Below are 57,671 nucleotides of genomic sequence, written 5' to 3'. Positions count from 1 at the left end.
CGCGGTGACGGGCGGGGCCTGCACGCGGGTGGGGACGCCGTGGCCGGACGGGCCGGCGGCGGACGAACGGGCTGGGGACGACTGTGCGGGGGTCGATCGGGCGGCGGACGAACGGGACGCCGCCCGCTGCGCGGCGGCGCCGCCCTCCTGCCGGGCGCCGCCGGAGCGACGTCGGCCGGTGTCGTCCGGGGCAGTGGCTCCCGCTGCGGCCGGGGTGTCGCCCGGGGCCGCCGCCCCGGTCCCGGCCGCGCCGCCGTCCCGCGGTGCCGCTCCCGCACCGGCCGTCCCCGCCGCACCGTCCGCGTCGTCGGTCCCGGCCTCCAGGTAGACCCGTTCGGGAACGAGCTGTTCCCACTCGTGGATCTGGCAGAAGCCCCGGTTCGGCGACGACGGACACTCCTCGGGCGTCACCGGGCAGCGGTAGCGGACGGTCACGGTCGCCATGTGTTCTCCCGGAAGGTCACGCCGCGCGCGGCGAGGTCGCGTTCCAGCGCGCTCAGTTCACCGGGCCGGGGCACGCCGATGACGTGCACGGCCTCGTCCGTCACCCGCACCTGGAGCTCGGGCCGCTCGGCGCTCCGCTCCAGATGCGGCCCGTAGCGCCGGCGGCCGAGGGGCGTGCGCGGCAGCAGCCGCTGGTTCGCGGAGCCGCGCCACACCAAAGACGTCGGCTCGCCCGCCCGGTACCGGCCGGTGACCACGGCGTCCGCCAGGCGGAGCGCCTCCCCGGCGACCGGCGAGGCCGCGATCTCCGCCTCCTCCCAGCCGGTGTAGACGAGCAGGTCGGCGTCCGGCCGCCCGGCCTCGCGGCGCACCCGGTCGGCGAGGGCGAGGAACGCGGTGAGCGCCGCCGGCTGGGCCAGGGGCTCGCCGCCGCTGACCGTCAGCCCGTCGTAGCCGTCGGCCAACGCGTCCTGCCACAGGCCGGCCAGCCGGGTCACCGGCACGTCCCGGCCACCGCGCGGATCCCAGGTGTGGCGGGACATGCACCCGGCGCAGGCGAGCGGGCAGCCCTGCACCCACACACCGAGCCGCCGGCCCGGGCCCAGGGCGGTGATCGGTCCCAGCACCTCGGAGATCCGCAGGACGGCCCCGGCGGCGGGCGGCGCCCCGGCCGGGGCGCCGTTCACGTCCATCGCCGCACCTTGAGGGTGAACGCGTCGTCCCGGCCGTCCACCGCCTCGACCACGATGTGCTCCCCGGGCCGCGCCGGATCGTGGAACAGCTCCCGGGACAGCGGGTTGACGAGCGCCGACTCCACCGCCGTCACCACACCGCGACCCCCGTGGTCCAGACGGGCGGTGGCCTGTACGCGCAGCACCTCCCAGGCGTCGTCGGCGACCGTGAGCTCGGCGCCGTGCACCTCCTCGACGCGGCCGGTCACGGAGGCGAGGGCCTTGTTGAGGATCAGCGGCACCGACGCGGGCTGGATGAAGTCCATGGGCACGAAGCTGTCCCCGAAGCGGTTGCGCAGCTCGGGCCGCCCGATGGTGTCGTTGAAGAAGTGGTCGAACGCCGTCCGCAGGGCCTCCCGGACGTCCTCGGGCCGGTCGTGCCGGCTCAGCCGCGCCGGCCGCTCCGCCCGCTGCTCGTCACCGGCCTCCGCGGCCTCCGCCCCGCCCTCGCCGCCGCTCCCGTCGCCCTCGCCGCCCGGCCGGGCGCCGCGCCGGGACCGCGGCCGCAGGACCTCCGCGGACACGCCCAGGTTCGACGTGAAGATCAGCACGCACTCGGTGAAGTGCACCGTGGCGCCCTGGCCGTCCGTGAGCCGGCCGTCCTCGAGGATCTGCAGGAACAGGTCGAACAGCCGGGGGTGCGCCTTGTCGATCTCGTCGAAGAGCAGCACGCTCATCGGGTGCGCCCGCACCGCGTTGGTCAGCTCGCCGCCCGCGCTGTGCCCGACGAAGCCGGGCGGGGCGCCGATCAGCCGGTCCCGGGCGTGCTCCTCGGCGAACTCGCTCATGTCGAAGCGGATCGGCCGGGCGTCCTCGCCCAGGATCATCTTGGCGACGCCCTTGGCCAGCTCGGTCTTGCCGACGCCCGTCGGCCCGGACAGGAACAGCGTGCCGCGCGGCCGGCTGGGCGAACTGGACGACTGGGCGCCGGTCAGCCCGGCCGCCGACCGCATGAAGATCTCCACGGTCCGGCGCACGGCGTGCGGCTGGCCGATGACCTGGGCGTTGAGGTACTCCTCGCCGTGCAGGATGTTCTCCCGCACCGATCGGGTCGCCCAGGGGTTGTCCATGACGCCCACCCGGTACAGCCGCGCCGCCTCGTCCAGGCGGCTCAGCGGCAGCTCCCGGTCGGAGGCCATCCGACCGACCGCCAGGATCTCGCCGACGCCCATGCCGTACGAGGAGCGGGCCAGCGCCTCGGCCGCCCGCGCCCGCTCGTCCTCCGTGGGCGCGGCCGCCGGCCGTCCGTCCGCGCCGAGCCGGGGCCGGGCGAGCCGGTCGACGACGAAACGGCCGGCCGCGCGGCGCTGGTCGTGCGGCGGCTCGGGCACGGAGATCACCCGTAGCGCGCGGCTGCCGATGGCGAACTCCAGCGGCAGGTCCTCCTGCTTCTCCACCACCCAGAACACGGTGTTGTACGGCGTCACCCCACCGCTGCCGCGCACCGGGCGGGCGGTGTGCCCCAGCTCCTCGGCGGCGGCCAGCAGACGCGCCGCCTCGCCCGCGACCGGGCCGCGCGGCGAGCCGAGGCGCGCGGTGTACGGGATGATCAGCCCGATCGCGGGGCCGGTGTGCCGGACCGTGCCGACCATGATCTCCCGGAGCCGGGCGGTGCCGGCCTCGATGTCGTCCTCGTCGTCCCGGTCGTCGTCGGTCCGGTCCGCGGCCCCGCCTCCCTGACCGGACCGCTCGCGCTCGGCCCGGGCGTCCTCCTCGGCCATCCGGCGCAGCGCGGGCGGGAAGGCGAACGGGTCGCCGGTCAGCCGCCAGGCGAGCACCCGGTCGTCGACCATGCCGGACCGGGCGAGGGCGCCGTAGCCCCGGGTCCGGCAGACCGACTCGATGACGTCCTCCAGGTGGTACGGCATCGGCCGGCCGCCGGGCTCCGCACCGGCCAGCCCGCCGTCGCCGTCCTCCGACAGCAGGAACACGTCCCGGACATTGCCGGTCAGCAGCACCTGTGGATAGACGGTGAGGGCCATGTCCAGCTCGCGGATCCACGCCGGTGCGGGTGCGGGTGCGGGTGCGGTGGCCGGGGCCTCCTCCTTGCGGAACGCGCCGCCCGTGTCAGCGTCCACGCTGCCGCTCCTGTCCGTAGGAGGTGCTCTGCGGCCTCGGCTTCTTCTTCCGCTTCCGGGTCGGCGAGGCGGGCCCGTCCGTGCTCTGCCCGTCCGCGCTCTGCCCGTCGGTGGTCCGTCCCTCGGCGGCCGTGTCGTCCCGCTCGGGTCCGTGGGAGCGGTTCCGGTCGGGCCAGAGGCCGTCGGGCACGGTGGCCGTGGGCCGTAAGCCGGGCGGCAGGACCATGGTGCGGGCCAGGTCGACGCCCTGTTCGCGCACCGCCTCCTCGAGCTTGGGCAACTGCTCCTCGCAGAACCACCGTTGCACGTCCTGGTCGGTGTCGGCGTCGTCGCCCGCCGCCTCTTGCCCGGCCGGGTCCGGCGCCCGCACCAGCGTCGTGGTCAGGCCGGCCCGGTCGGCGGCGAGGGCGATCCGTAACCCGTAGCCGTCCGGGGCCTCGGCCCCGTCGAACGGCACGACGACGCTGCCGTCCTCGGCGAGCAGGTCCGCGAAGTCGTCGCCCACGGCGTACTCGCGGGTGCGCAGGGCCTGCATCAGGGCGTCGGCGACCGTGTCGCGGGCCCGTTCGGCGTCGGCGCGGGCGACCGCGAGGTCGACCTCGCGCGCCAGGTGGGACGGGTCGGGGGCGTCGGCCACCGCCGCCGCCAGGTGCTCACGGGCCGGCGGCGCGGCGTCCTCCAGCCGGTCGAGCAGCGCGGCCCGCAGCCCGGCCAGCCGCACGGCGTCCCGCCGCCGCTGCGTCGACTTGTGCACCAGCACGCCGAGGTCGTGCAGGAGCGTACGGGTCTCCTCCACACCGCGCGCATGCCGCAGCGCTTCGAGACGGCGGGCGAAGGCGGGCAGGTCGTCCGGCTCGCAGGCGGGCCCGTCCCGGCGCAGCAGGGCCTCCGCCTCGACCAGCGCGGCGGCCCGGACCCGTGCGGCACGCTCCTCGACGGCCCGGGCGGCGGCGTCCGGCGCGGGGCGGGCGGCGGGCCGGCGCGCCGGGCGCTCCGCCCCCGCGTCCGCGTGGCGGTCGGTGTCCCGGGCGGGCGGCACGGACCACACCTCGGCGGCGACCCGGGAGAGTTCGGCCTCCACCCGGTCGTTCTCGCGGCGGGCCGCCTCCAGCGCGGCGGCCAGCCCGGCGGAGTCCGCGCCGGCCGGGACGGTGACGGCGTGCGTGTCGACCCGGGCCGTGCGGTAGGCGCGGCGCAGCGACCTGGCCTGGCCGCGCAGATTGCGGGACCGGGCGACCTCCTGGCTGAGCTGGGCGCGCAGTTCCCTGCGGCGCTCCGCCTCGACATCGACGTAGGACCACCCGTAGGCGGCGGAGTTGCTCAAAGACCCTCCCCCAGGGTCGTGGTTGTGTCTCGGGGAGCGAGGCCGGCTCGTCGCGGGCGGACCCGGGCCGGGCCCCGGCCGGTCGACGGCGTGCCACGGCCTCCCCGGGCGATGCCAGGCGCTCATGATGCACCACGGATCCCGTCACCGACCCCGTTTTGCACAACCCGGCTCCCGCCCCCGACCTGGTTTTCCACAACCCGGCTCCCGTCCCTTGCCGTGCTGTTACGGTGCCGAGTGGGACCCGGGAGTTCCGGGGAGGGGGAGGATCGCCTTGTCCTTCTTGGCGGACGCGGTGGACGCGATCCACGAACACGCGGCAGAGGTCTACGGCCTGCTGGACGACGAGGGGCGCGCGGAGCTGCTGGAGATCCTCGCCGACGCCGAGGAGGACCCGCTGGCCGCGGCCGACGAGGTCCGTGACCTGGTCAAAACGCTGCTGCCACCACAACACCCGCTACGGGCGGCCCTGGTCCCGCCCGGGGTGCGCTACCTCGCCACCGCGGAGGACGGCGCGGCCGTACGCGGCTCCCTGGACCGGTTGCTGCGGCAGCTGGAGGACAGGGGACTCGTGACGAGGACCGGACGGGGTGCGCCCGGCGCCGCCGAGACGTCGGGGGCGCACATCACGCCCCCGGATGCGCGGGACGCGCCCCCAACGCTCCAGGCCGACCCGGATGCGCCCCCCACGCTCCGGGACGGCGAGCCTCCCGAGACACCGCTCCAGCTCCACGACGGGCCTCCCGGACGCCCCCTTTCCACCGAGCGGCCCGAGCCTTCGTACCGGCCGGACGCCGACGGACAGCCCGAGCCTTCGTACCGGCCCGACGCCTATGACGCCTGGCTGCTCGCCGCCCCCGCCGTCCCCGCCGCCTCCCTCGGCCTCACACCCGAGGAGCCGCGCGACCTGATCCTGCTGACCGACGAGCGGGAGGAGGAACGCGTCCCCGCCTTCCAGTTCGATCCGCGGACCCGGGAGCCCTATCCGGTCGTCGTGGAGATCAACCGTCTGCTGTCCGCCGACGAGGACCCCTGGGGCGCCGCCGACTGGTGGCTCGGTTCGAACGTGTGGCTGGACGCCGCCCCCGCCGAACTGCTGGGCACCGGGGCGGACCATGCCCTGCTGTCCGCCGCGCGCGCCGAATTCCCGGAGTGGTGACCACGTGCCCGACCAGATCGTCCCCGAGCCGTCCGTCCGGGTCAGCCCGCACCGCCATGTGCTGCCGGCCGGCACCGAGCTGTGGCGCGTGCACAACATCGACCGACCCGCCACCGACTTCAAGCCGATCCCGGCCGACCTGCACTGGGGCGGCGGCCGGTTCTGCCACATCAGGGACGACCTGGGCCCCCGCGACCTGCCGTATCTGTACGCGGGTCTGTCCCCGCTCACCGCCCTGTGCGAGACCCTCGCCCGCGATCTGCGGGTGCGGCCGGACGGCTGGCGGCGCGTCAAGCGCCCCGCTGTGCGTGACGCGGCGCTGTCGAAGGTCGTCGCGGCCGTCGACCTGCCGCTGGTCGACCTCACCGACAACGTCCGGCTCGCCGCCGTGCGCCAGGACAAGTGGCTCGTCCAGTGCGAGGCCCCGGACTACCCCCGCACCCGCCGCTGGGGCTCCTGGATCCGCTCGCAGGCCTCCTGGGCGGTCGGGCTGCGCTGGCCGTCACGCCAGGATTCCGGCCTGGTCTCCGGCGAGGTCTGCGCCCTGTACGAGCGCGAGGACGGCCCGGCCCTGCTCAAACCGTCCTCCGAGCCCACCCTGGAGCTGAACACCGAGGAGGGCCGCGACTACGTCAACTCCTTGCTCGCACCCCTGCTCATACGGGTGCAGCACCCCCGCCGGGCGAGGTGAACGAGGTGCCGCGGCCCTTCGGGCACCGGCGTACGGGACGCGTGCGACCACCGGACGCCGGGCTTACGGGCCGCGGCCGAGGGCCCGGGCGGCTCCGCCACGGTCTCCCTCGCCGGGCGGATGCCGGGGCCTCCTCCTGACGGACTCCTCCTATGCCAGGGGCTCGATGCGGCGAGCCGATCAGGTGATCGGACCGGCACGGGGAGTGAGGTGGCCGATTGTCAGTGCCGTCGGGTTGCATGGGGGCATGGACGATCTGAAGCTCCGAGCCGAAGCCGACGCGATCCTCGCCGAACTGGTCGGCGATCCCGGCGGGGCGGCGCGGTTGCGCGAGGACCAGTGGCAGGCGGTGGCGGCCCTGGTCGAGGAGCGGCGTCGGGCGCTGGTGGTGCAGCGGACCGGCTGGGGGAAGTCGGCGGTGTACTTCGTCGCCACCGCCCTGCTGCGCCGGCGGGGCTCCGGCCCGACGGTGATCGTCTCGCCCCTGCTCGCCCTGATGCGCAACCAGGTCGAGGCGGCCGAGCGGGCCGGCATCCGGGCGCGCACCATCAACTCGGCCAACCCGGAGGAGTGGGACGCCATCCACGCGGAGGTCGAGCGCGGCGAGACCGACGTCCTCCTCGTCAGTCCGGAACGCCTCAATTCCGTGGACTTCCGCGATCAGCTGCTCCCCAGGCTCGCGGCCACGACCGGCCTGCTGGTGGTCGACGAGGCGCACTGCATCTCCGACTGGGGCCACGACTTCCGGCCGGACTACCGCCGGCTGCGGGCGATGCTCGCCGAGCTGGCGCCCGGCGTGCCGGTGCTGGCCACCACCGCGACGGCGAACGCGCGGGTCACCGCGGACGTCGCCGAGCAACTGGGCACCGGTGCCGGCGAGGCCCTGGTGCTGCGGGGCACGCTGGAGCGGGAGAGCCTGCGGCTGGGGGTGGTGCGGCTGCCGGACGCCGCGCACCGGCTGGCCTGGCTCGCCGAACATCTGGACGAACTCCCCGGTTCCGGGATCGTCTACGCGCTGACGGTCGCCGCGGCCGAGGAGGCCACCGCCTTCCTCAGGCAGCGCGGCTTCAAGGTCGACTCCTACACCGGCAGGACGGAGAACGCCGACCGGCTCCAGGCCGAGGCCGACCTCCAGGAGAACCGGGTCAAGGCGCTGGTCGCGACGTCGGCGCTCGGGATGGGCTTCGACAAGCCGGACCTGGGCTTCGTGGTCCACCTGGGCGCGCCGTCTTCGCCGATCGCGTACTACCAGCAGGTGGGCCGGGCCGGCCGCGGGGTGGAGCACGCGGAGGTGCTGATGCTGCCGGGCAAGGAGGACGAGGCGATCTGGCGCTACTTCGCCGACACCGCCTTCCCGCCCGAGGCCCAGGTCCGCCAGACCCTCGCGGCGCTCGCCGACGCGGGACGGCCGCTGTCCGTGCCTGCCCTGGAGTCGATCGTGGACCTCCGCCGCACCCGGCTGGAGACGATGCTCAAGGTCCTTGACGTCGACGGGGCCGTCAAGCGGGTGAAGGGCGGCTGGGTGAGCACCGGGCAGCCCTGGGTGTACGACACGGAGCGGTACGCCTGGGTGGCGCGGCAGCGCTCGGCCGAGCAGCAGGCCATGCGTGACTACGTGAGCACCACCGGGTGCCGGATGGAGTTCCTGCGTCGGCAACTGGACGACGAGGGCGCCGTCCCGTGCGGCCGGTGCGACAACTGCGCCGGCGCCTGGATCGACTCCTCCGTGTCGGCGGAGGCGCTGACGGGAGCCGCGAAGGAACTGGACCGCCCGGGGGTCGAGGTCGAGCCGCGCCGGATGTGGCCGACGGGGATGCCCGCGCTCGGCATCGACCTGAAGGGCCGTATCCCGGCGGGGGAGCAGTGCTCCACCGGGCGCGCCCTGGGCCGCCTCTCGGACATCGGCTGGGGCAACCGGCTGCGCCCCCTGCTGGCCGAGAACGCGCCCGACGGTCCGGTCCCGGACGACGTCCTGAAGGCCGCGGTGGCCGTCCTCGCCGACTGGGCCCGCTCCCCGGGCGGCTGGGCGCCCGGGGTCCCGGACGCCTCGGCCCGGCCGGTGGGCGTCGTCTCGGTCCCGTCCCTCACCCGTCCGCAGCTGATCGGCTCGCTCGCCCGGGAAGTGGCCGCGATCGGCCGCCTCCCCTACCTCGGCGCCCTCACGTACACCGGCTCGGGCGGCGCGCACACGGCACACCGCAGCAACTCCGCCCAGCGTCTCAGGTCGCTCGCCGGTGTCCTGGCCGTCCCGGAGGACCTGGCCGCCACCCTGGCCGCGTCTCCCGGCCCCGTGCTGCTCGTGGACGACTACACGGACTCCGGCTGGACCCTGGCCGTGGCCGCCCGGCTGCTCCGCCGGGCCGGCGGCGAACAGGTCCTTCCGCTGGTCCTCGCGGCGGCGGGCTGAACCTGCCCGGGGACCGTCTTGAGGGGAGCCGTCGGCGACTTGTCAGGGCCGGGCGGCGGACGGCCTGGCGGGGCGTTTCGGCGGGTCGTCGGGGGGTGGCTCGGAGTGGTCGGGGAGAGGGACCGGGTGAGTTGACGTGTCCCTGGTGGGACTTGTCCACAGGCGCGAGCGGAGATCTGTCTTCCGCGAGATCGTCTGGGCATGACGAATCACAGCGAAACGACCGGACCCGCCGAAAACGGTGACATCGCCTACGACGGCCCCGGCCCCGAACATCAGGTCACGCTGCGCACCCCGGCCGAACTCGCCGACGCGCTGCCGTATCTCCTCGGCTATCCGCCCGAGGACAGCATCGTCCTGGTCGCCCTGCACGACCGGGGCGGGCATGGCAGGTTCGGCGGCCGGGCCCGGCTCGGCATCCCGCCGAACGCGGCCGACTGGCCGTCCGCGGCACGCCAGCTGGCGCACGGACTGATCACGGGCAGCGAGCGCAGGGGAGCCAAACCGGAGCAGATGGTCGCCTTCGTCTGCCAAGAGCCCTCGGCGGGCGAGTCGGGGCGGGACGTCATGCGGAGGCTGCGCCCGCTGGCCCAGAAACTGCGCACCGAATGCGGCCGCCTCGATGTTCCCGTGATCGAGGCGCTGTGCATCTCCGCCGGCCGCTTCTGGTCCTACTGCTGCCCGAGCGTCGGGTGCTGCCCCGACGACGGCCTGCCCATGGGCCTGCCCGGCACCTCCGTGATGGCCGCCGCGGCGACGTACGCCGGCATCCAGGTCAGGGGCAGCCTGCGCGAGCTGCGGGCCAGGCTGCTCCCCTGGGAGGCCGACGCGGCCCGCGCCCAGGAGCGCGCGCTGGACACCGCGGGCAGGGCGCTGGTGCCCAGGATCCTCGACGAGGCGAGCCGTGCGGAGGTGTCCGCGGAGACCCTGGACCTCGCCGAGCGTGTCATGCGGCGGTTCGCCGAGGCGCCCTTCGCCGTTGACGGGGCCTCCGCCGACCTCCGCGACGACCGGTTGATCCGGGACGAGGAGGCGGCGTCGCTGGTCCTCGGCCTGCAGGACCGCACGACGCGCGACCGCGCGGCCGAGTGGATGGAGGGTGACGAGGCTGGTCCGGCACTCCGGCTGTGGCGGGCCTTGGCCCGCCGCTGTGTCGGTCCCTACGGCGAGCACGCGGCCGCCCCGCTGACGCTCGCGGGCTGGGTCGCCTGGTCGGCCGGTGACGAGATCGAGGCCCGGGAGGCCCTGGCCATGGCGCTGGGTGCGGACCCCGACTACCTCTTCGCCCGGCTCCTGCACCAGGCCTGCAACGAGGGACTGGACCCCGAATCCGTGCGGCGCTGCCTGCGCACGGAGCGCGAGGGACGAGCCCGCCCGACGGCCGACGGGACCGGCGCGGAGGACGCGGCCGCGCGGGAGGACGGCGGAGACGGCGAGGGCGGGGCAGGCGCCCGAGCCGGGGAAGGCGACGGGGGCCCTGGTGCGGCGCGGCGCGGTGTAGGGGAGGGCGTCCCGCCTGTCCGCGACGACGCAGCCCCGGATCCCGCGGCGCGGGAAACGCCGGCCCGTGACCGCGGCCTCACCCGTGAGGCGCAGGCAGGGCCGACACCCTGCCGTCGGCGGCGGCCACGCCCGGACGGCTCCGGTGCCGCCGGTCCGAAGCCCGAGGGAGCACGCCCGGTGACGCCCCGCGGCGGCGGTAACCGGCCCGGCCCCTCTTCGGTTGTGGGCCGTCCGCGCCCGCGCGTGACCGGGAAGGAGGCCGCACGGCGCCGGGACGCGCGTCGGCCGGTCACGGACCCACGGCGGCACATTTCCGGGGGCGACGTGTGAACGCGCCCTGACGGAGCGGCCCGGCCGACCCGGGCCGCGCGGCAACGGAAGCGGCCACGACTCGCGGAGCGACCTGAGGCGGTGGGGCCATGACGCGGAGAGGGGGAGGCAGTGGGCGAGGAGACGGCGAGAGGGGGTGGCGCGGTGAGACGGCGGCGCGGGGCGGGGCGCGGCTGGGCGCCGTCGTGACGCGCGGGGCGGAACAAGTGGATCAACCCTCGGTGCGGCCCGCGAAGGGAGTGTTTATCGTCAGGAAGACGACTATGATCGCCGCATGCCCTACGACCCGTCAGCCTTTCCGCCCTTCGCCGTCACCGTGGACCTGGTCGTGCTGACCGTGCGCCGCCATGCCCTGTGCGCGCTGGCGGTGCGCAGGGCGGAGCAGCCGTTCCAAGGGCGCTGGGCGCTTCCCGGCGGCTTCGTACGGGCCGACGAGGACCTGGCGCAGGCGGCGGCGCGGGAACTGGCCGAGGAAGCCGGTCTGCACGCCCACGACCCGTCGTCGCCCGATCAGGACAACGGCGCTCACCTGGAGCAGCTCGCGACCTACGGCGACCCCGATCGTGATCCCCGGATGCGCGTCGTCAGCGTCGCCCACCTCGCCCTCGCCCCCGATCTGCCCGCGCCCAGGGCGGGCGGTGACGCCGGTGACGCACGCTGGGCGCCCGTGGCGGAGTTGCTGGAGCACGGCGGCTTCGGCAGGGACGGCGAGCCGTTGGCTCCGCTCGCCTTCGACCACGCCCGGATCCTCGCGGACGGTGTGGAGCGCGCCCGTTCGAAGATCGAGTACTCGTCCTTGGCGACGGCGTTCTGCCCACCGGAGTTCACGGTCGGAGAACTCCGCCGCGTCTACGAGGCGGTGTGGGGCGTGGCGCTCGACCCGCGCAACTTCCACCGCAAGGTGACGGGCACTCAGGGATTCCTCGTGCCGACCGGGGGCACGACCACCCGCCAGGGCGGACGCCCGGCGCAGCTCTTCAGGGCCGGCGGCGCCACTCTGCTCAACCCGCCCATGCTCCGCCCCGAGGTCTGACCTCCGCCGGGAAGAGGATCGGCCGGTGGACGGACCCCGCTCGCGCAGGGTGAACACAGGGCCGAGCGACGGCGCCGGTGGGTGCCGTACGCGCGTCGCGATCGCGAAAAAAGGTACATAACGCGCTATCTTGCTGCGGGTGATCCAGGCCTTCGGACTGACCAGCGACTCCCGTAAGGACCTTCCCTCCGCCGTCGACGACGTCTCCTTCGAAGTGCACCCGGGGCGTGTCACCGCGCTCCTGGGGGCGGCGGGCGCGGGCAAGACGACGACGCTCAGACTCATGCTCGAACTCCAACAGGGCCGGGGCATCACCTACTTCAAGGGGCGGCCGCTGCATCGCATCCCGCGTCCGGCCAATGAGGTCGGCGCCCTGCTGGGAGACGTCCCCGGCCACCCGGCGCGTACGGTGCGAGGTCATCTGCGCATGCTGTGCGCGGCGGCGGGCCTGCCGGCCCGGCGCGCCGACGAAGTCCTCGAAGCCGTCGGGCTCGTCAGTCTCCGCGAGGAGCGGCTCGGCACTCTGTCGCGCGGTACGGACCGGCGTCTGGGGCTGGCCTGCGTGCTGCTGTCCGAACCGCACACGCTCGTGCTCGACGACCCGGCCGACGGGCTCTCCGCGCGGGAGGGCCGCTGGCTGCACGGCGTGCTGCGGGCCCACGCGACCCAGGGCGGCACCGTGCTGTTCGCCACGGCCGATCCCAAGGAGGCGGCGCGGGCGGCCGACCGCGTCCTGACCCTCGAACGCGGCGTGCTCGTCGCCGACCAGGACGTCACGGACTTCGCCCGCAACCGGCTGCGCCCCCGTGTCGCCGTCCGCACCCCGCACGCGGCCCGCCTCGCGGCCCTCCTGGCCAAGGAGTCGCGCACCGACCGCCGCTCGGTGGAGGTCGTGCACGAGGACGGCAACCGTCTGTCCGTCTACGGCAGTACGTGCGCGGACGTCGGCGAGACGGCGTTCCGGCACGGCATCCTGATCCATCAACTCGCCGACGAGGTGGGGGACATGGGACCGGGGGCCGGAGCGGCGCCACGCCCCGTCGCCGCCTTGGCCGGAAGGCGGGCCCCGGGGACGGCGGCCTCGGTCGCCGTGGACAGGCGGCAGGCGCCCGTCGGCGTCTCCTCCGCCGGGAGTCTCGAACCCGCCGTGGTGCGACGGCCCGCGGACTTCCGCACGTCCGACGGCGCGGCGCGGCCCGGCCGGACGTTGCCCGACCGGCAGCCGGCCGCCACCGGTTCCGGGCTCCCCGGGGCGGTGGCCGCCGCTCCGGCCCCCGCGGCGCGCGCCGCGGACCCGACGACCGGCACGCCCGAGGCCGCCCAGGACGCCCCGGCTCTCGACGGCGGCGTCATCACCGCACGCGCCGAGGACGCGTCCGCCCCCGCATCCGTCCAAGGCGAAGCCGTGTCCGACTCCTTCGAGGACGCGTCCGCGACCGACTGGCCGGAGGGAGCGGCCGACGTGGCCGAGTCGGTCTCCGCCGATCCGGTCTCCATCCGGGCGGTCTCCGTCGCGCGGCGCCCCGAGGGCACGTCCGTCGCCGCGCACGCCGACAGCGGAGCCTGCGCGGCGGTTCGCGACGGCGGCCGCCCGGCCCCGGGCGCGGACGGCCGTCCCGGCCCCGCCCACGCCGAGCCCCGTTCCCTTGCCGCCGACGCCGAGAACCCGCCCTCGGGGACCGGCACCCGTCCCGGCGCACCCTCGGCACCCCGCCCGGACGGCCGGTCGATGTCCACGGGCCCCGGCGACGACCTCATGTCCGAGCGCCGCCCGGACAGCGGGCTCCGGCCCGTCTTCCGCACGGACGAGCCGGCCCCCGGGCCCGTCGTCCGTCACAGCCTCCGCCCGGAGGCGGAGCAGCCCGAGCCCTCCCGGGGCCCCGCCGGCCAGGCCGGCGGCTCACGCCCCGCGGCCGGGCAGCCGACGCCGCCGCACACCGCGGCGAGCCATCCCTCGATCCCCACCCCGCGTCCGGCGGAGGCCGCCCCGCTCGACGCCTCGTCCCCTCTCCCGCCCCCCATCTCCGTACGCCTCGCCCCCGGCCCGCTGCGTCCGCTCCGCTACGAACTGCGCCGGGCCTCCGGCATCAGCACGGGCTTCGTCACCTCTGCCGCCGTCCTCGTCGTCTCCGCGCTCACCGCCCTGATCATGGGGGCCGCCGGGCACAGCCCGCAGCCACGACTGCTGGCCGCCTGGCCGTGGCAACTGCCCCTGCCGCCCGCGGCGCTCGGCGCCGGGCTGCTCGGCGCGCTCGCCTTCGGCGACGAGTTCCGCCACCCCGCGCTCGCCGCCGACCGCGGCACGGTGCCGCGCCGCTTCGGGCTGCTCGCCGCCAAGCTCGTCGTCGCCGCCGCCACCGCGCTGACGCTGGCCTTCCTCACCGTCGGCTGCGACGCCGAGGTGCTCTACCTCGTCTACGGACGGGAGCTCACGCAGGTTCCCGGCGACTGGCTGTCGCTGGGAGCGGGCTGGTTCGGTCTCGTGGTGGGGTGCGCCTGGACCGGCCTGCTGGCCGCGGGCCTGTTCCGGTCCACCACGGCCGGGCTGGCCGCGGTGGTCGCCGTACCGGTCGTCGTCGCGCCGCTCGCGCGGCTGTCCATGGGAGGGGCGGCATGGGACGCGGACGGTCTCCCCGCACGGCTGCGTCGGAGTTTCCTGCTGCAGTGGCCCTTCGGAGGGGATCGCTACTTGGCCGCCGCGGCCCGTGTGATCGCCCAACCCGTGGGCGGGGCACTGACGTTGTCGCTGGTGGCCTTGGCGTCCGGATACCTGCTGACGGTGCTGCGGAGCCGCGCCCGATGAGGAGCGCCCGAACATTCTCGGTCGCACGGTGTGCGCAACTCCTCACGGAAAGTCCATTTCTTTCCAATAAGGCGTCAATTGCGACAGAGTGAGCGATCACCCTTTCGTGTGCTTTTCACCAAAGACCTCAAGGGAGTTGGAGACGACGCCGACAAAGGATCCGTGAGTACCCTTGCGCACACCATGATGACCGCCGCCCGCCCCACAGACTCAGGTCTCGTCGGCCCGGGCGAACTCGACCGCTACCCGTACACCGAGGCGCCCGTTCCCGACCGCGTCGGAAGCACCGCCTGGGAGGGTGCGGAGCCGGAGCTCGGCCGCGTCAGCCGACGCGCCGCGGGCAGCCGCGGCCGCGGACTGCACGGCCAACTCGTCCAGCAGCTCGGGCAGATGATCGTCTCCGGCGACCTGGGCGCCGACCGGCCGCTGGTGCCCGAGGAGATCGGTCAGCGCTTCGAGGTCTCCCGCACCGTCGTCCGGGAGTCGCTCCGCGTCCTGGAGGCGAAGGGTCTGGTCAGCGCCCGGCCGAACGTCGGCACGCGCGTGCGCCCGGTCAGCGACTGGAATCTCCTGGATCCGGACATCATCGAGTGGCGCGCCTTCGGGCCGCAGCGCGACGACCAGCGCCGCGAGCTGAGCGAGCTGCGCTGGACGATCGAGCCGCTCGCCGCGCGCCTGGCCGCCGGGCACGGGCGCGAGGACGTCCAGCAGCGCCTCGTCGACATGGTCGAGATCATGGGCCACGCCCTCGGGCAGGGCGACGCCCTCACCTTCTCGCGCGCCGACAGCGAGTTCCACTCGCTGCTGATCCAGGTCGCGGGCAACCGGATGCTTGAGCACCTCTCCGGGATCGTCTCGGCCGCCCTCCAGGTGTCCGGCGGGCCCGTCACGGGCTGTGACCGGCCCAACGAGACCTCGGTGGCGCAGCACGCCCGGATCGTCGACGCGCTCGCGGCCGCCGACGGGACGGCCGCGGAGGGCGCCATGCGCCAGCTGCTCACCGTGCACCCCGAGATCGAGCGGGTGGTGCCCGCGCCGCGCGAGCACTGAGCCGTGCGCGCTGCTTCGGGCCCGGACGGCACGGCTGTGCCCTGCCGTCCTTCTCGGGCGGCCCCGCCGGGCCGGTGAGAGGCCTCCCGCTGGACCCCGCCGGATCCTCCGCGTACGGCGGGGTCCGCGCGTGCGGCGGCGGACGCACCCTCCGGGCGGAGTTCCGTCGATGACTCCAGCTGATCCTTTTTGCGCACATATGGATGCTTTTAAGCACTTACGGGGTGTGACTCGGGCCACGCGGATTGGGCGTAACGCTCGTGGAAACAGCGCGATGACCTAAGAGGTGACAGCCGCGGAGGGAATACGGACGCCGTTCATGGCGCTGTGCATCTTCCCGGCCCCCGCCCGCGCCGTCGGCCCGTTCCCAGGCCGGTGGTCGGCTCCTGTCCACTGTGGACGGGGCCGGAAGCCGTTTTCCAACGTTCCGAGAGGTTGTTCGTGTCGGCCAGCACATCCCGTACGCTCCCGCCGGAGATCGCCGAGTCCGTCTCTGTCATGGCGCTCATTGAGCGGGGAAAGGCTGAGGGGCAGATCGCCGGCGACGATGTGCGTCGGGCCTTCGAAGCTGACCAGATTCCGGCCACTCAGTGGAAGAACGTACTGCGCAGCCTCAACCAGATCCTCGAGGAAGAGGGTGTGACGCTGATGGTCAGTGCCGCGGAGCCCAACAAGCGCACCCGGAAGAGCGTCGCAGCGAAGAGCCCGGCCAAGCGCACCGCCACCAAGACGGTCGCGGCCAAGACGGTGACCACCAGGAAGGCCACCGCCACCGCCACCCCGGCGGCGCCCGCCGTCGACACCCCCGCCGAGGACGACGCCACCGCCAGGAAGGCCGCGGCGAAGAAGGCCGCCCCCGCCAAGAAGACGGCGGCCAAGAAGGCCACCGCCGCCAAGAAGACGGTCGCCAAGAAGACGGCCGCCGGCAAGAAGGACGACGTCGAGCTCCTCGAGGACGAGGTGATCGAGGACCCCAAGGGCGCGGAGGAGCCGGAGGGCACCGAGAGCGCCGGATTCGTCCTCTCCGACGAGGACGAGGACGACGCCCCCGCCCAGCAGGTCGCGGCGGCCGGCGCCACCGCCGACCCGGTCAAGGACTACCTCAAGCAGATCGGCAAGGTCCCCCTGCTCAACGCCGAGCAGGAGGTCGAGCTCGCCAAGCGCATCGAGGCGGGCCTCTTCGCCGAGGACAAGCTGGCCAACTCCGACAAGCTCGCCCCCAAGCTGAAGCGCGAGCTGGAGATCATCGCCGAGGACGGCCGCCGCGCCAAGAACCACCTGCTGGAGGCCAACCTCCGTCTGGTGGTCTCCCTGGCCAAGCGCTACACCGGCCGCGGCATGCTCTTCCTGGACCTCATCCAGGAGGGCAACCTCGGTCTGATCCGCGCGGTCGAGAAGTTCGACTACACCAAGGGCTACAAGTTCTCCACGTACGCCACCTGGTGGATCCGTCAGGCGATCACCCGCGCGATGGCCGACCAGGCCCGCACCATCCGTATCCCGGTGCACATGGTCGAGGTCATCAACAAGCTCGCGCGCGTGCAGCGCCAGATGCTCCAGGACCTGGGCCGCGAGCCCACCCCGGAGGAGCTGGCCAAGGAACTCGACATGACCCCGGAGAAGGTCATCGAGGTCCAGAAGTACGGCCGCGAGCCCATCTCGCTGCACACCCCGCTGGGCGAGGACGGCGACAGCGAGTTCGGTGACCTCATCGAGGACTCCGAGGCCGTCGTCCCGGCCGACGCGGTCAGCTTCACGCTGCTGCAGGAACAGCTGCACTCGGTGCTCGACACCCTCTCCGAGCGCGAGGCGGGCGTCGTCTCCATGCGCTTCGGCCTCACCGACGGTCAGCCGAAGACCCTCGACGAGATCGGCAAGGTGTACGGCGTCACGCGCGAGCGGATCCGCCAGATCGAGTCCAAGACGATGTCGAAGCTGCGCCACCCGTCGCGTTCGCAGGTGCTGCGCGACTACCTCGACTAGGTCGAGGCCGGCCCGACACCGAGGGCCCGGCTCCCCGTGGGGAGCCGGGCCCTCGTGCTGCGGCCCGCGCCCCCCTGCATGACTCTGGGTTCCAACGATCATCCAGAGTGAGGAGCGCGCATGCGAGGCCGTATTGCCCGGGCACTGGCCCGGCCGCTGGTCATGGCGGCCGTCGGGGCCGCGATACCGCTGATCAACGCGGCGCCCGCCACCGCCGACAGCGTCGTGGTCGGGGGCTTTCCCGTCGATGTGTCGCAGAGCCCGTGGACCGTGGCGCTCGCCAGCCGTGACCTGTTCGGTGGTAACCGCGCCGGGCAGTTCTGCGGAGGCGTGGCCGTCGCCCCGAACGCCGTGCTCACCGCGGCCCACTGCCTGGCCGGGGACGTGGTCGGGGCGCCGCCGACACGCGACCTCAGAGTCATCACCGGCCGGACGGACCTGCGTTCCGACCAGGGCAAAGAGATCCCCGTACGCGCTGTCTGGGTGAATCCGGACTACGACACCACGACCAACGGCGGCGACTTCGCGGTGCTCACGCTCGCCGAGTCGCTGCCCCGCGGCGCGGTCATCCCCATGGCGGGCGCGGGCGATCCCGGCTACACGCCCGGTACCAGCGCCACGGTCTACGGCTGGGGGGACACCGACGGCGCCGGCGCCTATGCACACAGCCTGCACGGCGCGCGGGTGCACGTCCTGCCCGACGCCCGCTGCGAGCGGGCTTACCCGGGCGACGGTGACGGCACGTACATGCCCAGCACGATGCTGTGCGCGGGCGAGACCACCGGGGGCCGGGACGCCTGCCAGGGGGACAGCGGCGGCCCGCTGGTCGCCCAGGGGCGGCTGATCGGGCTGGTCTCCTGGGGAAACGGCTGCGGGCGCGCGGACAGCCCCGGCGTCTATACGCGAGTGTCCGACGTCGTGCGGACTCTGAGCCGGGCCGACGGGTCCAAGGGGCTGCGCCAAGGGGCCGACAAAGCCTGACAGCAGCATGACGAAAACGGGCGGCCGCTCCTGTGTGACAGGAGCGGCCGCCCGTTCGCCGGCCTGGTGCCGGAGCTGCTCGTCGTGCGAGGTGTCAGCGCTCTTCTTCGGACGCGCTTGCCGGGATGGAGGTCAGGCGCTCCGTCTCGTCCTGTATCTCAGCGGCGATCTTCTTGAGTTCCGGCTCGAACTTGCGCCCGTGGTGGGCACAGAAGAGCAGTTCTCCGCCGCTCACCAGGACGACGCGCAGGTATGCCTGGGCGCCGCAGCGGTCGCAGCGATCAGCGGCCGTCAGCGGGCTCGCGGGGGTCAGAACAGTAGTCACGTCGCCTCTTCTCTAGCTCGACGAGCTGTCGTACCAGGGTCAACATCCAACCAGCCCCAAACGTTCCCGCTCGCGGCTTTTCCCCGAAGAATCTTTTCGAGGCGGCTGTCCGTTGCCGGTTTGGCGGCGAATGTGCCGTATTACGTCTGTGTGTCTTACGGGTTCGCGCTGTCGGTCATGGTCGGTCCTCCCGGCCGGGTTGCCGGTTGTTCATGAGGACGTGCCCGGAGCCTAAATGGTTCATGCCCCGAAGGGAACGTGATATGTGCTTCACTCCATCGAGGGATCGAACGTGCATGCGACTCTGGACTAGTCTGGGTCGCTGCCGAGGGTTGCGTTACAAGGGCTCTACCAGGCCTCGGTACCCTCTGAGCGGCAACCGAAGCCGCGCCCTTACCCATCAGGGCCTCAACTGAAATTCAGCGAGGAGCGAACCGCGTGACCGCCGATACGTCCGTGCCGTCCACAGCGCTGCTGGCAGGAGCAGACCGGGACGGTTCCAACTACACCGCGCGGCACCTGCTCGTCCTCGAGGGCCTCGAAGCCGTGCGCAAGCGTCCGGGCATGTACATCGGATCGACCGACAGCCGCGGTCTGATGCACTGCCTGTGGGAGATCATCGACAACTCCGTGGACGAGGCCCTGGCCGGCGTCTGCGACCACATCGAGGTCGTGCTGCACGACGACGGCTCCGTGGAGGTGCGCGACAACGGCCGCGGCATCCCCGTCGACGTCGAACCCCGCACCGGCCTGTCCGGCGTCGAGGTCGTCATGACCAAGCTGCACGCGGGCGGCAAGTTCGGCGGCGGCTCGTACGCGGCCTCCGGCGGTCTGCACGGCGTCGGCGCCTCCGTGGTCAACGCCCTGTCCGCCCGGCTGGACGTCGAGGTGGACCGCGGCGGCCACACCCACGCCATCAGCTTCCGGCGCGGCGTCCCCGGAGCCTTCACCGGAAACGGGCCGGAGGCCAAGTTCGACGCCACGAGTGGACTGCGCAAGGCCAGGAAGATCCCCAAGAGCCGCACCGGCACCCGCGTGCGCTACTGGGCCGACCGCCAGATCTTCCTCAAGGACGCGAAGCTCTCCCTGGAGAACCTGCACCAGCGGGCCCGGCAGACGGCGTTCCTGGTGCCCGGCCTGACCATCGTCGTCCGCGACGAGTACGGCCTCGGCGAGGGCGGCAGCAAGGGCGAGGAGTCCTTCCGCTTCGACGGCGGCATCAGCGAGTTCTGCGAGTACCTGGCGAGCGACCGGCCGGTCTGCGACGTCCTGCGCTTCAGCGGCCAGGGCACCTTCAAGGAGACGGTCCCGGTCCTCGACGACCACGGCCAGATGACCCCCACCGAGGTCACCCGCGAACTGGGCGTGGACGTCGCCCTGCGCTGGGGAACCGGCTACGACACCACCCTGCGCTCCTTCGTCAACATCATCGCCACCCCCAAGGGAGGCACCCACGTCGCCGGCTTCGAGCAGGCCGTCACCAAGACGATGAACGAGGTGCTGCGCGCCAAGAAGCTGCTGCGCGTCGCCGAGGACGACATCGTCAAGGACGACGCCCTGGAGGGCCTCACCGCGGTCGTCACGGTCCGCCTGGCCGAGCCCCAGTTCGAGGGCCAGACCAAGGAGGTCCTCGGCACCTCGGCGGCCCGCCGCATCGTGAACACCGTGATCACCAAGGAACTCAAGGGGTTCCTGACCTCCACCAAGCGCGACGCCGCCCAGCAGGCCCGTGTGGTCATGGAGAAGGCGGTCGCCGCCGCCCGCACCCGCATCGCCGCCCGACAGCACAAGGACGCCCAGCGTCGCAAGACGGCCCTGGAGTCCTCCTCGCTGCCCGCGAAGCTCGCCGACTGCCGCAGCGACGACGTCGACCGCAGCGAACTGTTCATCGTCGAGGGCGACTCCGCGCTCGGTACGGCCAAACTCGCCCGCAATTCCGAGTTCCAGGCGCTGCTGCCGATCCGCGGCAAGATCCTCAACGTCCAGAAGTCGTCCGTCACGGACATGCTGAAGAACGCCGAGTGCGGGGCGATCATCCAGGTCATAGGAGCCGGCTCGGGCCGCACCTTCGACCTGGACGCGGCGCGCTACGGCAAGATCATCATGATGACCGACGCCGATGTGGACGGCTCCCACATCCGCACGCTGCTGCTGACGCTGTTCCACCGCTACATGCGGCCCATGGTCGAATCCGGCCGGGTGTTCGCCGCGGTGCCGCCGCTGCACCGCATCGAGCTGGTCCAGCCGAAGAAGGGCCAGGACAAGTACGTCTACACGTACTCGGACCGTGAGCTGCGTGACAAGCTGCTCGAGTTCCAGAGCAAGAACATCCGCTACAAGGACTCTATCCAGCGGTACAAGGGACTCGGCGAGATGGACGCCGATCAGCTGGCCGAGACCACCATGGACCCGCGCCACCGCACCCTGCGCCGGATCAACCTCTCGGATCTGGAAGCCGCGGAGGGGGTCTTCGACCTGCTGATGGGCAACGACGTGGCGCCTCGCAAGGAGTTCATCGCGAGTTCCGCGGCCACGCTGGACCGCTCGCGCATCGACGCGTAGCCGCTTCCGGTCCACGCCGGGGCCGGAGCCGGAGCCACGATCGCAGTCGGAGTCGGAGTCGGAGTCGGAGTCGGACCGGAGCCGTGGCCACGCCCGTGTCTCCGCCCCGCGGCCGGGGGCTCGCGCCCTGCGCTCCCGCCCCTGACCCCAGGCCTCGGCTTCCGGTCCGCTCCCCAGTCCTGGCCCGGCCCCTGCTTCCGGCCCGGAACCGGTGGTCCCCGATTCTGGAGTGAGAACGCGCGAGAGCCCGACCGCGAGGGGCGCCGATCTCGCGGCACCGCCGGATCATCTCCACCCCCGGGTGGAGATCGGCGGTGCCGCGGGATCCACCCGTGATCCACCCCTGCTCCGATCAACGAGCCCGCGCTTTTCCGTAGCGTCGAAGGCGTCGGCGGTGCTCCGCCGCCGGCCTCTCCTTCCCGCTCCACGGAGGCGCACATGTCCGGGCTCGTCGACGCGCTGGCGATCGTCGCCGTCGCCGCACTGGTGATCTCACGGCAGTTCCGCGCCCGCCGGCTCGACACGGACCGGCGCTGGTGGGTCCTGCCCGTGATCCTGGCGGTCGTCGCGCTGCGCGGGCCCGGCCTGCTCGACGCCCATCACCGCACCGGATCCGCCGTCCTGCTCGGCGCCGAACTGGTCCTCGGTCTGGCCACCGGAGCCGGCTGGGCCTGGACCACCCGTATATGGACCGAACCGGACGGTGCCGTGTGGACGAAGAGCACCCGGGCCGGCATCGCCGTGTGGCTCGGCGGCATCGTCCTGCGCGTCGGCCTCTTCGCGATCGGCGCCGCGCTCGGCGTGCACCAGGGCAGCTCCGCCGTGCTGCTCGCCCTCGCGGCGGCGCTCCTCGTCCGCTCGGCGGTCCTCGTCGGCCGCACCCGTGTGCTCGCCCCGGCGGGTGCCGTGGCCGCGGCGTACGGTGACGACAGGTCCCGGCCCGCGTGGAAGGAGCGCGTATGACGTACAACGTCTGGACGCGCTGGCCCTCGCCCGAGGCGCTCGGCCGCGAAGGGATCTCGCAGCCCCGGCGCCTGCTCGGCTGGGGCGTGCGGCTGCTGGTGATCGGCGTGCTGCTCTGGGGCGCCTTCAACAACCACCACGTCCATGTCTGGCAGGCCGTGGTGGCGGCCGTGGGGGTCCTGGTCACCGCGGCCGTCGCCTGGGCCTTCTTCCGGACCACGCTCGCACACCGGCTCCGGCCGTCCTTGGGCCTCGTCGCCGTGCTCCTCGGAGCCGGTGCCGCCGCCCGGGCCGGGGGCTTCGAGACGCCCGGCCTCGTCATCTGGTGCGGCTGCGCCGTCGCCGCGCTGGAACGGCTGCCCCTCGCCGCCGCAACCCCCGTCACCGCGTTCGCCCTCACCTCGTACGCCGTGGCGGTCGACGACAAGTGGCCCACCACCGTCGCCACGACGGTCGGCCTCGCCCTCGCCGGCTACGTGCTGCGGCTGGACGCCGACGCGCGCGGCAGCGCCCAGCGGCTGCTCGCCCAGGAGCGGGCCGCGCGGGCGGCGGAGGCGGAGTCGGCGGCGCTGGCGGAGCGGGCCAGGATCGCGCGGGAGATCCACGACGTGCTGGCCCACAGTCTCTCGGCACAGCTCGTGCACCTGGAGGCCGCCCGGCTCCTCGTCGAGCGGGGCGCGGACCGGGAGCAGATCCTCGAGCGGGTGGTGGCCGCCCGGGGTATGGCCCGGGACGGCCTGGCCGAGACCCGGCAGGCGCTGTCCGCCCTGCGCGGCGAGCTGACCCCGCTGGAGGACTTCCTCGGCGAACTCCTCGGGGCGTACGGAGGGGCCGCCGAGGTCACCGTCTCGGGTGAACGCAGACCGCTGCCGGCCGAGGCGTCGCAGGCCGTGCGGAGGGTCGCCCAGGAGGCCCTGACCAACGTCCGCAAGCACGCCGCGGGAGCGAAGGTCCAGGTGCGCCTGGACTACGGCGAGCACCAGGTCGTGCTGGACGTACGGGACTCGGGCGGCACGCACGGCGAACTCGCCGGGGTCGGCGGCGGGTACGGTCTGCTGGGCATGCGGGAGCGTGCCGAGCTGCTGGGCGGTTCGCTGGAGGCGGGGCCGCACGAGGAGGGGTTCGCGGTGACGTTGAAGGTGCCGGTATGACGCAGGAGGCCGGCAAGAAGCCCGCGCGGGTCGTGGTGGCCGACGACCAGACCGTGGTGCGGGAGGGCATCGTGATGCTCCTGGGCCTGCTGCCCGGTCTGGAGGTCGTGGGTGCCGCGGGCGACGGCGACGAGGCGGTGAGGCTGGTCGCGGAACTCGCTCCGGACGTGGTCCTGATGGACCTGCGGATGCCCCGCTGCGACGGCGTGGAGGCCACCCGGCGGATCCGGTCGGAGCACCCGGGGACCCAGGTCGTGGTCCTGACGACCTACGCGGACGACGAGTCGCTGTTCCCCGCCCTGCGGGCCGGAGCGCGGGGTTACCTGACCAAGGACGCGGGCGGCGACGAGATCGTCCGGGCCGTGGAGAGCGTGCTGTCCGGTGAGGCGGGGCTGTCGCCCGGCATCCAGCGGAGGCTGCTGGAGCGGCTGTCCGAGCCGGCGCCCGGGCCCGGGGAGGCCCCCGTGGCCGAGACGCCGGACGGGCTCACCGCCCGGGAGTGCGAGGTGCTGGTGCTGATCGCCGAGGGACTGAGCAACCAGGAGATCGCCCGCCGGCTGCACGTGTCCACCGCGACCGTCAAGACCCACATCAACAACCTCTTCGCGAAGACCGGCCTCAAGGGCCGGGCGCAGGCGGTGCGTTACGCCTATGCGAAGGGGCTGGTGCGGCCACCGGAGAGGTGAGTCACCTGATGGGGTGAAGAGCGCGAGGAAGGGAAGTCGGGGATCTTCCCGTTCTGTCCATGCTTGGGCATGCAGTCAAGCAACGGCCGCCCCGAAAGGGGCGGGGGCGGTCCCGACGGGACGCCGGGGAACCACGATGGCCACACGTCGGCACCCGAGGACATGGGGTACCGCGACCCCTGGTACGACGCGCTGGCGTCCGGCTGGGGCGAGGGAGGCGGCACCGGAGCTCCCGCCGCGACGGTTCCGGCGCCGCGCGGCGCGGAGCGGGGCCGAGGAGACGCCGCGGCGGCGGAGGTGTACCTGGAGGTGCAGCGCAGCGCGGCGTTCCAGGAGGTGCGCAGGCGGTACCGGAGGTTCGTGGTGCCGGCGGTGGTGGTCTTCCTCGTCTGGTACGTGGCGTACGTCGTGACCGCGACGACCGCGCCCGGCCTCATGGCCAGGCCGGTGGCGGGCGCGGTGAACGTGGCGCTGCTCGCGGGACTCGGGCAGTTCCTCACCACCTTCCTCTTCGCCTGGGCTTACGCCCGGCACGCGCGGCTGCGCCGGGACCGTGCCGCGCTCGACCTGCGCTGGGACACCCAGGAGATGGCCCGCGGCGCCCAGGGCGGTGTGTCGTGACCGGTGATCACCAGAGCCTGGCACTGGTGCTGTTCAGCGTGTTCGTGGCGGTCACGCTGGGCATCACGACCTGGGTGAGCCGCAACCGGCACGGTTCGGCGGAGGAGTTCTACGCGGGCGGGCGGCTCTTCTCGCCCATGGAGAATGGTTTTGCCATCGCCGGGGACTACGCGTCGGCCGCGTCCTTCCTCGGAGTCCCCGGGCTGATCGCCCTGTTCGGCTACGACGGGGTGCTGTATGTGGTCGGCTTCCTCGTGGGCTGGCTCGTGGTGCTGTTCCTCGTGGCCGAACTGGTGCGCAACTGCGGCCGGTTCACGCTCGCCGACGTGGTCGCGGCACGGATGAGCGAGCGGCCGGTGCGGATCGCCGCGGGCACGTCCTCGGTCACCGTCTCCGTCCTGTACCTGGTGGCGCAGATGGTGGGCGCGGGCAGCCTGGTCGCGCTGCTGCTCGGGCGGACCGGCGGGGCGGCCCAGGCCTGGACCGTCATCGGCGTCGGCGCGCTCATGGTCGTCTACGTGTCACTGGGCGGGATGCGGGCCACCACTTGGATCCAGATCGTCAAGGCGGTGCTGCTGCTGGGCGGCACCGTCGTGCTGACCGTACTCGTCATGGTCCGCTTCCACGGCGACCTCGACCGGCTGCTGCTGACCGCGGCCGAGCGCAGCGGCCACGGGAACGCGTTCCTCGCCCCGGGACTGAGGTACGGCGGGGACTGGACCTCGCGCCTGGACTTCATCAGCCTCGGCCTCGCCCTGGTGCTCGGCACGGGCGGCCTGCCGCACATCGTGTCCCGCTTCTACACGGTGCCGACCGCGCGGGCCGCCCGCCGTTCGGCGATCTGGTCCATCGGACTCATCGGCGCCTTCTACCTGATGGCGATCGTCATCGGGTTCGGCGCGGCCGCGATCGTCGGCCCGGAGGCCGTACGGGGGTCGAACGCGGCCGGCAACACGGCGGTCCCGCTGCTCGCCCTCGACCTGGGCGGCGGCGCGGACTCCACGGGCGGGACGGTGCTGTTCGCGGTGGTCGCCGCCGTCGCCTTCGCCACGATCCTCGCCGTGGTCGCCGGCATCACGCTCGCCTCGTCGGCGTCCGTGGCGCACGACCTGTACGCGTCACTGCGGCGCAGGGGGCGCCGGCCGCGCGGCGAGGTGGCCGTGGCGCGCGGCGCGGCCGTCGCCTTGGGGGTGGTCGCGATCGCCCTCGGCCTGGTCGCCCGGGACCTCAACGTCGCCTTCCTGGTCGGTCTCGCCTTCGCCGTCGCCGCCTCGGCGAACCTGCCCGTGCTGCTCTACTCGTTGTTCTGGCGCGGCTTCACCACCCGTGGCGCGGTGTGGGCGGTGTACGGCGGGCTGATCCCGGCCCTGGGGCTCGTCGCGCTCTCGCCGGTGGTCTCGGGCAGCCCCGGCTCGCTCTTCCCGGGCGTCGACTTCCAGTTCTTCCCGCTGGAGAACCCGGCCGTCGTCTCCGTCCCGCTGGGTTTCCTCGCCGGCTGGCTCGGGACCGTGACCTCCGCCGAACTGCCCGACGAGGCCAAGCACGCGGAGACGGAGGTGCGCTCGCTGACCGGCGCGGGGGCCGTGTAGGGCGGTCCCGTCGCCCGTCGCCCGTCGCCCGTCGCCCGTCGCCCGTCGCCCGTCGCCGTAGCGCCGCGTCGTGCACGGTCGCGGGCTACGGCGCCACCCATGCGTACCGGTGCTCCGGGCGGCCCGTGTCGCCGTACTTCAGCGAGAGGCGCAGGCGGCCGGCCTGTTCCAGGTGGCGGAGGTAGCGCTGGGCGGTGGAGCGGCTCAGGCCGGTCCGGGCGGCCACCTCATGGGCCGACAGAGGGTGGCCCGCGCCGTGCAGGACACCGCAGATGAGGTCCGTGGTCGGCTCGGAGTGGCCGCTCGGCAGACCGGGGGAGGAGGGCGCGGGTCCGGTGCGCAGCGCACCGAAGATCCGGTCCACCTGCTCCTGCCCCGTCACCCCCCGGCCACCGACGCGGTCGACGGTGCGGCGCAGGGCCGCGTAGGAGTCCAGACGGGTGCGCAGCGCGGCGAAGGTGAAGGGCTTGACCAGATAGTGCAGGGCGCCCAGACGCATCGCCTGCTGCACGGTGGCCACGTCCCCGGCCGCGGTGATCATGATGACGTCGGTGCCCAGGCCCTGCTCGCGCATGCGGTGGACGAGTTCGAGGCCCGTCCGGTCGGGCAGGTAGTGGTCGAGCAGCACCAGGTCGATGCCGCCGCGCTGCACGGTGGTCAGCGCCTGGGCGGCACTGTGCGCGCGGGCGGCCACCCGGAAACCGGGAACCTTCCCCACGTACTTGGCGTTGATCTCGGCGACACGGAAGTCGTCGTCGACCACCAGGACGTCAATCATCGGGCCTCTTCCTCCAGGCCGGGCGGGTGTTCAGCCCGTGTTTCGGCTCCGTTGTTGTAGCGCGAGCAAAACGAGCACAACAGGTCCTTGCGAGCAAAAGAACGGCTTGCGCCCCAAAGACTGCTGCTGTGGCCCGGGCCACACCTACCGTCCCGGCCATGAGCACAGACACCAGCCCCGCCATCGAGCTACGGGGCGCGAGCAAGACGTTCAGGACCCCCTCGGGGGGCCTGCACACCGCCGTGCGGGACCTCGACCTCACGGTCGGCCGGGGCGAGTTCGTGGCGGTGGTCGGTCCCACCGGCTGCGGCAAGTCGACCACGCTGACGCTGGTCAGCGGCCTGGAGGAGCCCACCGAGGGCGATGTGCTGGTGGCCGGCGAGCCGGTTCAGGGTGTCGGCGGCAAGGTCGGTTTCGTCTTCCAGCAGGACGCCACCTTCCCCTGGCGCACGGTGCTGTCCAATGTGATGGCCGGGCCGCGCTTCCGCGGTGTGCCGAAGGCGGAGGCCAAGGAGCAGGCGCGTGCGTGGCTGGCCCGGGTCGGGCTCGCCGCGTTCGAGGACCGCTATCCGCACCAGCTCTCCGGCGGGCAGCGCAAGCGCGTCGCGCTCGCCGCCACCTTCGTCAACGACCCCGAGATCCTGCTGATGGACGAGCCCTTCTCGGCGCTCGACGTGCAGACCCGGGCGTTGATGTCGGACGAGCTGCTGGAGCTGTGGGAGGGCACGGGCGCCTCGGTCGTCTTCGTCACCCACGACCTGGAGGAGGCCATCGCGCTCGCCGACCGGGTCGTCGTGATGACGGCCGGCCCCGCGACCGTGAAGCAGATCTTCGACATCGATCTGCCCCGGCCGCGCAAGGTCGAGCAGGTGCGTCTGCAGACCCAGTTCATCGAGATCTACCGGGAGATCTGGCAGTCCCTCGGCGAAGAGGTCCGCATCACCCGTGAGAGGGGCGCCGCCCATGTCGCCTGAGGTGCTCAGCACGCCGGTCGTCGACACCGCCAAGACACCCGACCGCGCCAACTCCCGAGCCCGCGCGGCCCGTCGGCGCAAGGCGGTCGTCCACTCGGCCCGGGCGCTGCTCCTGGTGGCCGTGCTCGGTCTGTGGGAGGTGCTCTCCCGGACCGAGGTCATCGACCCGTTCAACTTCTCCATGCCGTCGCGGATCTGGGACCAGATCTGGACGTGGACCACGCACGGCACCGCCCTCGGCTCGCTGGGCGAGCAGATCTGGTACACGCTCTACGAGGCCCTGCTCGGGTGGGTGTTCGGCGTGGTGGGCGGTGTGGTGCTCGGCATCGCGCTCGGCCGGGTCGCGTTCCTCGCGGACGTCCTCGGCCCCTACATCAAGGTGCTCAACTCCATCCCGAGGATCGTCCTCGCACCGATCTTCGTCATCTGGTTCGGGCTGGGACCGGTCTCCAAGATCGCCTCAGCCGTCGTCCTCGTCTTCTTCCCGGTCTTCTTCAACGCCTTCCAGGGCGCCCGGGAGGTCGACCGCAACCTGGTCTCCAACGCCCGGATCCTCGGCGCGAGCGACCGCAGGGTGACGCTCCAGGTGGTCATCCCGTCCGCGACCTCCTGGATCTTCACCAGCCTCCACGTCAGTTTCGGCTTCGCGCTGATCGGCGCGATCGTCGGCGAGTACATCGGCGCGACCAAGGGCATCGGCCTGCTCGTCGCCCAGTCGCAGGGCACGTTCAACGCGGCCGGCGTCTATGCCGCGATGGTCATCCTCGCCGCGGTCGCCCTCGTCGCCGAGGGGCTGCTCACCTTCGCCGAGCGCCGCATCTTCCGCTGGAAGCCCGCCGGCTCCGGCGACTGAGCGGGGATCCGGTCCCCGCACCCCCTCTTCCTCCCGTACCGCCCCTCACAAGGACGTGAACCGCCATGCGCAAGCCCGTCAGACTCGCGGCCTCCGCCGCCGCCGGCCTGCTCACCCTGTCCTCCCTCACCGCCTGCGCCAACGACGCGGCCGGCACCGCCGGCTCCGGCAGCGGCGGCGGCAAGGGCGAGCACGTCAAGATCATGGTCGGCGGCCTGGACAAGGTCATCTACATGCCCGCGATGCTCACCCAGCGCCTCGGCTACTTCTCCGCCGAGGGCCTCGACGTCGACCTGCTGAGCGAACCCGCCGGCGTCCAGGCCGAGACCGCCCTCGTCTCCGGGCAGGTCCAGGGCGCCGTCGGCTTCTACGACCACACCCTCGACCTCCAGGTCAAGGGCAAGCACATCGAGTCCGTGGTGCAGTTCTCCCAGGCGCCCGGCGAGGTGGAGGTCGTCTCCGAGAAGGCGGCGGACGAGATCACCTCGCCCAAGGACTTCAAGGGCAGGAAGCTCGGCGTCACCGGCCTCGGCTCCTCGACCGACTTCCTGACCAAGTACCTCGCGGTCAAGAACGGCGTGAACGTCAGCGACTTCACCCCGGTCGCCGTCGGCGCCGGACCGACCTTCATCTCCGCGCTCCAGAAGGGCTCCATCGACGGCGGCATGACGACCGACCCGACCGTCGCGACCATCCTGGAGAAGAAGGCCGGCCGGATCCTCCTCGACATGCGCACACCCGAGGGATCGCAGGCGGCGCTCGGCGGCCCGTACCCGTCGTCGAGCCTGTACATGAGCACGGACTGGGTCGACGGCCACAAGGACACCGTCCAGAAGCTGGCCAACGCGTTCGTCAGGACGCTCAAGTGGATGTCCACCCACAGCGCGACCGAGATCGCCGCCAAGATGCCCGCCGACTACTCCCAGGGCGACAAGGCGCTCTACGCCGAGGCGATCAAGAGCACACTGCCGATGTTCACCAAGGACGGCGTCATGCCGACGGACGGGCCCGAGACCGTCGAGAAGGTCCTCAAGGCGTTCAACCCCAACATCAAGAACGCGAAGGTCGACCTCAGCAAGACCTACACCACCGAGTTCGTCGAGAAGGCCACCGGCTGACATCCGTACACACGGGGGGCACGGTCTCTTCCCCCCGCCCCTCGAACCGTGCCCTCAGACGCGGGCCGCCCACACGTAACGGTGCTCCGGGCGGCCCGCGTCGCCGTATCTGAGGGTCAGCCTGGCCCGTCCCGCGCGCTCCAGCAGCTTCAGATAGCGCTGCGCCGTCTGCCGGCTCACCCCGGTGCGGTCGGCCGTCTCCTGGGCCGACAGGGGCCCTTCGGCCCGCATCAGCACCTCGCGGACGCGTTCGGCGGTGCCCGGCGAGTGCCCCTGGGGCAGTCCCGGCTCCGCGGACGCGGACAGCGCCCCGAAGAACCGGTCCACCGCGGCCTGCCCGGCCTCACCGCCGCCGTCCAGCGCGCGGCGCAGCTCCGCGTACGCCTCCAGCTTGACCCGCAGGCCCGCGAAACCGAACGGCTTGACGAGGTACTGCAGCGCCCCGTGGCGCATCGCCGCCCGCACGGTCGCCACGTCCCGGGCCGCCGTCACCATGATCACGTCCGCCTCGTGGCCGAGGCGGCGCATCTCCCGGACGACCGCGAGGCCCGTCTCGTCGGGCAGGTGGTGGTCCAGCAGGACCAGGTCGGGGCACGGCCGCGCCGCCAACCGCCGCAGCGCCTCGGCCGCGCTGTGCGCCTGCCCGGTGACCCGGAACCCCGGCACCTTGGCGACGTAGGCCGCGTTGATCCGTGCGACGCGGGTGTCGTCGTCCACGACCAGGACCTCGATCACCGCGCCTCCTCGCCGGCCGGCTCCCCGGCGGCCACGCCGGCGGGCCCCGCCTCGCCGGGTCCGACCTGTGCGGCCCGCAGGCCCGGCTCGGCCAGCGCCTCGGGCAGGACCACGGTGAACTCCGCGCCGCCGCCGTGCGCCTCGCCCACCCGTACGCCGCCGCCCTGCCGCTCCGCGAGCCTGCGGACCAGGGAGAGGCCCAGACCGCGCTTGCCGTGGGCCGGGGGCTGCTTGGTGGACCAGCCCTCAGTGAAGATCACGTCGCGCCGGTCGGCCGGTATCCCCGGACCGGTGTCGCGGACCCTGAGGACGACGGTCCGTCCCTCGGCGCGCAGTTCGACCTCCACGCGCGCGTGCGGCGTCGCCGCGACGGCGTCCAGCGCGTTGTCCACCAGGTTGCCGACGACCGTCACCAGGCCCCGCGGGTCGACCAGCCGGTCCGGCAGCCAGGTGCGGTCCGACACCCACAGCGCGACCCCGCGCTCGGCCGCGACGGTCGCCTTGCCGACCAGCAGGGCGGCCAGCAGCGGATCCCGGATCTTCTCGGTGACCTGCTCCGAGGTGGCCCGGTGGTCGCCGACCACCTCGCCGACGAACTCGACGGCGTCTTCGTACATCTCCAGCTCCAGCAGCCCGAGCAGGGTGTGCATGCGGTTGGCGTGCTCGTGGTCCTGCGCGCGCAGCGCGTCGATGAGACCGTGCGTGGAGTCCAGCTCCCGGCCCAGCTGCTCCAGTTCGGTGCGGTCGCGCAGGGTGGCGACGGCGCCGCCGTCGCCGGTGGGCATGCGGTTGGCGACCAGGACCCGCCGGCCGCGCACGGTGAGCAGGTCGGTGCCCGTCACCCGGCCGGCCAGCACATCGGTCGTACGGCCCTCGCCGAGCGCCTCGTCCGGGGTGCGGCCGACGGCCTCGTCGCCGATGCCGAGCAGCCGCCGGGCCTCGTCGTTGAGCAGCCGCACACGGCCGGCGCGGTCGAGGGCCACGACGCCCTCCCGGATGCCGTGCAGCATCGCCTCGCGCTCGGCGAGAAGGCCGGCGATGTCGGAGAAGGCCAGGTCCCTGGTCTGCCGCTGGACCCGCCGGGAGATCAGCCAGGCGGCCAGCGCGCCCACCGCCAGTGCCCCGCCCGCGTAGGCCAGCAGGCCCGGGATGGCGTCGACCAGCCGGGCCCGCACGCTGTCGTAGGCGATGCCGACCGAGACCGCACCGATGACGTGCTGGTCACCGGGGTCGCGCAGCGGCACCTTGCCGCGGGCGGAACGGCCCAGGGTGCCGGTGTCGATCTGCATGACCTCGTTGCCGTCCAGCGCCGGGCTGGGGTCCGTCGAGACGCGGTTGCCGATCTGCCGCGGATCGGTGTGGGACCAGCGCGTGCCGTGCATGTCCATCACCACGATGTACTCGGCGTGCGTGGCCAGCCGGATGCGCTCCGCCTCCTTCTGCACGGGCCCGTCCACACTCGGGGCGGTACCGCGCAGGTCCCGCGCGATCTGCGGGTTCTGGGCGGTGGTCTCGGCGATGGCGAGCGCGCGGCGCATCGCCTGGTCGTCCAGCTGGTGGCTGAGCGGGGCCAGGAACAGCCCGGTCGCGAGGACCGCGACTCCCGAGGCGACCACCAGCTGCATCAGCAGCACCTGCGAGAACACCCGCCGGGGCAGGCCGAGACGCCGACGGCGTGCGGGGGGAGTGGGGCTCATGGCGACGACGGTACGTGGACGGACGCGACCGCCCCAGAGGGTGTGGCGTGGATCTCCCGCCCGGTGCCGCGCCGACGGCGCGCCGCGCTCCTGGACGGCCTCACCGCCGCGCCTCAGCCGGCGCTGTGGGCCGGTGTCCGTTCGCGGACGGCGACCACGTCCATCCGGACCGGGCCGCCCAGCACCGAGGCGCCGCAGCTCTCCGGGCGGGGCGGCTCCGCGGCGCCCTGCGCCACGACGACGTGCCACTGGCGCCCGTCCGCGTGCGCGACGGTCACCCGCCGGCGGGGCGCGCCGTCGCCGTGCAGGGCGTCGGTGCGCGTGACCGTCAGCGCCTCGGCGCGGTACTCGCCGACCGCCTCGCGCACGGCCAGCTCGGCGGCCTGTCCGGGCCGCTCCCAGGCGGTACGGCCCCGGCAGCCGTCGAGGACGACACGGCCCTCCCGGACGCCGTGCAGGGCCTCCTTGACGGCGTGCGCCTCGGCCCGGCCGTACGCGTACCCGTACGGCAGCAGGAGCAGGGTCGGCGAGAAGCGGTGGCCGCCGAGGTGGGTGACCTCCCAGGTGCCGTGCACCCCGGAGGCGGCCAGCTCCGCCGCGAGCGGCCGTCCGAGCAGGGCGCAGCACCGGTCCCGCCTGCCGTTGGTGCAGACGAGGGCGAGCGGGTCGCCGGTGTGCGGCCGGCCTCCGAGCGCCGCGTCGAACGTATGGCGATCCCCCCGGCCCAGCGCGCGGAGGTCGAGGTCCAGCAGGCGCCTTGGGTCGGTGGTCGTGGCGCTGTGCAGCCATGCGGCGCCCGGGACCGTGTGGGCCGCGTACACCTGCCGCACGGACGGCGTGCGGCGGTCGGCGTGCCGGCCGGGCCGACGGATGAGGGCGACCCGGACGCCGGTGCCCTGTGCCGCCCGCTCCAGGGCGCGGCCCAGAGCCGGGTCGAGGTGGCTGGAAGTGAGCGCCTTGGCGCCCCACGGCCCGGGCTGCTCCAGGAGCAGCCACGTCGTCGCCGTGGGCGCGGTGGCGGACACCGGCTCGTCCAGCTGCCGGGAGACGGTCGCGCACGTACTCACACAGGTAAGGCTAACCTGCTTCGGCGCACGATGAGTTCCGGACCGCGCCCGGAGTCACGGCGAGGCGCACCGCCCGCGCGCGTCTCGTCGCTCGCCTGGTCGGAAAGCCGGGAGAACATCCCCCGGCGCTGTCGGACGGCCCTCCGCGGGGCGGGGGGCCGGCTCCGCCCCGGGGGCGTCCGGCTCGGTGCGGTGGCTCGTATCCTGGGGCGGCAGTCAGTCCTCGTACGTGCGCCGCGGCCGCCGGGCCGGTGCACGCGTCGGTGTGAGAGTCGAGAGAGGTGGCACGGTGAACCAGCCGAGCCCGGACGCGGGCACGGGGCCCGCCGTGGCGCAGATCCCGGTCGTCGTACTGGCCGGATTCCTCGGTTCCGGAAAGACCACGCTGCTCAACCACCTCCTCCACCACAGCGGCGGCAGCCGTATCGGCGCGATCGTCAACGACTTCGGCGCGATCGAGATCGACGCCATGGCGGTCGCCGGGGCGCTCGGCGACTCCACCGTCTCCCTCGGCAACGGCTGCCTGTGCTGCGCGGTCGACGCCGGCGAACTCGACGTCTACCTCGACCGGCTCACCGCGCCCGCGGCCGGCATCGATGTGATCGTCATCGAGGCGAGCGGACTCGCCGAGCCCCAGGAACTCGTCCGTATGGTGCTCGCCAGCGAGAACCAGAGGGTCGTCTACGGCGGGCTCGTCGAGGTCGTCGACGCCGCCGAGTTCGACGCCACGCGCGCGAGGCACCCCGAGATCGACCGGCACCTCGCGCTCGCCGACCTCGTCGTCGTCAACAAGGCCGACCGGGCCGACGGGGGCGAGCGGGTCCTCGGGCTCGTACGCTCCCTCGTGGACGGGGCCGCCGTCGTCCCTGCCTCCTACGGCCGCCTCGACCCCGAGTTCCTCTTCGACCGCCGGCCGAGCGAGGAACGTGTGGGACAGCTGTCCTTCGACGACCTGCACGTCCACCAGGAGGACGGCGCCGACGACGACCACGGCGGGCATCTGCACGCCGGCTACGACAGCCTCTCCTTCAGCTGCGACACGCCGCTCGACCCCCGCCGGCTGATGCGGTTCCTCGACAGCCGGCCCGAGGGCCTCTACCGCATCAAGGGGTACGTCGACTTCGGGCCGCACGACCCCCGCAACCGTTACGCCGTGCACGCCGTGGGCCGGTTCCTGCGCTTCCACCCCGAACCGTGGCCGTCCGGCGCGCCCCGCCGCACCCAGCTGGTGCTCATCGGCGCCGGCATCGACGCACCGGCCCTGGACAAGGAACTCCAGGAGTGCGAGGCGGACACCCCGCACGCCGACGAGCACGCCATGTGGGGCGTCCTGCGCTACGTACGGCAGCCGGAGGAACCGGACGGCCCGCGGGCCCGGGACTCCTCGGACTTCTCCGCTCCCGAGGAACCGGGCTGGGACGCACCAGGCCCGGAGGACCTCGAAGAACCGGGCTGGGACGCAACCGGCCCGGAGGACGTCGAAGAACCGGGCTGGGGCGCACCAGGCCCGCAAGAGGACCCGGAGGAAGAGCACCCCCGGCATTGAAGAAGCCAGCCCCGGGCGCCCCGGCTTCCCGCGGGCGCCCGAGGCCTGAAGCCTTCGGTCCGGATCAGGCCGGGCCCGCCACCGCCGCCACCGTCTTGGCCAGCGACACGCCCGAGCCGTCGCGGCGGGGGTCGATCTCCGGGAGTTCGGCCGGGGTGCCGTTCTTCTGCGCGGCCCGTGCCGGGACGGGGCCCGCCCAGGCGAACGACAGGCAGTCCTCGCCCTTCAGGAAACGCTGGCAGCGCACGCCGCCGGTCGCCCGGCCCTTGCGCGGGTACTGGTCGAACGGAGTGACCTTCGCCGTCGTCTGCACGGAGTCGTCGAGTGTGCCGCGCGAGCCCGCGACCGTGAAGACCACCGCGTCCGCGGCCGGGTCCACCGCCGTGAACGAGATGACCTTGGCGCCCTCGGCGAGCTTGATGCCCGCCACACCGCCGGCCGGACGGCCCTGCGGCCGGACCTGGGAGGCCTGGTAGCGCAGCAGTTGGGCGTCGTCCGTGACGAAGACCAGGTCCTCCTCGCCGGTGCGCAGCTCCACCGCGCCGACGATCCGGTCGCCCTCCTTGAGGGTGATGACCTCCAACTCGTCCTTGTTGGCGGGATAGTCGGGCACCACCCGCTTGACGACACCCTGTTCGGTGCCGAGCGCCAGGCCCGGCGCGGACTCGTCCAGGGTGGTCAGGCAGACCACCGTCTCGTCGTCCTCCAGGGAGACGAACTCCGCGATCGGCGCACCGCCGGAGAGGTTCGGCGCGGACGCCGTCTCCGGCAGCTGGGGCAGGTCGACGACGTTCACCCTGAGCAGGCGGCCGCCCGACGTCACCACGCCCACCTCACCGCGGGCGGTGGCCGGGACCGAGGAGACGATCACGTCGTGCTTGACCCGCTTGCCGTCCGTGTCCCGGGGGAGCGCGCCGCCGTTCGCGGTGCGGGCCAGCAGGCCCGTCGAGGACAGCAGGACCCGGCACGGGTCGTCCGCCACCTGCAGCGGTACCGCCGCGACCGCGACGGCGCCCGCCTCCAGGAGAACCGTGCGCCGGGGGGTGCCGAACTTCTTGGCGACCGCCGCCAGTTCCGCCGAGACCAGCTTGCGCAGCTCCGCGTCCGACTCCAGGATCCGGGTCAGCTCCTCGATCTCCGCGTTGAGCCGCTCCTTCTCCGCCTCCAGCTCGATCCGGTCGTACTTCGTCAGCCGGCGCAGCGGGGTGTCGAGGATGTACTGCGTCTGGACCTCGCTCAGCGAGAAGCGCTCCATCAGGCGCTGCTTGGCCTGCGCGGAGTTCTCGCTGGAGCGGATCAGCCGGATGACCTCGTCGATGTCCACCAGCGCCGTGAGCAGGCCCTCGACCAGGTGCAGCCGGTCGCGGCGCTTGCCGCGCCGGTACTCGCTGCGCCGCCTGACGACCTCGAAGCGGTGGTCGAGGTAGACCTCCAGCAGCTCCTTCAGGCCCAGTGTGAGGGGCTGGCCGTCGACCAGGGCGACGTTGTTGATGCCGAAGGACTCCTCCATCGGCGTCAGCTTGTAGAGCTGCTCCAGGACCGCCTCGGGCACGAAGCCGTTCTTGATCTCGATGACCAGGCGCAGCCCGTGCTCGCGGTCGGTGAGGTCCTTGACGTCGGCGATGCCCTGGATCTTCTTCGAACCGACCAGGTCCTTGATCTTCGCGATGACCTTCTCCGGGCCGACCGCGAAGGGCAGCTCGGTGACGACCAGACCCTTGCGGCGGGCCGTCACGGTCTCCACCGTGACCGTGGCTCGGATCTTGAACGTGCCGCGGCCGCTCTCGTAGGCGTCCCGGATGCCGGTGAGGCCCACGATCCGGCCGCCCGTGGGCAGGTCGGGACCCGGGACGTGCTTCATCAGCGCGTCCAGGTCGGCGTTCGGGTAGCGGATCAGGTGCCGGGCGGCCGCGATGACCTCGCCGAGGTTGTGCGGCGGCATGTTGGTGGCCATGCCGACGGCGATGCCCGACGCGCCGTTGACCAGCAGGTTCGGGAAGGCGGCGGGCAGCGCCACCGGCTCCTGCTCCTGGCCGTCGTAGTTGGGCGCGAAGTCGACCGTGTCCTCTTCGATCGACTCGGTCATCAGGCTCGTCGCCTCGGCCATGCGGCACTCGGTGTACCGCATCGCGGCGGGCGGGTCGTCGTTGCCCAGCGAGCCGAAGTTGCCGTGGCCGTCGACCAGGGGGACGCGCATCGAGAAGGACTGCGCCAGCCGCACCAGCGCGTCGTAGATCGACGCGTCGCCGTGCGGGTGGAGCTTGCCCATGACCTCGCCGACGACACGGGCGCACTTCACGTAGCCCCGCTCGGGGCGCAGCCCCATCTCGTTCATCTGGTAGACGATGCGGCGGTGCACCGGCTTGAGGCCGTCCCGGGCGTCCGGCAGGGCGCGGGAGTAGATGACCGAGTACGCGTACTCGAGGAAGGAGCCCTGCATCTCGTCGACGACGTCGATGTCGAGGATCTTCTCCTCGTACGGCTCGTCGGGCGGCGGGGTCTTCGTGCTGCGGCGGGCCATCGCTGCCGGCTCCTTGCTGAAGCGTGGGACGGGATCTGACGCCGACCATTGTGGACCGCCCGACTGACAACGCGGACCGGGCCCCGCCCCTCGGCTCCCGGGCCCGTCGCCTCCGGACCCGCCCGACGCCTCCGCCGCGGACCCTTCCGAACCCTTCGGCGGGCCCGCGCGGGACGGCGCGACCGGACCGCCACCCGGCACACCGACCAGGTCGTACGGCCCCCGCCGGGCCGCCGTGACCGGTCTCGGCGGCCCGGCGGGCGGCGTCCCCGGACCGGCCGGCGCCCGGGTGCTCGCGGCGGTACGCCCGTTTCCCCGGACCGGCCGGGAGCGGACGGCGCGTCCGGGCGGCGCCCCGACGCCCGAGGCCGCCCGCGCCCGCCCGCTCGCCACCGCGGGCTCCGCACGCCTCCCGCGCCCCCTGGCACGCCCCGTAGCGCGACCAGGAGCGCGGAGGCCTGCTTCCGCCCTCGCGCGCCTCACATGCGCCGGTGCCGCCGTCCCTCTTTCGCTTCTTTCGTTCTCGCTCTCGGCGTACGACGTCCGGGAACTTCGCCAGGCGCGCGCACGCTTGCATACAGTGGCAGGACCGGCAGGAAAAGGGCGGTTTCCAGACCGCCATCGCGATCGAAGGGACGTACATGCCCATGGGTCACACGGCCACAGCCGAGGCAGGCTCCGGCGGCCTGACAGCGACCGAGCACCGCCTGGCCAACGGCCTGCGCGTGGTGCTCTCCGAGGACCACCTGACCCCGGTCGCGGCGGTGTGCCTCTGGTACGACGTCGGCTCCCGCCACGAGGTCAAGGGGCGCACCGGACTGGCCCACCTCTTCGAGCACCTGATGTTCCAGGGCTCCGCCCAGGTCAAGGGCAACGGCCACTTCGAGCTGGTGCAGGGCGCCGGCGGCTCGCTCAACGGCACCACCAGCTTCGAGCGCACCAACTACTTCGAGACCATGCCCGCCCACCAGCTGGAGCTCGCCCTCTGGCTGGAGGCCGACCGCATGGGGTCCCTGCTCACGGCCCTGGACGACGAGTCGATGGAGAACCAGCGGGACGTCGTCAAGAACGAGCGCCGCCAGCGCTACGACAACGTCCCCTACGGGACGGCCTTCGAGAAGCTGACCGCCCTCGCCTACCCCGAGGGCCACCCGTACCACCACACGCCCATCGGCTCGATGGCCGACCTGGACGCGGCCACCCTGGAGGACGCGCGCGCGTTCTTCCGGACGTACTACGCGCCCAACAACGCCGTCCTCTCGGTCGTCGGCGACATCGACCCGCAGCAGACGCTCGCCTGGATCGAGAAGTACTTCGGCTCCATCCCGTCCCACGACGGCAAGCCCGAGCCGCGCGACGGCTCCCTGCCCGACGTTCTCGGCGAGCAGCTGCGCGAGGTCGTCGAGGAGGAGGTCCCGGCCCGCGCCCTGATGGCCGCCTACCGGCTGCCCCAGGACGGCACGCGCGCCGGCGACGCGGCCGACCTCGCGCTGACCGTCCTGGGCGGCGGCGAGTCCTCGCGGCTCTACAACCGCCTGGTGCGCCGCGACCGCACCGCCGTCGCGGCCGGGTTCGGCCTGCTGCGGCTGGCGGGCGCGCCCTCCCTGGGCTGGCTGGACGTGAAGGCCTCCGGCGACGTCGAGGTGCCCGTCATCGAGGCCGCCATCGACGAGGAGCTCGCCCGGTTCGCCGAGGAGGGCCCGACCGCCGAGGAGATGGAGCGCGCGCAGGCCCAGCTGGAGCGCGAGTGGCTGGACCGGCTCGGCACGGTCGCCGGCCGCGCCGACGAACTGTGCCGCTTCGCCGTCCTGTTCGGCGACCCGCAGCTCGCCCTGACCGCCGTCAAGCGCGTCCTGGAGGTGACGCCCGAGGAGGTCCAGGAGGTCGCCAAGGCCCGCCTGCGCCCCGACAACCGCGCGGTGCTCGTCTACGAGCCGACGCCCGCCGCGGCGGCCGACGCCCAGGACGCGGACGCCGCGGCCACCGACGACACCGAGGAGACGGCGAAGTGACCGACCTGGCCACCATGGACTTCCACCCCCAGCCGCAGGCGGGCGAGGCCAAGCCGTGGGCGTTCCCCGCGCCCGAGCGCGGCGCGCTCGACAACGGCCTCACCGTGCTGCGCTGCCACCGCCCAGGCCAGCAGGTCGTCGCCGTCGAGGTGCTGCTGGACGCGCCCCTGGACGCCGAGCCGGACGGCCTGGACGGCGTCGCCACGATCATGGCGCGGGCCTTCTCCGAGGGCACCGACAAGCATTCCGCCGAGGAGTTCGCCGCCGAGCTGGAGCGCGCGGGCGCCACCCTCGACGCGCACGCCGACCATCCCGGCGTCCGGCTGAGCCTGGAGGTCCCGGCCTCCCGCCTGGCCAAGGGGCTCGGTCTGCTCGCCGACGCCCTCAGGGCTCCCGCGTTCGCCGACTCCGAGGTCGAGCGGCTGGTGGGCAACCGGCTCGACGAGATCCCCCACGAGCTGGCCAATCCCTCCCGCCGCGCCGCCAAGGAGCTCTCCAAGGAGCTGTTCCCGGCCACCGCGCGCGCCTCGCGCCCGCGCCAGGGCACCGAGGAGACCGTCCGCTCCATCGACGCGGCGGCCGTGCGCGCCTTCTACGACCGGCATGTGCGGCCCGCCACGGCCACCGCCGTGGTCGTCGGCGATCTCACCGGCATCGACCTCGACGAGCTGCTGGGCGAGACCCTGGGCGCCTGGACCGGCTCGTCGGCCGAGCCGCGGCCCGTGCCGCCCGTCACCGCCGACGACAGCGGCCGCGTGGTCATCGTGGACCGCCCCGGCGCCGTCCAGACCCAGCTGCTCATCGGCCGCATCGGCCCGGACCGGCACGACCGGGTGTGGCCCGCGCAGGTGCTCGGCACCTACTGCCTGGGCGGCACCCTCACCTCCCGCCTGGACCGCGTCCTGCGCGAGGAGAAGGGTTACACCTACGGTGTGCGGGCGTTCGGCCAGGTGCTGCGCTCGGCCCCCGACGGGTCGGGCGCCGCGATGCTCGCGATCAGCGGCTCGGTCGACACGCCGAACACCGGCCCGGCCCTGGAGGACCTCTTCACGGTGCTGCGCAAGCTCGCCGCCGGCGGCCTCACCGACGCCGAGCGGGACGTCGCCGTGCAGAACCTCGTCGGCGTGGCGCCGCTCAAGTACGAGACGGCGGCGGCCGTGGCGAGCACCCTGGCCGACCAGGTCGAGCAGCACCTGCCCGACGACTACCAGGCGACGCTCTATCAGCAGCTCGCGGCGACCGGCACGGTGGAGGCCACCGCGGCCGTCGTCAACGCCTTCCCGGTGGACCGTCTGGTGACCGTGCTCGTCGGCGACGCGGCGCAGATCAAGGAGCCGGTCGAGGCCCTGGGCATCGGTCAGGTCACCGTGGTCGCCGCGGAGTAGCGGCATCCGCCGCACATCCGGGCGGCAGCGGCGCGCACGCGCGTGGGGCCCTGGTGACCGAAGCGTCACCAGGGCCCCGGCATGTCCGAATTGCGGGAGAGGCTGCCCGTCTGCCCTGTGGCCTGCGCTACAAAAACCTGGATCCGTTTGGGAATTGAAAGCAGCCCCGTCTAGCGTCGGTCCGGCTGTTCGTCGGGCAGTGCGCCGCACCCGCGGCACCGGACAGTCATCGCCGAGTCCCCGTACGGCGCGAGCCAGGGGAGCCGGGGACCCAGTCAGTCCCTGGGGTGAATCGGACGCCCGCGCGCACCGCGAGGGGGCCCGTAGGAGACCTTCCTGCTCCGAACCCGTCAGCTAACCCGGTAGGCGAGAGGGAAGGAAAGGACCCACGTCTGCATGGCGTTCACCCGCGCCACCGGGAAGCACCGCCGGCCCAGCCGCGTGCACCGCACCACCGTCCGCGCCGCGGGCGTGGCGGCCCTCACCACCACCGGCGTCATCAGCACTCTCGCCGCCGCCCCGGCGCTCGCCGCCGAGACCCCCTCTCCCGAGGACACCGGTCTCACCCCGGTCATCACCCTCGGTGACGCCGTCGCCGCGAAGATCGACGCCCAGGCCGCCGCCCAGCACCACGCGGCGCAGCAGAAGCAGGCCGAGGAGGCCGCCCGCAAGCGGGCCGCGGAACGGGCGAAGAAAGAACGCGAGGCCAAGGAGCGCGCCGCCCGCGAGGCCGAGCGCAAGCGCCTCAACACCTTCGTGCCGCCGATCTCCGGCTCCTACGTCTCCACCGGCTACAAGACCGGCGGCTCCCTGTGGTCCTCCGGCTCCCACACCGGCATCGACTTCCACGCCATGAGCGGCACCACCGTGCACGCGGTCGGCGTCGGAACCGTCGTGGAGACCGGCTGGGGCGGGGCGTACGGCAACCAGATCGTGATCCGGATGGCCGACGGCACGTACACGCAGTACGGCCACCTGTCGTCCATCGGCGTCTCGGTGGGCCAGCAGGTCGTCGCCGGGCAGCAGATCGCCCTGTCCGGCGCGACGGGCAACGTCACCGGGCCGCACCTCCACTTCGAGGCGCGCACCAGCCCGGACTACGGCTCCGACATCGACCCGGTGGCCTACCTCCGCGGGCACGGCGTGAACGTCTGACGGGCACGTCCCGAGGCCGTCGAACGTCTGACGGGCACGTCCCGAGGCCGTCGAAAGCCCACGGAACACGGAACACCAGAACCCCGCAGAGCCCCGGCCCCGAGCCGGGGCTTTCGGCGTTTCTCGGCGCCTCGGGTATTTTCCTGTCCAAAAATTGTCCATGGATCCCGGACCGCCGTCGGAAATCCCGGCGAATTGTCATAGAGTCACGGAACGGGCGTCCGGGGCGGTGGCCCGGTACGGGAATTTCGGCGGGACCCACGCGGAGGTCGGGAATGCGTGTTCCGGCGCACTCGGTGTGCACGGCGATCCGGGACGACATCGTCGCCGGTGTCCATGAGCGCGGCAGCCGGCTCACCGAGGAAGTCCTCGCCCGCCGCTACGGCGTCTCGCGCGTCCCCGTGCGCGAGGCGCTGCGCACCCTGGAGGCGGAGGGCTTCGTGGTGACGCGGCGGCACGCGGGCGCGTGCGTCGCGGAGTGGACCGGGCAGGAGGCCGCCGACCTGCTGGAGATGCGCGCCCTGCTGGAGCCGCTGTGCGCCGCCCGTGCCGCCGAGCGGCGCACCCAGGCCCACCTCAAGGTGCTGCGCGGCCTGGTCAGGCTGGGGCAGGAGCGGGCCGGGAGCGGCCTGGGCGAGGAACTGCGCGCGCTGGGGGGCTGGTTCCACGAGACGCTCGCCCAGGCCTGCGACAGCCCGGCGCTGACCTCGACGCTGACCCGGCTGCGCCACAAGATCGCCTGGATGTACGTGGTTCAGCCCCCGGCCGACCCCGTCGCGGCCTGGGCCGAGCACGGGGCGATCGTGGACGCCGTGGCGCGCCGCGACGGCGAGCGCGCGCGTGCGCTCACCGCCTCGCACACCGAGCGCACGGCCGCCGCGTACCGCGTGAGGGCTTCGCAACATGCCGTCAACATGTCGGGAGCGCGGCTTTAACGCGGACCCCGTATACAGAGAGGGATATCCGATCGAGGAGAATTCGCGCTGCCCTTTTCCGGGAGTTCTGTAATTGACTCCGTGCCTCATGCGGTCATTGCGCGGCGTTCCGCCCCGGAAACGTGCGGGCCGTGCCGGCCGAGAACGCGGAAGCCGCGCCGCCCGGAAAGGGCGGCGCGGCTTCGGTGCCAGGGGCTGTCCGAGGACTCGCCGGGTTCCTGAACCCGCAGGGGGTGTCGGGACCCGCCGGTTCGCGCGATCCGACGGATCCTCGTGCACCTGCCCGGTCAGACCGTCTCGGGGAGCTCCTCGAGACCCTCGGCGACCAGCTTGGCCAGCCGGTCGAGGGCGGCCTCCGCACCCTCGGCGTCGGAGGCCAGGACGACTTCCTCGCCGCCCTGGGCGCCGAGGCCGAGGACGGCCAGCATGGAGGCCGCGTTGACGGGCGCGCCGTCGGCCTTGGCGATCGTCACGGGGACACCGGAGGCCGTGGCGGCCCGGACGAAGATGGAGGCGGGGCGGGCGTGGAGACCCTCGGCCCAGCCGACGTTGACGCGGCGCTCAGCCATGTGATGCTGCCCTTCAGGTGTAGCAGGTTGTCTAGACCAGTTTCCCACATGTGCGGCACCGCCCCGAGCGGCGCGCGTCACGTCCGGGGCGCGGCGTCCGATCACGGCCCCCGAGCGGAGGCAGGGCCGGGGATCTCCGCCGGTTCCGACGCCTCGGGCGGGCTCCGGCGGGTCCTCCTGGGCGGTGCGTGTCTCCACAGACTGCCCCGGGCCCCTGCCGGACGCCAGGGCCCCCGGTGCGGATCATGCCGGACTCGCGGCCCGATCCGGCGTGATCCGAACGAGAGACCCTGGCCGTACCCTGGGGCCCATGCAGACCTCGTCGGACCGGCACGAGTATCCAGCCCACTGGGAAGCCGACGTGGTGCTGCGCGACGGCGGCACCGCGCGGGTCCGTCCCATCACCGCCGAGGACGCGGACCGGCTGGTCAGCTTCTACGAACAAGTGTCGGACGAATCCAAGTACTACCGCTTCTTCGCGCCCTACCCGCGCCTGTCCGCGAAGGACGTCCACCGCTTCACCCACCACGACTTCGTCGACCGGGTGGGGCTCGCCGCCACGATCGGCGGCGAGTTCATCGCCACCGTGCGCTACGACCGCATCGGCGCGACCGGACGGCCCGCCGACGGGCCGTCCGACGAGGCCGAGGTCGCCTTCCTGGTGCAGGACGCCCACCAGGGGCGCGGGGTCGCCTCCGCGCTGCTCGAACACATCGCCGCCGTCGCCCGGGAGCGGGGCATCCGCCGCTTCACCGCCGAGGTGCTGCCGGCCAACACCAAGATGATCAAGGTGTTCACGGACGCCGGGTACACCCAGAAGCGCAGCTTCGAGGACGGCGTGGTCCGCCTGGAGTTCGACATCGAGCCCACCGACCGCTCGCTGGCCGTGCAGCGCGCGCGGGAACAACGCGCCGAGGGACGGTCGGTGCGCCGGCTGCTCGCCCCCGGCTCCGTCGCGGTCGTCGGCGTCGGCCGCGCGCACGGCGGCGTGGGCCGCAGCATCCTCGACCACATCCGTGACGCCGGGTTCACCGGTCAGCTGTACGCCGTCAACCGGGCCTTCGAGGCGGACCGGACGCACATCGACGGGGTGCCCGCCCACCGCTCGGTGCGGGAGATCGACGGGCCGGTCGACCTCGCGGTGGTGGCCGTACCGGCCGAGCACGTCCCCGAGGTCGTCACCGAGTGCGGCGAGCACGGCGTGCAGGGCCTCGTCGTGATCTCCGCCGGGTACGCCGAGAGCGGGCCCGAGGGACGCGAGCGGCAGCGCGCCCTCGTACGGCACGCGCGCGCGTACGGCATGCGCATCATCGGGCCGAACGCCTTCGGGATCGTCAACACCTCGCCCGGGATCCGGCTGAACGCCTCCCTCGCCCCCGAGATGCCCCGCCCCGGCCGCATCGGGATGTTCGCGCAGTCCGGAGCCATCGGCATCGCCCTGCTGTCCCGGCTGCACCGGCGCGGCGGCGGGGTCACCGGTACCACCGGCGTGTCGACGTTCGTCTCCTCCGGCAACCGCGCGGACGTCTCCGGCAACGACGTCCTGCAGTACTGGTACGACGACCCCGACACCGACGTCGCCCTGATGTACCTGGAGTCCATCGGCAATCCGCGCAAGTTCACCCGCCTCGCCCGGCGCACGGCCGCGGCCAAACCGCTCGTCGTCGTCCAGGGCGCCGGGTCGGGCCCCCAGGGACACGCCGTACGGGCCACCCGGCTGCCGCACGCCACGGTGTCCGCGCTGCTGCGGCAGGCCGGCGTGATCCGGGTGGACACCATCACCGAACTGGTCGACACCGGACTGCTGCTCGCCCGGCAGCCGCTGCCCCCGGGCCCCCGGGTGGCGATCCTCGGCAACTCCGAGTCGCTGGGCGTACTGACGTACGACCGGTGCCTCGCCGAGGGGTTGCGCCCGCAGCCGCCCCAGGACCTGACGACCGCGGCGTCCGCGGAGGACTTCCGGGCCGCGCTGGCCCGGGCGCTCGCCGACGAGACCAGCGACGCGGTGGTCGTGACCGCCATACCGGCCCTGGGGGAGGGCGCCGCCGAGGACGCCGCCCTGGCCGAGGCGCTGCGGTCGGCCGCCGCGAAGACGCCGGGCAAGCCGGTGCTGGTGGTCCACGTCGAGCTGGGCGGCCTGGCGGAGGCGCTGTCGGCCGCGGCCAGCACGGGACCGCAGGCCGGCCCCGGCGCCGAGCCCCCCGCCGGGCCGCAGCCCCTGCCCGGCGACGCCCCGGCCGCCGGCGGCGCCCGCCCGCTGCCGTCGACCGCGCCGCGAACGGCCCCCGGCACCGCCCCGGCCCCGGCCCCCGCGCCCGGCGCCACAGACACGGCCCCCACCACCGCGGCCGGCCCCACCGCGACCGGCGTCACCACCGGTCCCACCACGATCCGCGCCACCATGGACCCGGACCCGGACCCGGCCGCGGACGTCGCCCGCCCCGCCGCCGTTCCGCGGCTCATCCCCGCCTACCCCGCCGCCGAACGCGCCGTCCGCGCCCTCGCCGAAGCCGTCCGGTACGGACAGTGGCGGCGCGAGGCCGCGGACCCCGGCAAGGTGCCCGAATACGACGACATCGACGAGAAGGGCGCCGCCGACCTCATCCGCACCCTGCTGGCCCGCGGGCAGGGCCTCACGCTCGGCACCGAGGAGACCTGCGAGCTGCTGGGCCGCTACGGCGTCCACGTCCGCCGGGCCCTGCCCGCGCCCACCCCCGACACCGCCGTCCAGGCCGCCGGGGCCCTGGGCTACCCCGTCGCCCTGAAAGCCACCGCCCCGCACCTGCGCCACCGCGCCGACCTGGGCGGCGTACGCCTGGATCTCGCCGACGAGGAGCAACTGCGCCGGGCGTACGCCGAGTTGACCGAGCTGTTCGGGAAGCCGGAGGAACTGCGACCGGTGGTGCAGGCGATGGCCCCCCGGGGCGTCGACACCGTCGTGCGCGCGGTCATCGACCCGGCGGCCGGCGCCGTGCTCTCCTTCGGCCTCGCCGGCGCCGCCTCCCAGCTGCTCGACGACATGGCGCACCGGCTGGTCCCGGTCACCGGCCGGGAGGCGACCTCCATGATCCGGTCGATCAGGACGGCCCCCCTGCTGTTCGGGTGGCGCGGCTCGGCCCCGGTCGACACGCCCGCCCTGGAGGAGCTGCTGCTGCGCGTGTCGCGGCTCGTCGACGACCACCCGGAAGTGGTCGCGGTCACTCTGGAGCCGGCCGTCGTCGCCCCGCACGGGGTGAGCGTCCTGAGCGCCAGCGTGCGCCTGGCGCCCCCGCCCGCCCGGGACGATCTCGGGCCGCGCACGCTCCCGGCGTACTGAGGGCGCTTCTCGCGCGCGCAGCGGTGCCTCGCAGTCGGTGCGCCCCCGTAGGATGGACGGCATGGCCAAGACCAGTACGACGACCCAGGGGCTGCGGGCGGCGATCGAACGCAGCGGCTACTACCCGGCTCTCGTGGCCGAGGCGGTGGAGGCCGCCGTGGGCGGCGAGCCCATCCGGTCGTACCTGGTCCACCAGGAGACCACCTTCGACCAGAACGAAGTGCGCCGCCACGTGACGGTGCTCGTCCTCACCGGCAACCGCTTCATCGTCAGCCACACCGACGAGCAGGCCGCCGACACCACCTCCCCGACGCCCTACGCGACCACCTCCACGGAGTCGGTCAAGATCGGCCGGATCTCGTCGGTCGTGGTCAGCCGGATGGTCGCCAACCCGGAGCAGTACACGCCGGGCACGCTGCCCCGCGAGGTGGTCCTCACCATCGGCTGGGGCGCAGTCTCGCGCATCGACCTGGAGCCCGCCGCCTGCGGCGACCCCAACTGCGAGGCCGACCACGGCTACACCGGCAACTCGACGGCGGACGACCTGAGCCTGCGCGTCAGCGAGGCCGGCGACGGCCCGGAGACGGTGCGCCAGGCCCTCGCCTTCGCCCAGGCCATCTCCGAGGCCACCGCGGACGTCACCCGCTGATGACCCTGTCCACCGCCTGGGACCACCCGGAGCCCCTCGCCGTCGCCTCCGCGCCCGTGCCCGCGTACGGGTCCGGCTCGCTCGCCGACCTGCTGCCCACGCTGGCCGCCGGCATGGGCGTGCCGGACATGACGGCCGCGATCCCCGAGCTGACGCCGGTCGACCGCGCCTGCGTCTTCCTGATCGACGGGCTCGGCTGGGAGCAGCTGCGGGCGCACCCCGGGGAAGCGCCCTTCCTGACCTCCCTGCTGGACAGCTCGCGCGGCGGCACCGGCCGCCCGATCACCGCCGGCTACCCCGCCACCACCGCCACCTCCCTGGCCTCCGTCGGCACCGGCCTGCCCCCGGGCGCCCACGGCCTGCCCGGCTACACGGTGCGCGACCCGGCCACCGGCGCGCTGATGAACCAGCTGCGCTGGCAGCCGTACACCGACCCGCGCGCCTGGCAGCCGTACCCCACCGTCTTCCAGCTGGCCCAGCGGGCCGGCGTGCACAGCGCGCAGGTGTCCTCGCCCACCTTCGAGAACACCCCGCTGACCAAGGTCGCCCTCACCGGCGGGACGTTCCTGGGCCGGCTGACCGGCGAGGAGCGCATGGACGTCGCGGCCGAGCAGCTCGCCGCGGGCGACCGCGCCCTGGTCTACACGTACTACTCCGAACTCGACGGCGCCGGCCACCGCTACGGCGTGGACTCCGACACCTGGCGCGGCCAGCTCATGCACGTCGACCGGCTGGTCCAGCGCCTGGCCGAACAACTGCCCGACCGCAGCGCCCTCTACGTCACCGCCGACCACGGCATGGTCGACATCCCCTTCGACGAGCGGCACCGCCTCGACTTCGACGAGGACTGGGAGCTGCGCGCCGGTGTCGCCCTGCTCGGCGGCGAGGGACGCGCCCGGCATGTGTACGCCGTGCCCGGCGCGGCGAACGACGTGCTGACCTGCTGGCGCGAGGTGCTCGGCGAGCAGTTCTGGGTGGCGTCCAGGGACGAGGCCGTCGACGCGGGCTGGTTCGGGCCGCGGGTCGACGACCGCGTGTTCGAGCGGCTCGGCGACGTGATCGCCGCGGCCCGCGACGACGTGCTGCTCATCGCCTCGGAGCGGGAGCCGAAGGAGTCGTCGATGGTCGGCAACCACGGCTCGATGACCCCTGCCGAGCAGCTGGTGCCCCTCCTCGAAGTACGTTCCTGACGCCGCCCGCGCTCAGCCCGTCCACCCCCTCCGCTCCGCCGAAAGGTGCCCGTCCTGCCATGCCCGAGCTGGTGTTCTTCTCCGGAACGATGGACTGCGGGAAGTCCACACTGGCTCTGCAGATAGAGCACAACCGTTCGGCGCGCGGCCTGGTGGGAATGATCTTCACGCGGGACGACCGGGCGGGCGAGGGCAAGCTGTCCTCACGGCTCGGGCTGGTCACGGACGCGGTGGAGGTCGAGGACGGCGTGGACCTGTACGCCTATCTCGTCGACCACCTCTCCCGGGGTGGCCGCGCCGATTACGTGATCGCGGACGAGGCGCAGTTCCTCGCGCCGGAGCAGATCGACCAGCTCGCCCGCGTGGTCGACGACCTGGAGATCGACGTCTACGCCTTCGGCATCACCACCGACTTCCGCTCCAAGCTGTTCCCCGGCTCCCAGCGCCTGGTCGAGCTCGCCGACCGGGTCGAGGTGCTCCAGGTGGAGGCGCTGTGCTGGTGCGGAGCCCGAGCCACCCACAACGCCCGCACGGTGGGCGGCGTCATGGTCGTCGAGGGCGCCCAGGTGGTCGTCGGCGACGTCACCCGGGCCGCCGACGAGATCGGCTACGAGGTCCTGTGCCGCCGCCACCACCGCCGCCGCATGACCGCGGCCTCGGCCCACGCGGCGGCCCTCTCCCCGGACGTGCTGCCGGTCACGCCGGCCTGACGCGGAGAGCGATCCTTGCCCCGGCCCGGACGGTGATCCGCCGGAAGACGCGCGTGGGCACCCGGCACGACGTCATCGGGCAGACCTTTCGATCCGCCCCCGCTCGAACGACGCGTGCGGACGATTCCCTCCGCGAGGTCTTCGCCGTCGCCGTGCGAACGCCGCTCGGCCCATGGCCGGGGGGACCGGCCCTTTGGCCATGGGCCGAGCGGCGTCACCATGGTGACGCCGACCCCCGGTCAGCGCCCGCTCTGCACCAACGCGAACCGCGCCCCCTCCGGGTCCGAGACCGTGGTGGCCCGGCCGTAGGAGGTGTCCTGGGGCGGGGTGAGGACGCGGCCGCCGAGTCCGGCCAGGCGTTCGAGGGTCTCGTCCGTGTCGGCGACCTCGAAGTACGTCGTCCAGTGCGGTCCCCGCTCACGCGGCAGGGCGTGGCCCAGGCCGTGGACGCCGGCGACCGGGCGGCCGTCGAGCGTCAGCGTCACGTAGTCGGAGGGCGGGCCGGACGCCGGTTCCGCGGTGGCGTCCGGTCCCCGCCGACTCTCCGCGTAACCGAACAGGGATCCGTAGAACTTGGTGACGTTCGCCGTCTCGAAGGTCCGCAGTTCGTTCCAGACGGGGGTGCCGGGCACGCCCATGAGGTCCGTGCCCAGGTGCGCCGCCGCCTGCCACACGCCGAAGACCGCGCCGCCGGGGTCGGATGCGATCAAGAGCCGTCCGGCGCTGTCGGCGTCCAGCGGGCCGACCCCGACCGTGCCGCCGCACAGACGGACCGTTTCCGCCGTCAGATCCACGTCGTCGGAGGCGAAGTAGGGCGTCCAGGCGACGGGCAGGGGGCGGTCCGGGGGCAGCAGCCCGACGCCGGCCACCTCGCGGCCGTTCAGCAACGCCCGCACGTAAGGGCCGAGCCGGCGCGGGCCCGGCTCGAACTCCCAGCCGAAGAGGTCTCCGTAGAAGGCCTGGGTGACGGCCATGTCGTGGACCATCAGGCTCACCCAGCAGGGTGCGCCGGGCTGGTACCGGGTGTGTGTCCGGCCGTTCAGGCCGGTCGCCGGCTCCGGTGCCTCGGTCATCGTCGCTCTCTTCTCGGCCCCTCGCGGTGGCCGCCTCGATTCCGCTTCCCGGACCCCGGACCGGCGCGCGCGGCGCCGCCGGGGAGAGATGCACTGACCGGAGTGTGCCCGGCTCCTGCCCTCCCGCCCCTTTCGGTGTGCTTGCCGACGCATGTCGATCGCTTGTACGGCATGTGGCCGAATCCATACGCTTCGTGATCGCGCCTGTCCGGCCGAGCAGGTTAGCCGGACCCGGGCGCGACGGCCACCCCGTGCGCGAGGATGGTGACCATGAACGCCATCATTTCCGCACCCGAGCTCGCCGCCGCCCTCGCGGGCGCCAATCCGCCGGTGCTGCTGGACGTCCGCTGGCAGCTCAGCGTGGCCAAGGCGGCCGGCGAGCCGCCCTTCGACGGGCGCGCCGCCTACGCGGCCGGGCACCTGCCCGGCGCCGTCTTCGTCGACCTGGACCGCGAACTGGCCTCCGCGCCGGGCGGGCGAGGCCGCCATCCGCTGCCCGACGTCGAGGAGTTCGGCGCCACGATGCGCCGCGCCGGGGTCGGCTCCGGCCGGCCGGTCGTGGTGTACGACGGCGGTCAGGGCTGGGCCGCGGCCCGCGCCTGGTGGCTGCTGCGCTGGACGGGGCACCCCGACGTACGGGTCCTGGACGGCGGTCTCGCGGCCTGGGAGGGGCCGTTGGAGACCACGGTGCCCGAGCCCGTCGAGGGCGATTTCTCGCCGACGCCGGGCGCGGTGCCGCTGCTCGACGCCGACGCGGCCGGGGCGCTGGCGCGGTCCGGGCTGCTGTTCGACGCGCGGGCGGGGGAGCGGTACCGGGGCGAGGTGGAGCCGATCGACCGGGTGGGCGGTCACATCCCGGGCGCGGTGTCCGCGCCCACGAACGAGAACGTCGGCCCGGACGGACGGTTCCTGCCCGCGGCCGAACTCCAGGCGCGGTTCGAGGTGCTGGGCGCCAAGGAGGGCACGGAGGTGGGCGTCTACTGCGGCTCCGGGGTCTCCGGCGCGCACGAGGTGCTGGCCCTGGCCGTGGCGGGGATCCCGGCGGCCCTGTATGTCGGCTCGTGGTCGGAGTGGTCCTCGGACCCGGCCAGGCCGGTGGCCGTGGGACCGGACCCGCAGTAGCCGCGGGGCGCGGAGGGGAGGGCCGTCCCCCGGGGGCGGCCCTCACGCTCGTACAGCCTTGCTATTCCTGCTTCTTGCGGCGGGTGCCGAAGACGATCTCGTCCCAGCTCGGGACCGCGGCGCGGCGGCCGGGGCGGACGCCGTCCGCCTCGGCCTGGCGGTCGGTCGCGCCGATCAGCCGGTCGCGGTGGCTGCCGACGGAGCGGGGCATGAGCACGTCGGCGTAGGCGGATCCCGCGCCGGCGGAGGCCGCGGGAGCCGGCGGCTCCTCCAGCTCCACGTCCTGCTCGGACTCCGCGGCCGGCTCCGGCGTCCGCTCGGGCACCACCAGGTCGCCGCGGAAGCTGGGCACCGCCTCCAGCAGGCTGGTCAGCGAGTCGCGTTCGCCCGTGCTCTCCTCGGCCGGCTCGGAGCCCTGCGCGGGCAGCGCCGGACGGTCCCGGTCGCGGAAGTCCCGGTCCAGCGGACGGTCGCGCGGCAGCCGGGCGATGCGGGGCACGAACGGGAAGCTCGGCTCCGGCGCCCCGAGGTCGTCGGACTCGCCGATGAGGGAGCGTGCCTCGCTGTCGACGGCCTGCACCAGGCGACGCGGCGGGTCGTAGGTCCAGCTCGCCGAGTGCGGTTCGCTCGCGACCCGATAGACGAGCAGGACCTCCCAGGTGCCGTCGTCGCGACGCCAGGAGTCCCACTGGACGGTGTCCTTCTCGGCACCGCGCAGCAGCAGCCGCTCCTGGACGGCCTCGCCGAGCAGCGGGCCGGAGTTCTCGCCGGGGCGGCGGACCGGAGTCTTGCGGGCGCGTTCGGCCATGAAGGCGCGCTCGGCCAGTACCGGGCCCTCGAAGCGCCGGACGCGGTCGACGGGGATGCCGGCGAGCTGGGCGACCTCTTCCGCGGTCGCACCCGCTCTTATCCGCGCCTGGATGTCGCGGGGGCGGAGATGGCTCTCCACCTCGATCTCGATCTGGCCGAGGCGGGGACGGTCGCCGCGCACGGCGGCGCGGAGCCGTTCGTCGATGGGAAGCGTGTACTCCGTGCTGTCCGCAGCCTTCAGCACCAGCCGTGTGCCGTCATTGGAGACGGCCACGACACGCAGTTCGGGCATGGGGACCTCCCGGGTGGTGCCTGCCGACGTCACGTGCGTCGCTGCTTCCGCTAGTCGAGTGTGGCCTGCCCGGGTGCAGCCTGCCACAACCTTGCCGAGTTGCCCGGCGTGTCGGGCGCGGGCCCTGGATCGCCGTTATGGCACGGTTACCTGTTCGCAACGCTAAGTGACCAACTCCGTCACCCTGTGCAACCAGCCCCCTCCCGGCGGTCCAGCGGGTCCCGGACACCCTGGCGGGAGACCGGACCCAGGGCTCGCAACACTACTCCATTTGGACCACGTGCGTGGATTGGCGCGCGCCCAACTTCTGGCCGTGGACGGGACTTGACCGTCCCTGACCGGATTTATCGATCATGAACGTGGCGTACTTCACGTAATCGCCAGAAACGGAACTAACGGTTTCGCTCATACGTCCCTTTCTCGTGCAGTGGGTCGATCACGTCCCGAAGATCCGTCCGTGTACGGGAGAGGCAGGCAAGGTCCGGGTATGCGCGAAAAGCCCGACAGCGGTGAGACGTCGAGCGCGGGGGAGGAGGTACCGAAGAAGCGGCTGGAGCTGAACGCCGCCCAGGTCGCGGGCAGCGCCGTGGCGGCCGTGGTGGCCGCCAAGCTCGCCTCGTACTTCGGCGTCTACGGCACGATCCTCGGAGCCGGCGTCGTCAGCGTCATCGCCACCTGCGGCGGCTCGGTCTTCCAGCACTTCTTCCGGCGCACCGGCGAGCAGATCCGGACGGTGGCCGTGGCGTCCCGGCCGGGCCCGGCCGACGTCCCGGCGGGCCTGCGCGCCGCCGCCCCCGCCGAGCGGACCGCGCCGCCGCCGGGAGAGTTCTCGCCGGGCACGGTCCACCGCGCCCGGATCAGGAGCTGGAAGCGCCCCCTGCTCGGGGCGGCCCTCGTCTTCGGCGTCACCATGGGCGGCATCACCGTGTACGAGACGATGTCGGGCGACAGCTTCAGCGGCGGGCACGGCACCACGGTCGGCGACGCGGTGGCCGGCCGGCACGCCGGTCCGTCGTCCGGCGACGACACGCCGGCCCCGTCCACCTCGTCCACGGACGGTCCGGCGGCCGGTGACGGAACGTCGGGCGGCACGTCGCCGAGCGGCGCCGCCTCCGACCGCCCCGGCACCGGTACGGCGCCGGGCGCCGTACCGACGCCGGACGCCACCGCGAGCACGGGGACCGGCGGCACGGGAAGCGCCGGAACGGGCACGGACGGTACGGCGGGCGGCGGGACGGCGACGGACGGCACCGGGACCGGCGGCTCCGGCACGGGCGGTTCCGGCACGGCGGACGGCACGACCGGGACCGACGGCGGCACCACCCCCGCGCCCGGCGCGTCCGCTACGCCCCCAGCACCCTCCGCAGATAGTCGTTCTGGAACAGCCGCCGCGGATCCAGCCGGTCCCGCAGCGCGGTGAACTCGCCGAAGCGCGGGTAGACCCCGGCGAAGTACTCCGCGTCCCTGGTGTGGACCTTGCCCCAGTGCGGCCGTCCCTCGTGCGCGGTGAAGATGCGCTCGGCGGCGGTGAAGTACCGCTGGTAGGGCGTGCCCCGGAACATGTGGACGGCGACGTACGCGCTGTCGCGGCCCGAGGCGGTGGACAGGGTGATGTCGTCGGCGGGCGCGGTGCGCACCTCCACCGGGAAGCTCACCCGCAGCCCGGAGCGGTCCACCATCGCCTTCAGCTCGCGCAGCGTGTCGACCAGGGCCGCGCGCGGGACGGCGTACTCCATCTCCACGAAGCGCACCCGGCGCGGCGAGGTGAAGACCTTGTAGGGGATGTCGGTGTACGTCCGCGCGGACAGCGCACGGCTGGAGACCCGGGCGATCGCCGGGACCGTGGCGGGCACCGCCCGGCCGACCCAGTTGGCCACCTGGAAGACGCCGTTGGACAGGAGTTCGTCCTCGACCCAGCCCGACAGCCGCCCCACCGGCTCCTCGGGGCCCGCGCTGCGGTTGTTGCGCTTGGTGTTGGTGCTGCCGGTGTGCGGGAACCAGTAGAACTCGAAGTGCTCGTTCTCCGCCCACAGCTGGTCGAACTCGGCGAGCACCCGGTCCAGGGGCATCGGCTCCTCGCGGGCCGTGAGCAGGAAGACCGGCTCCACGGCGAAGGTGATCGCGGTCACGATGCCGAGCGCGCCGAGGCCTGTTCGGGCGGCGGCGAAGACCTCCGGGTTCTCGGTCGCGGAGCAGGTGAGCACCGTGCCGTCGGCGGTGACCAGCTCAAGGCCCCTGATCTGGGCGGCGATGGAGGCGGACTCGCGGCCGGTGCCGTGGGTGCCGGTGCTGGTCGCCCCGGACACCGTCTGCTCCATGATGTCGCCCATGTTGGTGAGGGACAGTCCCTCACGGGCGAGCGCCATGTTGAGCCTCTTGAGCGGGGTGCCGGCCTCCACCGTGACCGTCATGGCGTCCCGGTCGATGCCGCGGATGCCGGTCAGCAGCTGAGGACGGATCAGCACCCCGTCGGTGGCGGCGATCGACGTGAAGGAGTGCCCCGTACCGACGGCCTTCACCTTCAGACCGTCCTCCGCGGCCTTCCGCACGGCCGCGGAGAGCTCCTCCACCGACGCCGGAGCGACCTCCCGCACGGGACGGGCGTGGACGTTGCCGCCCCAGTTACGCCACGTGCCGCTCTTCGCGCTCGCCTTGCTGCCCAACGGAGCCTCCCCGACCCGGAGCCGGCCTGCTGAGCCGGCGGTACCCGAGGAAACCGACCGCGACCGCGACGGCCCCGGACACCGCCGGAACCCCGTACCCCGAACGCGCGCCGGCCGCGTCGATCACCCAGCCGGCCACCGACGAGCCGAGCGCCACCCCGACCGCGAGGCCGGTGCTCACCCAGGTCATGCCCTCGGTCAGGTGCGCGCGCGGTACGTGCTCTTCGACGAGGGCCATCGTCGTGATCATCGTGGGAGCGACGGAGAGGCCCGCAACGAACAGCGCCACGGCCAGGAACGGCAGGTTTCCGACCAGTAGGAGGGGGATCATACTCACGGCCATCGCGCATATGCCCAGCAGCCAGCGGCGGGCGGGCGTCTCGGACGGCCGCAGCAGGCCGAACAGCACCCCCGCCGTGCACGAGCCCGCCGCGTACAGCGCGAGCACGATGCTCGCGGCGCTCTTGTGGCCGCGTTCGTCCGCGAAGGCCACGGTGACCACGTCGACCGATCCGAAGATCGACCCGGTCGCCACGAAGGTGGCCACCAGGACCTGCAGCCCGCGCGAGCGCAGCGCCGAACCCGCGACGTGGTGCTCGCGCGGGTGGGGCTTCGGCTCCGTGGCCCGCTGCGAGGTCAACCAGAAGACGCCCACGGCCAGGAAGCAGGCGGCCAGCAGCGGTCCCGCCTCCGGGAACCAGGCCGTCGACAGCCCGATGGAGACGATCGGCCCGAAGATGAAGCAGACCTCGTCCACCACCGACTCGAACGAGTACGCGGTGTGCAGCTGGGGCGTCCCCCGGTAGAGCGCCGCCCAGCGCGCCCGGACCATCGCCCCCAGCGACGGCACCGAGCCGATCCCCGCCGCGCACACGAACAGCACCCAGTCCGGCCACCGGAACCAGGCGGCCAGCAGCAGCCCCGCCGCCGCGCACAGCGAGACCAGCGTCGCCGGCCGCAGCACCCGGCGCTGTCCGTAGCGGTCGACCAGCCGCGACACCTGCGGCCCCAGCGCGGCCGCGGCCAGCGCGATGGTCGCCGACAGCGCGCCCGCGAGTCCGTAGCGCCCCGTCAGCTGGGAGATCATCGTGACCACGCCGATGCCCATCATGGACAGCGGCATCCGGCCGAGGAACCCCGCGGCGGAGAAGCCCTTGGAGCCGGGAGCGGCGAAGAGGGCGCGGTACGGGCTGGGCACAGGGACTCCGGGTCCGGTCAGGCGTCTCCGGGGGTCCGGTAAGGCGCGAAGGATGCTGATACAGCTTACGTGGCGGGCGTCGCCCGACGCACCCGGGATCGCGGGTCGGGATCCCGGCCGTCGGCGCCGGGTGGCAGGATCGAGACATGCCAGACGCGCTCGATGTCACCCCGTACGACGCCCTGCTCCTGCTCTCGTTCGGCGGCCCGGAGGGGCCGGACGACGTGGTCCCGTTCCTGGAGAACGTGACGCGCGGGCGCGGCATCCCGAAGGAACGCCTCAAGGAGGTCGGGCAGCACTACTTCCTGTTCGGCGGCGTCAGCCCCATCAACGAACAGAACCGAGCCCTGCTGGACGCCCTCCGCAAGGACTTCTCCGGCCACGGTCTGGACCTGCCCGTCTACTGGGGCAACCGCAACTGGGCGCCCTACCTCACCGACACCCTGCGGGACATGGTCCGTGACGGCCGCCGCCGCGTCCTGGTCCTGGCCACCAGCGCCTACGCCTCCTACTCGGGCTGCCGCCAGTACCGCGAGAACCTCGCCGACGCGCTCGCCGCGCTGACGGCCGAGGGCCTCGAGCCGCCGCGGGTCGACAAGCTGCGGCACTACTTCAACCACCCCGGCTTCGTCGAACCCATGGTCGACGGCGTGGTCGAGGCCCTGGCCGACCTCCCCGAGGACGTCCGCTCCGGCGCGCACATCGCCTTCACCACCCACTCGATCCCGCTCTCCGCAGCCGACACCTCCGGCCCCGTCGAGCAGCACGGCGACGGCGGTGCGTACGTCAGGGAGCACCTCGACGTGGCGCGGCTGATCGCCGACGCGGTCCGCGAGCGCACCGGCGTGGACCACCCCTGGCAGCTCGTCTACCAGTCCCGTTCCGGCGC

45 protein-coding genes and 1 riboswitch (2 of these 46 running past the window's edge) are annotated in these 57,671 nt (G+C 73.5%); of the genes, 30 read left to right on the top strand and 15 right to left on the bottom strand.

Annotated features, from left to right (window positions below; genetic code table 11):
• The 4 genes in view from ACH5A8_RS09225 to ACH5A8_RS09210 are tightly spaced (each overlapping or abutting the next) and all read right to left on the bottom strand, a layout consistent with a single transcriptional unit that may run on beyond the window.
• Window positions 1-444, bottom strand: the 5' portion of a protein-coding gene (locus tag ACH5A8_RS09225; RefSeq protein ID WP_398999620.1) for an FHA domain-containing protein. Its footprint begins 384 nt before the window's first position; only the first 444 of its 828 coding nucleotides appear in the window; it begins with the start codon at window positions 442-444; the stop codon falls past the left edge of the window.
• On the bottom strand, window positions 432-1,136 hold the full coding sequence (locus ACH5A8_RS09220) for a 4Fe-4S single cluster domain-containing protein (RefSeq protein ID WP_398999618.1): 705 nt from the start codon (window positions 1,134-1,136) through the stop codon (window positions 432-434). Before ACH5A8_RS09220 ends, ACH5A8_RS09225 begins: the two co-directional genes overlap by 13 nt.
• Window positions 1,127-3,253: an AAA family ATPase gene (locus ACH5A8_RS09215; RefSeq protein WP_398999616.1), complete on the bottom strand. Its 2,127-nt coding sequence runs from the start codon at window positions 3,251-3,253 to the stop codon at window positions 1,127-1,129. Before ACH5A8_RS09215 ends, ACH5A8_RS09220 begins: the two co-directional genes overlap by 10 nt.
• Window positions 3,243-4,577 (bottom strand): hypothetical protein, encoded by a 1,335-nt coding sequence (locus tag ACH5A8_RS09210; protein WP_398999614.1) that lies wholly within the window; start codon window positions 4,575-4,577, stop codon window positions 3,243-3,245. The genes ACH5A8_RS09215 and ACH5A8_RS09210 overlap by 11 nt, the downstream gene beginning before the upstream one ends.
• A 274-nt stretch (window positions 4,578-4,851) precedes the next feature.
• Between ACH5A8_RS09210 and ACH5A8_RS09205 the strand changes: the two genes are divergently transcribed.
• From ACH5A8_RS09205 to ACH5A8_RS09165, 9 genes are all read left to right on the top strand, one after another.
• Window positions 4,852-5,736: a hypothetical protein gene (locus ACH5A8_RS09205; RefSeq protein WP_398999612.1), complete on the top strand. Its 885-nt coding sequence runs from the start codon at window positions 4,852-4,854 to the stop codon at window positions 5,734-5,736.
• Window positions 5,737-5,740: 4 nt separating this feature from the next.
• Window positions 5,741-6,427: an RES family NAD+ phosphorylase gene (locus tag ACH5A8_RS09200; protein WP_398999610.1), complete on the top strand. Its 687-nt coding sequence runs from the start codon at window positions 5,741-5,743 to the stop codon at window positions 6,425-6,427.
• A gap of 247 nt (window positions 6,428-6,674) precedes the next feature.
• Window positions 6,675-8,834, top strand: a complete 2,160-nt coding sequence (locus ACH5A8_RS09195) for a RecQ family ATP-dependent DNA helicase (protein WP_398999608.1) — start codon at window positions 6,675-6,677, stop codon at window positions 8,832-8,834.
• Between the two features lie 201 nt (window positions 8,835-9,035).
• Entirely contained in the window at window positions 9,036-10,667 is a 1,632-nt protein-coding gene (locus tag ACH5A8_RS09190) for a DUF4192 domain-containing protein (protein WP_398999606.1), read from the top strand.
• Between the two features lie 274 nt (window positions 10,668-10,941).
• The gene (locus tag ACH5A8_RS09185; RefSeq protein WP_398999605.1) at window positions 10,942-11,700 is read left to right on the top strand and encodes an NUDIX hydrolase; all 759 of its coding nucleotides are present in this window, start codon (window positions 10,942-10,944) and stop codon (window positions 11,698-11,700) included.
• A gap of 139 nt (window positions 11,701-11,839) precedes the next feature.
• Window positions 11,840-14,503, top strand: a complete 2,664-nt coding sequence (locus ACH5A8_RS09180; protein WP_398999603.1) for an ATP-binding cassette domain-containing protein — start codon at window positions 11,840-11,842, stop codon at window positions 14,501-14,503.
• A gap of 162 nt (window positions 14,504-14,665) precedes the next feature.
• The gene (locus ACH5A8_RS09175) at window positions 14,666-15,553 is read left to right on the top strand and encodes a FadR/GntR family transcriptional regulator (RefSeq protein ID WP_398999601.1); all 888 of its coding nucleotides are present in this window, start codon (window positions 14,666-14,668) and stop codon (window positions 15,551-15,553) included.
• Window positions 15,554-15,994: 441 nt separating this feature from the next.
• Window positions 15,995-17,536, top strand: coding sequence for an RNA polymerase sigma factor (locus tag ACH5A8_RS09170; protein ID WP_398999599.1), 1,542 nt, complete (start codon window positions 15,995-15,997; stop codon window positions 17,534-17,536).
• 120 nt (window positions 17,537-17,656) lie between these two features.
• Complete coding sequence (locus ACH5A8_RS09165; RefSeq protein ID WP_398999597.1) at window positions 17,657-18,517, top strand: S1 family peptidase; 861 nt, start codon at window positions 17,657-17,659, stop codon at window positions 18,515-18,517.
• Between the two features lie 94 nt (window positions 18,518-18,611).
• On the opposite strand, the gene ACH5A8_RS09160 is transcribed toward ACH5A8_RS09165, so the two are convergent.
• On the bottom strand, window positions 18,612-18,842 hold the full coding sequence (locus ACH5A8_RS09160; protein ID WP_398999595.1) for a hypothetical protein: 231 nt from the start codon (window positions 18,840-18,842) through the stop codon (window positions 18,612-18,614).
• A 438-nt stretch (window positions 18,843-19,280) separates the two neighbouring features.
• Here ACH5A8_RS09160 and ACH5A8_RS09155 point away from each other — a divergent pair, with 438 nt between their 5' ends.
• The 6 genes from ACH5A8_RS09155 (at window position 19,281) to ACH5A8_RS09130 (ending at window position 26,414) form a co-directional block, all read left to right on the top strand.
• Window positions 19,281-21,404 (top strand): type IIA DNA topoisomerase subunit B, encoded by a 2,124-nt coding sequence (locus ACH5A8_RS09155; protein ID WP_398999593.1) that lies wholly within the window; start codon window positions 19,281-19,283, stop codon window positions 21,402-21,404.
• A gap of 438 nt (window positions 21,405-21,842) precedes the next feature.
• On the top strand, window positions 21,843-22,367 hold the full coding sequence (locus ACH5A8_RS09150) for a DUF1453 domain-containing protein (protein WP_398999591.1): 525 nt from the start codon (window positions 21,843-21,845) through the stop codon (window positions 22,365-22,367).
• Window positions 22,364-23,518: a sensor histidine kinase gene (locus ACH5A8_RS09145; RefSeq protein WP_398999589.1), complete on the top strand. Its 1,155-nt coding sequence runs from the start codon at window positions 22,364-22,366 to the stop codon at window positions 23,516-23,518. The genes ACH5A8_RS09150 and ACH5A8_RS09145 overlap by 4 nt, the downstream gene beginning before the upstream one ends.
• On the top strand, window positions 23,515-24,204 hold the full coding sequence (locus tag ACH5A8_RS09140) for a response regulator (RefSeq protein WP_398999587.1): 690 nt from the start codon (window positions 23,515-23,517) through the stop codon (window positions 24,202-24,204). The genes ACH5A8_RS09145 and ACH5A8_RS09140 overlap by 4 nt, the downstream gene beginning before the upstream one ends.
• A 69-nt stretch (window positions 24,205-24,273) precedes the next feature.
• Complete coding sequence (locus tag ACH5A8_RS09135) at window positions 24,274-24,825, top strand: DUF485 domain-containing protein (protein WP_398999585.1); 552 nt, start codon at window positions 24,274-24,276, stop codon at window positions 24,823-24,825.
• Window positions 24,822-26,414: a cation acetate symporter gene (locus ACH5A8_RS09130; protein WP_398999583.1), complete on the top strand. Its 1,593-nt coding sequence runs from the start codon at window positions 24,822-24,824 to the stop codon at window positions 26,412-26,414. The genes ACH5A8_RS09135 and ACH5A8_RS09130 overlap by 4 nt, the downstream gene beginning before the upstream one ends.
• Before the next feature lie 85 nt (window positions 26,415-26,499).
• Here ACH5A8_RS09130 and ACH5A8_RS09125 read toward each other — a convergent pair whose 3' ends face one another.
• A complete protein-coding gene (locus ACH5A8_RS09125) occupies window positions 26,500-27,192 on the bottom strand; it encodes a response regulator (protein ID WP_398999581.1) in 693 nt (230 codons plus the stop codon).
• A 158-nt stretch (window positions 27,193-27,350) separates the two neighbouring features.
• On the opposite strand from ACH5A8_RS09125, the gene ACH5A8_RS09120 reads away from it, so the two are divergent.
• From ACH5A8_RS09120 to ACH5A8_RS09110, 3 genes are all read left to right on the top strand, one after another.
• Window positions 27,351-28,166, top strand: a complete 816-nt coding sequence (locus ACH5A8_RS09120; RefSeq protein WP_398999580.1) for an ABC transporter ATP-binding protein — start codon at window positions 27,351-27,353, stop codon at window positions 28,164-28,166.
• Window positions 28,156-29,019, top strand: coding sequence for an ABC transporter permease (locus ACH5A8_RS09115; protein WP_398999578.1), 864 nt, complete (start codon window positions 28,156-28,158; stop codon window positions 29,017-29,019). The genes ACH5A8_RS09120 and ACH5A8_RS09115 overlap by 11 nt, the downstream gene beginning before the upstream one ends.
• Before the next feature lie 65 nt (window positions 29,020-29,084).
• Complete coding sequence (locus ACH5A8_RS09110) at window positions 29,085-30,137, top strand: ABC transporter substrate-binding protein (RefSeq protein WP_398999576.1); 1,053 nt, start codon at window positions 29,085-29,087, stop codon at window positions 30,135-30,137.
• 54 nt (window positions 30,138-30,191) lie between these two features.
• On the opposite strand, the gene ACH5A8_RS09105 is transcribed toward ACH5A8_RS09110, so the two are convergent.
• The 3 genes from ACH5A8_RS09105 to ACH5A8_RS09095 form a co-directional block, all read right to left on the bottom strand.
• The gene (locus ACH5A8_RS09105; RefSeq protein WP_398999573.1) at window positions 30,192-30,872 is read right to left on the bottom strand and encodes a response regulator; all 681 of its coding nucleotides are present in this window, start codon (window positions 30,870-30,872) and stop codon (window positions 30,192-30,194) included.
• Window positions 30,869-32,569, bottom strand: coding sequence for an ATP-binding protein (locus tag ACH5A8_RS09100; RefSeq protein WP_398999571.1), 1,701 nt, complete (start codon window positions 32,567-32,569; stop codon window positions 30,869-30,871). Before ACH5A8_RS09100 ends, ACH5A8_RS09105 begins: the two co-directional genes overlap by 4 nt.
• Window positions 32,570-32,682: 113 nt before the next feature.
• Window positions 32,683-33,636, bottom strand: a complete 954-nt coding sequence (locus tag ACH5A8_RS09095; protein WP_398999569.1) for a sucrase ferredoxin — start codon at window positions 33,634-33,636, stop codon at window positions 32,683-32,685.
• 289 nt (window positions 33,637-33,925) lie between these two features.
• On the opposite strand from ACH5A8_RS09095, the gene ACH5A8_RS09090 reads away from it, so the two are divergent.
• Entirely contained in the window at window positions 33,926-35,182 is a 1,257-nt protein-coding gene (locus tag ACH5A8_RS09090) for a GTP-binding protein (protein ID WP_398999567.1), read from the top strand.
• Window positions 35,183-35,246: 64 nt separating this feature from the next.
• On the opposite strand, the gene ACH5A8_RS09085 is transcribed toward ACH5A8_RS09090, so the two are convergent.
• Entirely contained in the window at window positions 35,247-37,703 is a 2,457-nt protein-coding gene (locus ACH5A8_RS09085) for a DNA topoisomerase (ATP-hydrolyzing) subunit A (protein WP_398999565.1), read from the bottom strand.
• A 641-nt stretch (window positions 37,704-38,344) separates the two neighbouring features.
• Between ACH5A8_RS09085 and ACH5A8_RS09080 the strand changes: the two genes are divergently transcribed.
• The 4 genes from ACH5A8_RS09080 (at window position 38,345) to ACH5A8_RS09065 (ending at window position 43,190) form a co-directional block, all read left to right on the top strand.
• Complete coding sequence (locus tag ACH5A8_RS09080) at window positions 38,345-39,715, top strand: M16 family metallopeptidase (protein WP_398999563.1); 1,371 nt, start codon at window positions 38,345-38,347, stop codon at window positions 39,713-39,715.
• Window positions 39,712-41,100, top strand: coding sequence for a M16 family metallopeptidase (locus tag ACH5A8_RS09075; protein WP_398999561.1), 1,389 nt, complete (start codon window positions 39,712-39,714; stop codon window positions 41,098-41,100). The genes ACH5A8_RS09080 and ACH5A8_RS09075 overlap by 4 nt, the downstream gene beginning before the upstream one ends.
• A 220-nt stretch (window positions 41,101-41,320) precedes the next feature.
• A riboswitch (cyclic di-AMP (ydaO/yuaA leader) is annotated at window positions 41,321-41,484 on the top strand.
• 12 nt (window positions 41,485-41,496) lie between these two features.
• Window positions 41,497-42,255 (top strand): M23 family metallopeptidase, encoded by a 759-nt coding sequence (locus ACH5A8_RS09070; protein ID WP_398999559.1) that lies wholly within the window; start codon window positions 41,497-41,499, stop codon window positions 42,253-42,255.
• A gap of 275 nt (window positions 42,256-42,530) precedes the next feature.
• Window positions 42,531-43,190, top strand: a complete 660-nt coding sequence (locus tag ACH5A8_RS09065; protein ID WP_398999557.1) for a GntR family transcriptional regulator — start codon at window positions 42,531-42,533, stop codon at window positions 43,188-43,190.
• A gap of 287 nt (window positions 43,191-43,477) precedes the next feature.
• Here the strand turns inward: ACH5A8_RS09065 and ACH5A8_RS09060 are convergent, their stop codons facing one another.
• Window positions 43,478-43,759 (bottom strand): HPr family phosphocarrier protein, encoded by a 282-nt coding sequence (locus tag ACH5A8_RS09060; RefSeq protein ID WP_398999554.1) that lies wholly within the window; start codon window positions 43,757-43,759, stop codon window positions 43,478-43,480.
• Between the two features lie 310 nt (window positions 43,760-44,069).
• On the opposite strand from ACH5A8_RS09060, the gene ACH5A8_RS09055 reads away from it, so the two are divergent.
• Genes ACH5A8_RS09055 through ACH5A8_RS09040 form a run of 4 tightly spaced genes read left to right on the top strand, consistent with a single transcriptional unit; the run spans window position 44,070 to window position 49,624 of the window.
• Entirely contained in the window at window positions 44,070-47,075 is a 3,006-nt protein-coding gene (locus ACH5A8_RS09055; protein ID WP_398999552.1) for a GNAT family N-acetyltransferase, read from the top strand.
• A gap of 52 nt (window positions 47,076-47,127) precedes the next feature.
• Window positions 47,128-47,724: a DUF5998 family protein gene (locus ACH5A8_RS09050; protein WP_398999818.1), complete on the top strand. Its 597-nt coding sequence runs from the start codon at window positions 47,128-47,130 to the stop codon at window positions 47,722-47,724.
• Complete coding sequence (locus ACH5A8_RS09045) at window positions 47,724-48,914, top strand: alkaline phosphatase family protein (RefSeq protein WP_398999550.1); 1,191 nt, start codon at window positions 47,724-47,726, stop codon at window positions 48,912-48,914. The genes ACH5A8_RS09050 and ACH5A8_RS09045 overlap by 1 nt, the downstream gene beginning before the upstream one ends.
• Before the next feature lie 59 nt (window positions 48,915-48,973).
• Entirely contained in the window at window positions 48,974-49,624 is a 651-nt protein-coding gene (locus tag ACH5A8_RS09040; RefSeq protein WP_398999548.1) for a thymidine kinase, read from the top strand.
• 239 nt (window positions 49,625-49,863) lie between these two features.
• Here ACH5A8_RS09040 and ACH5A8_RS09035 read toward each other — a convergent pair whose 3' ends face one another.
• The gene (locus ACH5A8_RS09035; RefSeq protein WP_398999546.1) at window positions 49,864-50,697 is read right to left on the bottom strand and encodes a VOC family protein; all 834 of its coding nucleotides are present in this window, start codon (window positions 50,695-50,697) and stop codon (window positions 49,864-49,866) included.
• Window positions 50,698-50,967: 270 nt separating this feature from the next.
• Here ACH5A8_RS09035 and ACH5A8_RS09030 point away from each other — a divergent pair, with 270 nt between their 5' ends.
• Entirely contained in the window at window positions 50,968-51,819 is an 852-nt protein-coding gene (locus tag ACH5A8_RS09030) for a sulfurtransferase (RefSeq protein ID WP_398999544.1), read from the top strand.
• 61 nt (window positions 51,820-51,880) lie between these two features.
• Here ACH5A8_RS09030 and sepH read toward each other — a convergent pair whose 3' ends face one another.
• Window positions 51,881-52,921, bottom strand: a complete 1,041-nt coding sequence (gene sepH, locus ACH5A8_RS09025; RefSeq protein ID WP_398999542.1) for a septation protein SepH — start codon at window positions 52,919-52,921, stop codon at window positions 51,881-51,883.
• Between the two features lie 487 nt (window positions 52,922-53,408).
• On the opposite strand from sepH, the gene ACH5A8_RS09020 reads away from it, so the two are divergent.
• Complete coding sequence (locus ACH5A8_RS09020; protein WP_398999540.1) at window positions 53,409-54,341, top strand: hypothetical protein; 933 nt, start codon at window positions 53,409-53,411, stop codon at window positions 54,339-54,341.
• On the opposite strand, the gene ACH5A8_RS09015 is transcribed toward ACH5A8_RS09020, so the two are convergent.
• Window positions 54,265-55,584, bottom strand: coding sequence for a D-arabinono-1,4-lactone oxidase (locus tag ACH5A8_RS09015; RefSeq protein WP_398999538.1), 1,320 nt, complete (start codon window positions 55,582-55,584; stop codon window positions 54,265-54,267). The two genes, ACH5A8_RS09020 and ACH5A8_RS09015, sit on opposite strands and share 77 nt — an antisense overlap.
• Window positions 55,544-56,782, bottom strand: a complete 1,239-nt coding sequence (locus ACH5A8_RS09010; RefSeq protein WP_398999536.1) for an MFS transporter — start codon at window positions 56,780-56,782, stop codon at window positions 55,544-55,546. Before ACH5A8_RS09010 ends, ACH5A8_RS09015 begins: the two co-directional genes overlap by 41 nt.
• 146 nt (window positions 56,783-56,928) lie before the next feature.
• Between ACH5A8_RS09010 and ACH5A8_RS09005 the strand changes: the two genes are divergently transcribed.
• A protein-coding gene (locus ACH5A8_RS09005) for a ferrochelatase (protein ID WP_398999534.1) crosses the window boundary here: on the top strand, window positions 56,929-57,671 show its 5' portion. The gene runs 385 nt beyond the window's last position; only the first 743 of its 1,128 coding nucleotides appear in the window; the start codon lies at window positions 56,929-56,931; the stop codon falls past the right edge of the window.

It is taken from the genome of Streptomyces sp. NPDC018610 (assembly GCF_044391765.1).
Taxonomy (GTDB): domain Bacteria; phylum Actinomycetota; class Actinomycetes; order Streptomycetales; family Streptomycetaceae; genus Streptomyces.
Note: the sequence above shows the minus strand (reverse complement) of the source record. Positions and strands in the feature narration are given on the sequence as shown.

Coding starts and splice junctions, on each gene's coding strand:
- ACH5A8_RS09100 (WP_398999571.1), bottom strand. CDS start 32,569: ATGAGCCCCACTCCCCCCGCACGCCGTCGGCGTCTCGGCCTGCCCCGG.
- ACH5A8_RS09110 (WP_398999576.1), top strand. CDS start 29,085: ATGCGCAAGCCCGTCAGACTCGCGGCCTCCGCCGCCGCCGGCCTGCTC.
- ACH5A8_RS09140 (WP_398999587.1), top strand. CDS start 23,515: ATGACGCAGGAGGCCGGCAAGAAGCCCGCGCGGGTCGTGGTGGCCGAC.
- ACH5A8_RS09055 (WP_398999552.1), top strand. CDS start 44,070: ATGCAGACCTCGTCGGACCGGCACGAGTATCCAGCCCACTGGGAAGCC.
- ACH5A8_RS09040 (WP_398999548.1), top strand. CDS start 48,974: ATGCCCGAGCTGGTGTTCTTCTCCGGAACGATGGACTGCGGGAAGTCC.
- ACH5A8_RS09135 (WP_398999585.1), top strand. CDS start 24,274: ATGCAGTCAAGCAACGGCCGCCCCGAAAGGGGCGGGGGCGGTCCCGAC.
- sepH (WP_398999542.1), bottom strand. CDS start 52,921: ATGCCCGAACTGCGTGTCGTGGCCGTCTCCAATGACGGCACACGGCTG.
- ACH5A8_RS09115 (WP_398999578.1), top strand. CDS start 28,156: ATGTCGCCTGAGGTGCTCAGCACGCCGGTCGTCGACACCGCCAAGACA.
- ACH5A8_RS09060 (WP_398999554.1), bottom strand. CDS start 43,759: ATGGCTGAGCGCCGCGTCAACGTCGGCTGGGCCGAGGGTCTCCACGCC.
- ACH5A8_RS09150 (WP_398999591.1), top strand. CDS start 21,843: ATGTCCGGGCTCGTCGACGCGCTGGCGATCGTCGCCGTCGCCGCACTG.
- ACH5A8_RS09035 (WP_398999546.1), bottom strand. CDS start 50,697: ATGACCGAGGCACCGGAGCCGGCGACCGGCCTGAACGGCCGGACACAC.
- ACH5A8_RS09085 (WP_398999565.1), bottom strand. CDS start 37,703: ATGGCCCGCCGCAGCACGAAGACCCCGCCGCCCGACGAGCCGTACGAG.
- ACH5A8_RS09165 (WP_398999597.1), top strand. CDS start 17,657: ATGCGAGGCCGTATTGCCCGGGCACTGGCCCGGCCGCTGGTCATGGCG.
- ACH5A8_RS09220 (WP_398999618.1), bottom strand. CDS start 1,136: ATGGACGTGAACGGCGCCCCGGCCGGGGCGCCGCCCGCCGCCGGGGCC.
- ACH5A8_RS09185 (WP_398999605.1), top strand. CDS start 10,942: ATGCCCTACGACCCGTCAGCCTTTCCGCCCTTCGCCGTCACCGTGGAC.
- ACH5A8_RS09045 (WP_398999550.1), top strand. CDS start 47,724: ATGACCCTGTCCACCGCCTGGGACCACCCGGAGCCCCTCGCCGTCGCC.
- ACH5A8_RS09120 (WP_398999580.1), top strand. CDS start 27,351: ATGAGCACAGACACCAGCCCCGCCATCGAGCTACGGGGCGCGAGCAAG.
- ACH5A8_RS09020 (WP_398999540.1), top strand. CDS start 53,409: ATGCGCGAAAAGCCCGACAGCGGTGAGACGTCGAGCGCGGGGGAGGAG.
- ACH5A8_RS09080 (WP_398999563.1), top strand. CDS start 38,345: ATGCCCATGGGTCACACGGCCACAGCCGAGGCAGGCTCCGGCGGCCTG.
- ACH5A8_RS09070 (WP_398999559.1), top strand. CDS start 41,497: ATGGCGTTCACCCGCGCCACCGGGAAGCACCGCCGGCCCAGCCGCGTG.
- ACH5A8_RS09190 (WP_398999606.1), top strand. CDS start 9,036: ATGACGAATCACAGCGAAACGACCGGACCCGCCGAAAACGGTGACATC.
- ACH5A8_RS09145 (WP_398999589.1), top strand. CDS start 22,364: ATGACGTACAACGTCTGGACGCGCTGGCCCTCGCCCGAGGCGCTCGGC.
- ACH5A8_RS09050 (WP_398999818.1), top strand. CDS start 47,128: ATGGACGGCATGGCCAAGACCAGTACGACGACCCAGGGGCTGCGGGCG.
- ACH5A8_RS09125 (WP_398999581.1), bottom strand. CDS start 27,192: ATGATTGACGTCCTGGTGGTCGACGACGACTTCCGTGTCGCCGAGATC.
- ACH5A8_RS09030 (WP_398999544.1), top strand. CDS start 50,968: ATGAACGCCATCATTTCCGCACCCGAGCTCGCCGCCGCCCTCGCGGGC.
- ACH5A8_RS09065 (WP_398999557.1), top strand. CDS start 42,531: ATGCGTGTTCCGGCGCACTCGGTGTGCACGGCGATCCGGGACGACATC.
- ACH5A8_RS09195 (WP_398999608.1), top strand. CDS start 6,675: ATGGACGATCTGAAGCTCCGAGCCGAAGCCGACGCGATCCTCGCCGAA.